58 protein-coding genes, 3 tRNA genes and 1 pseudogene (2 of these 62 only partly in view) are annotated in these 56472 nt (G+C 54.3%); 33 read left to right on the plus strand and 29 right to left on the minus strand.

From position 1 onward, the window contains the following. The 4 genes in view from LRM19_RS15960 to LRM19_RS15975 are tightly spaced (at most 11 nt apart) and all read left to right on the plus strand, a layout consistent with a single transcriptional unit that may run on beyond the window. On the plus strand, positions 1–734 hold the 3' portion of the coding sequence (locus LRM19_RS15960; protein WP_115875715.1) for an ABC transporter permease subunit. 181 nt of this gene lie to the left of the window's left edge; only the last 734 of its 915 coding nucleotides appear in the window; its start codon lies beyond the left edge, outside the window; it ends in the stop codon at positions 732–734. 11 nt (positions 735–745) lie between these two features. Next, complete coding sequence (gene livM, locus LRM19_RS15965) at positions 746–2020, plus strand: high-affinity branched-chain amino acid ABC transporter permease LivM (RefSeq protein WP_149366619.1); 1275 nt, start codon at positions 746–748, stop codon at positions 2018–2020. After that, entirely contained in the window at positions 2017–2892 is an 876-nt protein-coding gene (locus LRM19_RS15970) for an ATP-binding cassette domain-containing protein (RefSeq protein ID WP_271369399.1), read from the plus strand. Before livM ends, LRM19_RS15970 begins: the two co-directional genes overlap by 4 nt. Beyond that, a complete protein-coding gene (locus LRM19_RS15975) occupies positions 2889–3605 on the plus strand; it encodes an ABC transporter ATP-binding protein (RefSeq protein ID WP_111964853.1) in 717 nt (238 codons plus the stop codon). The genes LRM19_RS15970 and LRM19_RS15975 overlap by 4 nt, the downstream gene beginning before the upstream one ends. A 280-nt stretch (positions 3606–3885) precedes the next feature. On the opposite strand, the gene LRM19_RS15980 is transcribed toward LRM19_RS15975, so the two are convergent. Further along, the gene (locus tag LRM19_RS15980; protein ID WP_271369402.1) at positions 3886–4563 is read right to left on the minus strand and encodes a DUF2076 domain-containing protein; all 678 of its coding nucleotides are present in this window, start codon (positions 4561–4563) and stop codon (positions 3886–3888) included. Between the two features lie 670 nt (positions 4564–5233). Between LRM19_RS15980 and LRM19_RS15985 the strand changes: the two genes are divergently transcribed. Continuing rightward, complete coding sequence (locus LRM19_RS15985) at positions 5234–5875, plus strand: hypothetical protein (RefSeq protein WP_271369404.1); 642 nt, start codon at positions 5234–5236, stop codon at positions 5873–5875. Positions 5876–6369: 494 nt separating this feature from the next. On the opposite strand, the gene LRM19_RS15990 is transcribed toward LRM19_RS15985, so the two are convergent. The 6 genes from LRM19_RS15990 to uvrY all read right to left on the minus strand — a co-directional run bounded on the left by LRM19_RS15990 (position 6370) and on the right by uvrY (position 9906). Further along, a tRNA-Leu gene (locus LRM19_RS15990) sits at positions 6370–6456 on the minus strand. Positions 6457–6467: 11 nt separating this feature from the next. Next, a tRNA-Cys gene (locus tag LRM19_RS15995) sits at positions 6468–6541 on the minus strand. A 46-nt stretch (positions 6542–6587) separates the two neighbouring features. After that, a tRNA-Gly gene (locus LRM19_RS16000) sits at positions 6588–6663 on the minus strand. A 152-nt stretch (positions 6664–6815) separates the two neighbouring features. Further along, a complete protein-coding gene (gene pgsA, locus LRM19_RS16005; RefSeq protein WP_008500348.1) occupies positions 6816–7364 on the minus strand; it encodes a CDP-diacylglycerol--glycerol-3-phosphate 3-phosphatidyltransferase in 549 nt (182 codons plus the stop codon). 56 nt (positions 7365–7420) lie between these two features. Further along, positions 7421–9253, minus strand: coding sequence for an excinuclease ABC subunit UvrC (gene uvrC / locus LRM19_RS16010; protein WP_271369428.1), 1833 nt, complete (start codon positions 9251–9253; stop codon positions 7421–7423). Then, a complete protein-coding gene (gene uvrY / locus LRM19_RS16015) occupies positions 9250–9906 on the minus strand; it encodes a UvrY/SirA/GacA family response regulator transcription factor (protein ID WP_111964857.1) in 657 nt (218 codons plus the stop codon). Before uvrY ends, uvrC begins: the two co-directional genes overlap by 4 nt. A 399-nt stretch (positions 9907–10305) precedes the next feature. Between uvrY and LRM19_RS21235 the strand changes: the two genes are divergently transcribed. Together LRM19_RS21235 and LRM19_RS16020 are read left to right on the plus strand one after the other, a co-directional pair. After that, complete coding sequence (locus tag LRM19_RS21235) at positions 10306–10386, plus strand: hypothetical protein (RefSeq protein WP_432442649.1); 81 nt, start codon at positions 10306–10308, stop codon at positions 10384–10386. Next, positions 10373–10597 carry a DUF2594 family protein gene (locus LRM19_RS16020; RefSeq protein ID WP_008500345.1) on the plus strand — a complete coding sequence of 75 codons (225 nt, stop codon included), beginning with the start codon at positions 10373–10375 and terminating at the stop codon, positions 10595–10597. The genes LRM19_RS21235 and LRM19_RS16020 overlap by 14 nt, the downstream gene beginning before the upstream one ends. Positions 10598–10663: 66 nt before the next feature. Here LRM19_RS16020 and sdiA read toward each other — a convergent pair whose 3' ends face one another. The 9 genes from sdiA to LRM19_RS16065 all read right to left on the minus strand — a co-directional run bounded on the left by sdiA (position 10664) and on the right by LRM19_RS16065 (position 18574). Next, positions 10664–11386: a transcriptional regulator SdiA gene (sdiA, locus tag LRM19_RS16025; protein ID WP_127731506.1), complete on the minus strand. Its 723-nt coding sequence runs from the start codon at positions 11384–11386 to the stop codon at positions 10664–10666. A gap of 221 nt (positions 11387–11607) precedes the next feature. After that, entirely contained in the window at positions 11608–12360 is a 753-nt protein-coding gene (tcyN, locus tag LRM19_RS16030; RefSeq protein ID WP_008500343.1) for an L-cystine ABC transporter ATP-binding protein TcyN, read from the minus strand. After that, positions 12357–13025 carry a cystine ABC transporter permease gene (tcyL, locus tag LRM19_RS16035; protein ID WP_028013677.1) on the minus strand — a complete coding sequence of 223 codons (669 nt, stop codon included), beginning with the start codon at positions 13023–13025 and terminating at the stop codon, positions 12357–12359. Before tcyL ends, tcyN begins: the two co-directional genes overlap by 4 nt. Before the next feature lie 21 nt (positions 13026–13046). Beyond that, entirely contained in the window at positions 13047–14033 is a 987-nt protein-coding gene (gene dcyD, locus LRM19_RS16040; protein WP_111964859.1) for a D-cysteine desulfhydrase, read from the minus strand. A 106-nt stretch (positions 14034–14139) separates the two neighbouring features. Next, entirely contained in the window at positions 14140–14940 is an 801-nt protein-coding gene (gene tcyJ, locus LRM19_RS16045; protein ID WP_023336163.1) for a cystine ABC transporter substrate-binding protein, read from the minus strand. Between the two features lie 86 nt (positions 14941–15026). Then, positions 15027–15578: a flagella biosynthesis regulatory protein FliZ gene (gene fliZ, locus LRM19_RS16050; RefSeq protein WP_008500339.1), complete on the minus strand. Its 552-nt coding sequence runs from the start codon at positions 15576–15578 to the stop codon at positions 15027–15029. A gap of 54 nt (positions 15579–15632) precedes the next feature. Then, positions 15633–16352 carry an RNA polymerase sigma factor FliA gene (locus LRM19_RS16055; protein WP_014170714.1) on the minus strand — a complete coding sequence of 240 codons (720 nt, stop codon included), beginning with the start codon at positions 16350–16352 and terminating at the stop codon, positions 15633–15635. Positions 16353–16481: 129 nt separating this feature from the next. Continuing rightward, positions 16482–17687, minus strand: a complete 1206-nt coding sequence (fliB, locus tag LRM19_RS16060) for a flagellin lysine-N-methylase (RefSeq protein WP_271369438.1) — start codon at positions 17685–17687, stop codon at positions 16482–16484. A 62-nt stretch (positions 17688–17749) separates the two neighbouring features. Beyond that, positions 17750–18574: a flagellin N-terminal helical domain-containing protein gene (locus tag LRM19_RS16065; RefSeq protein WP_111964862.1), complete on the minus strand. Its 825-nt coding sequence runs from the start codon at positions 18572–18574 to the stop codon at positions 17750–17752. A 400-nt stretch (positions 18575–18974) separates the two neighbouring features. Here LRM19_RS16065 and fliD point away from each other — a divergent pair, with 400 nt between their 5' ends. Genes fliD through amyA form a run of 4 tightly spaced genes read left to right on the plus strand, consistent with a single transcriptional unit; the run spans position 18975 to position 22744 of the window. After that, a complete protein-coding gene (gene fliD / locus LRM19_RS16070; RefSeq protein WP_271369439.1) occupies positions 18975–20399 on the plus strand; it encodes a flagellar filament capping protein FliD in 1425 nt (474 codons plus the stop codon). 21 nt (positions 20400–20420) lie between these two features. After that, the gene (fliS, locus tag LRM19_RS16075) at positions 20421–20825 is read left to right on the plus strand and encodes a flagellar export chaperone FliS (RefSeq protein WP_033145898.1); all 405 of its coding nucleotides are present in this window, start codon (positions 20421–20423) and stop codon (positions 20823–20825) included. 5 nt (positions 20826–20830) lie between these two features. After that, positions 20831–21205, plus strand: coding sequence for a flagella biosynthesis regulatory protein FliT (gene fliT, locus LRM19_RS16080; protein WP_033145899.1), 375 nt, complete (start codon positions 20831–20833; stop codon positions 21203–21205). A 51-nt stretch (positions 21206–21256) separates the two neighbouring features. Continuing rightward, positions 21257–22744: an alpha-amylase gene (gene amyA, locus LRM19_RS16085; RefSeq protein ID WP_271369463.1), complete on the plus strand. Its 1488-nt coding sequence runs from the start codon at positions 21257–21259 to the stop codon at positions 22742–22744. 102 nt (positions 22745–22846) lie between these two features. On the opposite strand, the gene yedD is transcribed toward amyA, so the two are convergent. The 3 genes from yedD to fliE all read right to left on the minus strand — a co-directional run bounded on the left by yedD (position 22847) and on the right by fliE (position 24500). Next, positions 22847–23260, minus strand: coding sequence for a lipoprotein YedD (gene yedD / locus LRM19_RS16090; protein ID WP_115875725.1), 414 nt, complete (start codon positions 23258–23260; stop codon positions 22847–22849). Positions 23261–23433: 173 nt separating this feature from the next. Continuing rightward, the gene (locus tag LRM19_RS16095) at positions 23434–23946 is read right to left on the minus strand and encodes a DUF4823 domain-containing protein (RefSeq protein ID WP_271369440.1); all 513 of its coding nucleotides are present in this window, start codon (positions 23944–23946) and stop codon (positions 23434–23436) included. A gap of 239 nt (positions 23947–24185) precedes the next feature. Further along, positions 24186–24500 (minus strand): flagellar hook-basal body complex protein FliE, encoded by a 315-nt coding sequence (gene fliE, locus LRM19_RS16100; RefSeq protein WP_008500329.1) that lies wholly within the window; start codon positions 24498–24500, stop codon positions 24186–24188. A 228-nt stretch (positions 24501–24728) separates the two neighbouring features. Here fliE and fliF point away from each other — a divergent pair, with 228 nt between their 5' ends. The 14 genes and pseudogenes from fliF to rcsA all read left to right on the plus strand — a co-directional run bounded on the left by fliF (position 24729) and on the right by rcsA (position 36263). Beyond that, positions 24729–26408 (plus strand): flagellar basal-body MS-ring/collar protein FliF, encoded by a 1680-nt coding sequence (gene fliF, locus LRM19_RS16105; protein WP_271369441.1) that lies wholly within the window; start codon positions 24729–24731, stop codon positions 26406–26408. Continuing rightward, entirely contained in the window at positions 26401–27399 is a 999-nt protein-coding gene (gene fliG, locus LRM19_RS16110) for a flagellar motor switch protein FliG (RefSeq protein ID WP_059346984.1), read from the plus strand. Before fliF ends, fliG begins: the two co-directional genes overlap by 8 nt. Then, entirely contained in the window at positions 27392–28099 is a 708-nt protein-coding gene (gene fliH / locus LRM19_RS16115; RefSeq protein WP_111964865.1) for a flagellar assembly protein FliH, read from the plus strand. Before fliG ends, fliH begins: the two co-directional genes overlap by 8 nt. Further along, positions 28099–29469: a flagellar protein export ATPase FliI gene (fliI, locus tag LRM19_RS16120; protein ID WP_023336182.1), complete on the plus strand. Its 1371-nt coding sequence runs from the start codon at positions 28099–28101 to the stop codon at positions 29467–29469. Before fliH ends, fliI begins: the two co-directional genes overlap by 1 nt. Before the next feature lie 21 nt (positions 29470–29490). Further along, positions 29491–29934: a flagellar export protein FliJ gene (gene fliJ, locus LRM19_RS16125; RefSeq protein WP_023312304.1), complete on the plus strand. Its 444-nt coding sequence runs from the start codon at positions 29491–29493 to the stop codon at positions 29932–29934. Continuing rightward, positions 29931–31163, plus strand: coding sequence for a flagellar hook length control protein FliK (gene fliK / locus LRM19_RS16130; protein WP_271369442.1), 1233 nt, complete (start codon positions 29931–29933; stop codon positions 31161–31163). Before fliJ ends, fliK begins: the two co-directional genes overlap by 4 nt. A gap of 106 nt (positions 31164–31269) precedes the next feature. Further along, on the plus strand, positions 31270–31740 hold the full coding sequence (fliL, locus tag LRM19_RS16135; protein WP_023312306.1) for a flagellar basal body-associated protein FliL: 471 nt from the start codon (positions 31270–31272) through the stop codon (positions 31738–31740). A 4-nt stretch (positions 31741–31744) separates the two neighbouring features. Continuing rightward, positions 31745–32749 carry a flagellar motor switch protein FliM gene (fliM, locus tag LRM19_RS16140; protein WP_008500320.1) on the plus strand — a complete coding sequence of 335 codons (1005 nt, stop codon included), beginning with the start codon at positions 31745–31747 and terminating at the stop codon, positions 32747–32749. Then, positions 32746–33159, plus strand: coding sequence for a flagellar motor switch protein FliN (gene fliN / locus LRM19_RS16145; RefSeq protein WP_008500318.1), 414 nt, complete (start codon positions 32746–32748; stop codon positions 33157–33159). The genes fliM and fliN overlap by 4 nt, the downstream gene beginning before the upstream one ends. A gap of 2 nt (positions 33160–33161) precedes the next feature. After that, positions 33162–33536 (plus strand): flagellar biosynthetic protein FliO, encoded by a 375-nt coding sequence (gene fliO / locus LRM19_RS16150; RefSeq protein WP_271369443.1) that lies wholly within the window; start codon positions 33162–33164, stop codon positions 33534–33536. Next, entirely contained in the window at positions 33536–34273 is a 738-nt protein-coding gene (fliP, locus tag LRM19_RS16155; RefSeq protein WP_023619313.1) for a flagellar type III secretion system pore protein FliP, read from the plus strand. Before fliO ends, fliP begins: the two co-directional genes overlap by 1 nt. 9 nt (positions 34274–34282) lie before the next feature. Continuing rightward, on the plus strand, positions 34283–34552 hold the full coding sequence (gene fliQ, locus LRM19_RS16160; protein WP_008500315.1) for a flagellar biosynthesis protein FliQ: 270 nt from the start codon (positions 34283–34285) through the stop codon (positions 34550–34552). Positions 34553–34559: 7 nt separating this feature from the next. Next, positions 34560–35352, plus strand: a pseudogene (gene fliR, locus LRM19_RS16165) (flagellar biosynthetic protein FliR); the annotation flags it as partial. A gap of 287 nt (positions 35353–35639) precedes the next feature. Then, positions 35640–36263, plus strand: a complete 624-nt coding sequence (gene rcsA, locus LRM19_RS16170; protein WP_008500313.1) for a transcriptional regulator RcsA — start codon at positions 35640–35642, stop codon at positions 36261–36263. A gap of 101 nt (positions 36264–36364) precedes the next feature. Here rcsA and dsrB read toward each other — a convergent pair whose 3' ends face one another. Continuing rightward, a complete protein-coding gene (gene dsrB / locus LRM19_RS16175; protein ID WP_008500312.1) occupies positions 36365–36553 on the minus strand; it encodes a protein DsrB in 189 nt (62 codons plus the stop codon). 136 nt (positions 36554–36689) lie between these two features. Between dsrB and yodD the strand changes: the two genes are divergently transcribed. Together yodD and LRM19_RS16185 are read left to right on the plus strand one after the other, a co-directional pair. Further along, positions 36690–36917, plus strand: a complete 228-nt coding sequence (gene yodD, locus LRM19_RS16180) for a YodD family peroxide/acid resistance protein (RefSeq protein WP_008500310.1) — start codon at positions 36690–36692, stop codon at positions 36915–36917. 301 nt (positions 36918–37218) lie between these two features. After that, positions 37219–38019 carry a mannosyl-3-phosphoglycerate phosphatase-related protein gene (locus LRM19_RS16185; protein ID WP_133294725.1) on the plus strand — a complete coding sequence of 267 codons (801 nt, stop codon included), beginning with the start codon at positions 37219–37221 and terminating at the stop codon, positions 38017–38019. On the opposite strand, the gene dgcQ is transcribed toward LRM19_RS16185, so the two are convergent. The 3 genes from dgcQ to LRM19_RS16200 form a co-directional block, all read right to left on the minus strand. Further along, positions 38004–39704 carry a cellulose biosynthesis regulator diguanylate cyclase DgcQ gene (dgcQ, locus tag LRM19_RS16190; protein ID WP_271369444.1) on the minus strand — a complete coding sequence of 567 codons (1701 nt, stop codon included), beginning with the start codon at positions 39702–39704 and terminating at the stop codon, positions 38004–38006. The two genes, LRM19_RS16185 and dgcQ, sit on opposite strands and share 16 nt — an antisense overlap. A gap of 73 nt (positions 39705–39777) precedes the next feature. After that, positions 39778–39960, minus strand: coding sequence for a YodC family protein (locus LRM19_RS16195; RefSeq protein WP_008500307.1), 183 nt, complete (start codon positions 39958–39960; stop codon positions 39778–39780). Between the two features lie 78 nt (positions 39961–40038). After that, complete coding sequence (locus tag LRM19_RS16200) at positions 40039–40950, minus strand: DUF808 domain-containing protein (protein WP_008500306.1); 912 nt, start codon at positions 40948–40950, stop codon at positions 40039–40041. 178 nt (positions 40951–41128) lie between these two features. Here LRM19_RS16200 and yedA point away from each other — a divergent pair, with 178 nt between their 5' ends. Further along, a complete protein-coding gene (gene yedA, locus LRM19_RS16205; protein ID WP_271369445.1) occupies positions 41129–42043 on the plus strand; it encodes a drug/metabolite exporter YedA in 915 nt (304 codons plus the stop codon). Here yedA and LRM19_RS16210 read toward each other — a convergent pair. The 3 genes from LRM19_RS16210 to LRM19_RS16220 all read right to left on the minus strand — a co-directional run bounded on the left by LRM19_RS16210 (position 42015) and on the right by LRM19_RS16220 (position 44665). Then, a complete protein-coding gene (locus LRM19_RS16210) occupies positions 42015–42506 on the minus strand; it encodes a very short patch repair endonuclease (RefSeq protein ID WP_115875734.1) in 492 nt (163 codons plus the stop codon). The genes yedA and LRM19_RS16210 overlap by 29 nt on opposite strands. Beyond that, on the minus strand, positions 42487–43902 hold the full coding sequence (locus LRM19_RS16215) for a DNA cytosine methyltransferase (RefSeq protein WP_271369446.1): 1416 nt from the start codon (positions 43900–43902) through the stop codon (positions 42487–42489). Before LRM19_RS16215 ends, LRM19_RS16210 begins: the two co-directional genes overlap by 20 nt. A gap of 61 nt (positions 43903–43963) precedes the next feature. Then, positions 43964–44665, minus strand: a complete 702-nt coding sequence (locus LRM19_RS16220; RefSeq protein ID WP_127731528.1) for a phosphohydrolase — start codon at positions 44663–44665, stop codon at positions 43964–43966. Between the two features lie 284 nt (positions 44666–44949). Here LRM19_RS16220 and ompC point away from each other — a divergent pair, with 284 nt between their 5' ends. Further along, positions 44950–46056 carry a porin OmpC gene (gene ompC, locus LRM19_RS16225; protein WP_127731530.1) on the plus strand — a complete coding sequence of 369 codons (1107 nt, stop codon included), beginning with the start codon at positions 44950–44952 and terminating at the stop codon, positions 46054–46056. Positions 46057–46109: 53 nt separating this feature from the next. Here ompC and LRM19_RS16230 read toward each other — a convergent pair whose 3' ends face one another. Further along, a complete protein-coding gene (locus tag LRM19_RS16230; RefSeq protein ID WP_127731532.1) occupies positions 46110–46973 on the minus strand; it encodes an N-acetylmuramic acid 6-phosphate etherase in 864 nt (287 codons plus the stop codon). 165 nt (positions 46974–47138) lie between these two features. Here LRM19_RS16230 and LRM19_RS16235 point away from each other — a divergent pair, with 165 nt between their 5' ends. Both LRM19_RS16235 and dcuR read left to right on the plus strand, forming a co-directional pair. Beyond that, positions 47139–48755: a sensor histidine kinase gene (locus tag LRM19_RS16235; protein ID WP_271369447.1), complete on the plus strand. Its 1617-nt coding sequence runs from the start codon at positions 47139–47141 to the stop codon at positions 48753–48755. Continuing rightward, entirely contained in the window at positions 48752–49471 is a 720-nt protein-coding gene (gene dcuR, locus LRM19_RS16240; RefSeq protein WP_045908149.1) for a two-component system response regulator DcuR, read from the plus strand. Before LRM19_RS16235 ends, dcuR begins: the two co-directional genes overlap by 4 nt. Here dcuR and LRM19_RS16245 read toward each other — a convergent pair. Together LRM19_RS16245 and LRM19_RS16250 are read right to left on the minus strand one after the other, a co-directional pair. After that, positions 49452–50414 carry an FAD:protein FMN transferase gene (locus LRM19_RS16245; protein ID WP_271369448.1) on the minus strand — a complete coding sequence of 321 codons (963 nt, stop codon included), beginning with the start codon at positions 50412–50414 and terminating at the stop codon, positions 49452–49454. The genes dcuR and LRM19_RS16245 overlap by 20 nt on opposite strands. Before the next feature lie 95 nt (positions 50415–50509). After that, on the minus strand, positions 50510–53290 hold the full coding sequence (locus LRM19_RS16250) for a flavocytochrome c (protein ID WP_271369449.1): 2781 nt from the start codon (positions 53288–53290) through the stop codon (positions 50510–50512). A gap of 608 nt (positions 53291–53898) precedes the next feature. Between LRM19_RS16250 and LRM19_RS16255 the strand changes: the two genes are divergently transcribed. Continuing rightward, positions 53899–55407: an anion permease gene (locus tag LRM19_RS16255; protein WP_023325580.1), complete on the plus strand. Its 1509-nt coding sequence runs from the start codon at positions 53899–53901 to the stop codon at positions 55405–55407. A 56-nt stretch (positions 55408–55463) separates the two neighbouring features. Continuing rightward, positions 55464–56472, plus strand: partial view of a class I fumarate hydratase FumA gene (fumA, locus tag LRM19_RS16260; protein ID WP_271369450.1) — the 5' portion only. Its footprint extends 641 nt past the window's final position; only the first 1009 of its 1650 coding nucleotides appear in the window; it begins with the start codon at positions 55464–55466; its stop codon lies off the right edge, out of view.

Genomic DNA, 56472 nt, shown 5'->3' on the forward strand with positions numbered 1-56472 from the left:
TCGGACTGCAGTCCTTCCCGCTGCTGATCCTCGGGACGCTGGTGTTCACGATTGTGGTCACCGGGGTGTACGGCTGGACCATCGAGCGTATCGCCTACAAGCCGCTGCGTAACTCCACGCGCCTGGCGCCGCTGATCTCCGCCATCGGGATGTCGCTTATCCTGCAAAACTACGCGCAGCTGAGCCAGGGCCCGCGCCAGCAAGGGGTGCCGACCATGCTGGACGGCGTGATTCGCCTGCATCTGGGCGACGGGTTCGTGCAGATAACCTACACCAAAGTGTTTATTCTGTTGGCCTCGTTTGCCGGCATGCTGGTGCTCACCTGGATAATCAATCGTACCCGGCTGGGGCGAATGTGCCGCGCGGTCCAGCAGGATCGTAAGATGGCCTCCATTCTGGGGATTAACACCGACCGGATTATTTCGCTTGTCTTTGTTATCGGCGCGGCGATGGCGGGCCTGGCGGGGGTACTGATCACCATGAACTACGGCACCTTTGATTTCTACGTCGGGTTCGTGATCGGCATTAAAGCCTTTACGGCGGCGGTACTCGGCGGCATCGGCTCCCTCCCTGGCGCCATGCTCGGTGGCCTTATCCTGGGGGTGGCGGAAGCCCAGTTCTCGGGCATGGTGAACTCGGACTATAAAGACGTCTTCTCGTTCGGCCTGCTGGTCATGATCCTTATTTTCCGTCCCCAGGGACTGCTCGGGCGCCCGGTTGTGGCCAAGGTGTGAAGGAGAGAATGATGACATCACACGGCTTTTCACTTAAACGCTGCATGCTGGACGCGATCTTTTCCGGGCTGGTTGCGCTGATTATCTTCGGTCCCATCGCGGGCGTGGTGCTGGACGGGTACAGCTTTACCTTCGCCGGGCAGCGCCTGGCCTGGATGGTTGGCACCGTAATGCTCGGACGTTTTCTGTTGAGCGCCTTTTTAGGTACCGCCGCGGGCGCCCGTTTCCAGGCACGCTTCGAAGCCGATAGCGCAGGCGTATATGTCCGTCCACCGGAATACAAAAGCCGCATGCGCTGGATTATTCCTCTGGTGATTGCTCTTGCGATTTGCTTTCCGTTTGTTGCCACTAAATATGTGCTGACCGTCGCCATTCTCGGGCTGATCTACGTGCTTCTCGGTCTGGGGCTGAACATCGTCGTGGGTCTGGCCGGTCTGCTGGATCTGGGATATGTCGCGTTCTACGCGATTGGGGCGTACGGTCTGGCGCTGGGGTACCAGTATCTCGGCTTAGGCTTCTGGAGCATGCTGCCGCTGGCGGCGATCATGGCCGCCGCCGCAGGCGCCCTGCTCGGTTTCCCGGTACTGCGCATGCACGGTGACTATCTGGCCATCGTCACCCTCGGGTTCGGGGAGATTATTCGCCTGATACTGAACAACTGGCTGACCTTCACCGGCGGACCCAACGGCGTGTCGGCCCCTCCCCCCACTTTTTTCGGCCTGGAATTTGGACGACGCGCGAAAGAAGGCGGCGTGCCCTTCCACGAATTTTTCCACCTGACCTACAACCCGAACATGAAGTTTATTTTCATCTACGCGGTGCTGTTCCTGGTGGTGATGCTGGTGCTCTACATTAAGCACCGCCTGACGCGAATGCCGATTGGTCGGGCGTGGGAAGCGCTGCGTGAAGACGAAATTGCCTGCCGCTCAATGGGGCTGAATCATGTTCTGGTTAAGCTTTCCGCCTTTACGCTGGGCGCGTCGACCGCGGGCATTGCCGGGGTGTTCTTCGCCACCTATCAGGGGTTCGTGAATCCTACCTCGTTTACCTTCTTTGAATCGGCACTGATCCTCGCCATTGTGGTGCTGGGCGGTATGGGCTCTACGCTTGGCGTGGTGCTGGCCGCCTTTGTGCTCACGGTAACGCCGGAACTGCTGCGCAGTTTTGCCGAGTACCGCGTCCTGCTGTTTGGCATGCTGATGGTGGTGATGATGATCTGGCGTCCACGCGGTTTGATCCGCATTAACCGCAGCGGGTTTGCCGTGCGTAAGGGCGTCGCGCCATGAACGGAACGATACTACGCGTTGAACATCTGATGATGCACTTCGGCGGGATTAAAGCGCTAAACGACGTCAACCTGGACGTGAAGCGTGGCTCCATTACCGCCCTGATTGGGCCAAACGGAGCGGGAAAAACCACCGTGTTTAACTGCCTGACGGGCTTCTACAGAGCCTCCGGCGGCAACATTTTATTTAATACCCGCCATAAAACGACCAACGTCATTCAGGTCCTCGGACAAAAATTCCAGCCCGGCGACTGGATTAACCCCGCGCAGTTCGGGCAGCGTCTTTTCTACAAAATGTTCGGCGGAACCCACCTGGTCAACCGTGCCGGGCTGGCGCGCACGTTTCAAAATATCCGTCTTTTTCGCGAGATGTCGGTCGTGGAAAACCTGCTGGTGGCGCAGCATATGCGCGTTAACCGCAATCTGCTTGCCGGGATCCTGAATACGCCGTCCTACCGGCGGGCAGAAAGCGACGCCCTGGACAGAGCCTTCTACTGGCTGGAAGTGGTGGATCTGGTGGAGTGCGCCAATCGCCTGGCGGGAGAGATGTCCTACGGCCAGCAGCGGCGACTGGAAATCGCGCGGGCAATGTGTACCGGGCCGGAAATGATCTGCCTGGATGAACCCGCCGCCGGACTGAACCCGGTTGAAACGCACAAGCTGAGCAGCATTATTCGCTTTCTGCGGGATCATCATGACATCACGGTATTACTGATTGAGCATGATATGGGGATGGTGATGGAAATTTCGGACGACATTATCGTGCTCGACCACGGCGATGTGATTGCCAGGGGGAAACCCGAGCAGATCCAGCATGATGAAAAGGTCATTGCCGCCTACCTGGGTACGGACGAAAGTGAGGTCTCCCTATGAGCGAACCGCTGCTGGCTTTTCGCGAAGTGGATGTCTTTTACGGTGTCATTCAGGCACTGAAGCAGGTCTCCCTCGAGGTGAATAAGGGGGAAACCGTGGCGCTGATTGGCGCAAACGGCGCGGGAAAATCGACATTGCTGATGTCCATCTTTGGCCAGCCGCGTATCCGCAGCGGGCAGATCCTTTTCGGCGGGGAAGATATCAGCCATAAATCCACCCACTACGTCGCGTCCGGCGGCATTGCGCAGGCGCCTGAAGGCAGACGAATTTTTCCGGATATGACCGTTGAAGAGAATCTGCTGATGGGGACCATCCCCATCGGCAGCCAGTTTGCGGCTGAAGATATGCAAACCATGTTTGACCTTTTCCCTCGCCTGAAAGAGCGGCGCAAGCAGCGCGCGATGACGATGTCCGGTGGCGAACAGCAGATGCTGGCGATCGCCCGAGCGCTTATGAGCCGTCCGAAGCTGCTGCTGCTGGATGAACCGAGCCTCGGTCTGGCGCCGATTGTGGTGAAACAGATCTTCCAGACTCTGCGCGAGCTGGCCCGTAACGGCATGACTATCTTTCTGGTGGAACAGAATGCGCATCACGCGTTGAAGCTCTCTGACCGCGGGTATGTGATGGTAAACGGACAGATCAGGTTGACCGGCAGCGGCGAGGAGCTGCTGGGGAATCAGGAGGTGAGGAAGGCGTATTTGGGCGGGGTGTGATTTGATACCTGCCGAATGCGCTTATACAGCGATGGACCATTTCGGCATATACGGAATAGAAAAATTGGAGGATACCTTAGTCGATATCGCCTCTTTATTTAAATTGCTTCCGGCAATTCTTACAGGTTTGCTAGTAAGGAAAGTAGTAAAACGAATCTAATTTATGAGCCTTCAGGGGTAGCGTCGAAGGATTCTTTTGACCCGGAAACGCAAAACCCCTAATCGTAGGATATCCAACTTTCGGGGTTCACTTCATTTCGGTAGTCACACGATAACGTCGTTAAATAAAACTGTCGTCGTCATTGCTGTAGTCGTCATCTACATCGTCGTTCTGCCAGGCGTCGTTATTATTGCCGAGCGGATCGTTCTGGTTGAGGAAACGGGTGTCAGAGACGTTATTGAAGTCGCCGTATTGATTACCGACAAACGGTTCACCACCGACGGGTATTGTCGGTTCTTCGATGATGTTCACTATCTCTTCCGGCCGCGACTGATGGAACATGCTGGTAAGCATCTCGGCCAGCGCGATGCCACCGGCCACGCCAGCGGCTGTCTGGAGCGCGCCAGCCATAAAACCGCCGCCGCGAGTAGCCGGCGCTGGCGCCCGAGAGTAATTCTGCGCCGGCGGCTGTTGCGGCTGGGCATTCCAGCTGTTTTCAGGCTGCGGGTTACTTTTCCCGCCACCAAACAGGCCGCCGAGGAAACTGCCGCCCGTCGAGGGTTTGCTTTTTTGCGCGGCTAATTCGCTTTCCAGCTCCTGAACCCTGGACTGCAGGCGTTTCAACGCCGCTTCCTGAATCAAAATCGATTGCGCCATATAGTAGGGGGCCGCAGGCTGCTGTCTGACGAATTCAGCGATCTGACGCTCCGCATCTGCATCCCGTTGGCTGTTTTGTTGTCCGGCCTGTTTAAGACGCTCGAAAAGGCCGTTGATAAGCTGCTGTTCTTCATATTGCATGACAATAACCTTCCGCTCTCCGGGGTGGATACCAACCAGTTTATCAGCGGCGGCAACCTGTGTCTGACGAGTGAAATGTTTGTTTAAGATTGGTTGCAGGTTATCTGAAAATCGCCCTGCTTTCCGGGCTTGATATTAGAAAGTTAGGCTTACCGTTCTGGTATGGCAGCAAATTCTCGGGCACAGCAGGATCGGGATGATGATGAGATATGATCGCTTCGCGCTAAGCCAGAGGCACAAAAAAACCACCTTTCGGTGGTTTCACGACACTGCTTATTGCTTTGATTATTCTTTGTTTCCCATGGTAACCGGAGTGGGACTTGAACCCACACAGCGCGAACGCCGAGGGGTTTTAAAAACTATAAGAGAGTCATACGTATCATAAATTTATGATACGTATGACTCTCTTATAGGGTAATCACTGGTGATGGTTGCACTTCTGCTACCACTATTTTTGGAGAACTAAATTAAGTTTTTCTTACAATCAAGCGGAAGGTGAAGCGTTTGAATGGCTGCTTCAAAAGCAGCGTCTACGTGGTGTCGACGCTTCGACAAAAGTGTAACACTACAATCCCCCTCAACTTCGGTGGGGCTTTGCTTTTTCTTTTTCGTAGTATCCTCATTATCATTCTGTATGTTACACAAACAAAAACCATAAGGAAGGTTAGGAATGGACAGCGCGAAATCCCTGGCAAAAAGGATGCTGAAGAGCCTTGATGCTGGCGATTCCGGCTTCCTGGTTTCTGTAGCGCAGGGAATGCTCTCTTTTCCGGTTAGCATGTATTACCTCGGTTATGACTTCATAGACACGGCTCATCGCCATGCTAATTTTGATGATCGTGTGAGGATGGCGAACATGCTCAAACGAGGCATATCGGTTAATCAGGAAGCTCAAAAAATAGTTAACGCCGTTATCAGAGAGTTCATGTCAAAAGTGAACATTGATAATATTCAGGGCATTGCACAAAATTTTACTGGCGTAATGGCTGGTAAATTCATATTCGCTGAGTTAACCGGAGTAAAACTAGGCGCTGCCGTATCGTCACGCATTATGACCTCGTTCGCCGCTGGCGTGGTCATCGGAAGCGCTCTCACGATTGGTGCAGAAACATCGAGAGCTATCTATACGGCTAGAAAGCTTGAAAACCAGAACCCTGTACTCTACTACCGACTTAAGAGTATGGGTGATTTAGATCTTCTGTATTTTCTTGTTGAAGAAAAATTGAAACCTTTTCTTGACGCATGCAGCGTAGCAGATGTAAACAAGCATGAATTTAACGAAGTATGTAAATACTTTTTTGGTGGATTATGAACACTCAGGACATTATCAAATTAATAGCATCCAGAATTCTGCGCGGGTTGGGGATGGGAATTGCTTCTGCGGGCCTATTGTCCTGTATTTATTTCTTTTCATTTTCAAAAGACGAATCCCGTTTTATCTGGGGTGCAGCGTCTGGTGCTCTCATTGTCCTTGGTTACTTTATATACCGAATCGCGATACTCAAGGTTTTTGACGAACGTTGAAGACCTCAATTGCTCATACTCCATCAAAAAACCCACCGATTGGTGGGCTTGATGTTAAAGACTTAGGCTTAACGTCTTCCTGTCATAATAGAATGACGGAAAGGCATCAAATAGGATGAAATCAACCGCAACTTTTCGCGTGGTCCACATTTAAGTGGTGGTCGCTGGGCAGTAGTGCCCTCTTGTTGTGGCGAAGTTGAATGGCGAAAGATAGGCACAAAAAAACCACCTTTCGGTGGTTTCACGACACTGCTTATTGCTTTGATTATTCTTTGTTTCCCATGGTAGCCGGAGTGGGACTTGAACCCACACAGCGCGAACGCCGAGGGATTTTAAATCCCTTGTGTCTACCGATTCCACCATCCGGCCAGGGAAGAAAGTGGAGGCGCGTTCCGGAGTCGAACCGGACTAGACGGATTTGCAATCCGCTACATAACCGCTTTGCTAACGCGCCGTAAAACTTTTCAAACTGACACCCGCTACTGCGCATGTCTTTAATCTGGAGCGGGAAACGAGACTCGAACTCGCGACCCCGACCTTGGCAAGGTCGTGCTCTACCAACTGAGCTATTCCCGCATGTCATCAAGTAAATGTCTAACCACTTGATTTCATTATCGTCCGGCTGACTGTGCCGCCGTTCGATGCGTTGCATTCTACTGATATGACGTTATGAGTCAACGTTATTTTTTGCATCCCCGGATCGTTTGCTGAAAATTACGGCGAAACGATCACTGATCAAGCAAATCCCCTCGGGCAGCGTTCAAATATTGCAGCATTGACCACAGCGTCAGCACTGCCGCTACCCACAGCAGGCCAATTCCCGCCCACTCAACCCAGGCGTTCGGACGCCAGAGCATCCAGACCAGCGCCGCCATCTGCGCCGTCGTTTTCACTTTACCAATCCACGAGACCGCCACGCTGCTGCGTTTTCCCAGCTCCGCCATCCACTCGCGAAGCGCAGAGATAATAATCTCACGGCCAATCATGGTTGCCGCAGGCAGCGTCACCCACCAGGTATGATAGTGCTCGGCCACCAGCACCATGGCAATCGCGACCATCACTTTATCCGCCACCGGATCGAGGAAGGCGCCGAAACGGGTGCTTTGATTCCAGCGGCGCGCCAGATAGCCATCAAACCAGTCTGTTACCGCTGCGATAAGGAAGATCAATGCGCACGCAAAGGGTGCCCAGACAACCGGCAGGTAAAACGCCAGCACAAAGAACGGGATGAGTACAACACGAAAAAGAGTGAGCAACGTAGGGATATTATATTGCATAGTGACGGTAACTATTTGTTGTCAGTAAAATTTAGCTCTATGTTGCTACAGAGCCCTCAATGTTTCAACGAGTAGTAGATCTTTTCTGCCAGCCCTTGCGAAATACCCGGCACTTTTGCAATTTCCTCCATGCTGGCGTTGAGTAATCCTTGCAATCCGCCCATATATTTCAGCAGCATCTGGCGACGTTTTGGCCCCACGCCTTCAATCGTTTCCAGGCTACTGGTATTTTTCACCTTCGCCCGTTTTTTGCGGTGACCGCTGATGGCATGATCGTGTGATTCATCGCGAATATGCTGGATGACGTGAAGCGCCGGCGAATCCGACGGCAGGCTGAAGCCCTCACCTTCCGGCTCGAAGAACAGTGTCTCCAGACCGGCCTTACGATCGGCCCCTTTTGCGACACCCAGCAGCAGCGGATGTTTTTTATCCCAGCTGACATCAAGCGATTCAAATACCGCTTTCGCCTGGCCGAGCTGCCCTTTTCCACCGTCAATCAGGATCACATCCGGGATTTTGCTCTCCTCAATGGCTTTACCATAGCGACGACGCAGCACCTGATTCATCGCCGCATAGTCATCGCCCGGCGTGATGCCGGTGATGTTATAGCGACGATACTCGGCGCGCAGCGGGCCGTTAGCATCGAACACCACGCAGGACGCCACCGTCTGTTCCCCCATCGTATGGCTGATGTCGAAACACTCCATCCGTTTCACTTCCGGCAGCTTCAGCAGCGTTGCCAGGGCCGTTAAACGCTGGTGCACCGTCGACTGCTGCGAGAGCTTAGTGGTGAGCGCCGTCGCCGCGTTGGTTCGCGCTAGCTTCAGATAACGCGCACGATCGCCGCGCGGTTTGGTTTGTACATTGACCCGACGGCCCGCCAGCTCAGAGAGCGACTCGCCCAGCAGGGTTTTATCGTCAAGATTAAAATCGAGCAGGATCTCAGAAGGCAGCGTGCGCATCTGGCTCCCCTGCAGATAGAACTGGCCGACAAAGGTTTCCACCACTTCACCCAGTTCGGTACCGCCAGGCACTTTCGGAAAATAGCTGCGGCTGCCGAGCACTTTGCCCTGGCGAATAAACAGCACGTGCACGCAGGCCATCCCGGCGTCAAAGGCTACGCCGATAACGTCGAGATCGTCACCGGTATTCGAGACAAACTGTTTCTCAGTGACTCTGCGCACCGCCTGGATTTGGTCGCGGATCCGTGCGGCCTCTTCGAACTCGAGTGCGGCACTGGCTTTTTCCATCCGCGCGATAAGCTGCGTTAAGACCTGATCGTCTTTTCCAGCTAAGAACAGGCGCACATACTCCACCTGCTGAGCATACTCCTCTTCACTCACCAGCCCGGCTACACACGGCCCCAGGCAGCGACCAATCTGGTACTGAAGGCACGGGCGCGAGCGGTTACGGTAAACGCTGTTTTCACACTGGCGGATTGGGAAGATTTTTTGCAGCAGCGCCAGCGTTTCACGCACGGCATAGCCGTTAGGGAACGGCCCGAAATATTCACCCTTTGCATGTTTCGCACCGCGGTGCATGGCGAGGCGCGGATGGGTGTCGCCGCTCAGAAAAATAAACGGGTAGGATTTATCATCACGCAACAGGACGTTATAGCGCGGCTGGTAGAGCTTAATATAGTTGTGCTCTAGCAGCAGCGCTTCTGTCTCCGTGTGCGTGACGGTGACATCAATATTCTGGATGAGTGAGACCAGCGCTTCGGTCTTACGGGAGGCCAGATTGCTGCGAAAATAGCTGGAGAGACGTTTTTTAAGATCTTTTGCCTTCCCCACGTAGATAACCGTACCGCCAGCGTCATACATGCGATAGACGCCAGGCTGGCTGGTTACGGTTTTCAGAAATGTTTTTGAATCGAACACATCACTCACTGACTTAACAACGTCTCCGCATTACACAAACCATGCCGGATGGCCAGATGCGTCAGTTCCACATCACCATGAATGTTCAGTTTACTGAACATACGGTAACGATAGCTGTTGACCGTTTTCGGGCTGAGATTCAGCTGTTCCGAGATCTCATTCACCTTCTGACCTTTAGTGATCATCAGCATAATCTGCAATTCACGCTCGGACAAACTGGCAAACGGTGATTCGGTTTTCTCGGGCTCGATCTGGCTCAGGGCCATCTGCTGTGCGATGTCGGAAGCAATGTAACGCTGTCCTGCATACACGGAACGGATCGCATTGACGACTTCCTGCGGCGCCGCTCCTTTGCTCAGATAGCCCGCTGCGCCCGCCTGCATCACTTTCGCGGGCAGTGGGTTTTCGGTATGCACGGTCAGCATGATGACTTTTGTATCAACAAACGTACGCGCGATTTTGCGTGTTGCTTCAAGACCACCGATACCGGGCATGTTCATATCCATCAGTACCACATCTGCCGAGTTTGTGCGGCACCATTTTACCGCATCTTCGCCACAGCACGCCTCACCGGCAACTTTAATACCTTTAATATCTTCAAGAATGCGTCGTATCCCTGCGCGCACCAGTTCGTGGTCATCAACAAGAAGGACGTTGATCAAAGGAAATGTCTCCAGAATAGGGATAACGCTACTGAGTGATAATTTGGTTTATATTAACGGTTTTCCTCACAAGATTAAAACGTTAAAAAACCGGCTATTCGATTTTGCTCTCGTTTTTGGAAATTAGGCTGTACAGTCCGTGGAAAGAGAGACCATGCAGTCAGGGCTTTTGCAGCTTTTTTTAAGCATCTGTATTCAAAAAGTTACAAAAAACTTGCAGGCTTTTCCTGCAAAAAAACAGATCTCAAATTTTTGTAACAATAATTAACGGCAAGCGAACCGGGCATAAACAATTAATAGCCTTTAACGGCGGTTAAGTTTACCGGTACGTTCTGTTTACGCAATTAAACCTCCACGTAAAAGTACAAAAAACAACCACTGCATTTTTTGCTTCAGCTTGTGGTATACTCCGCCGCCTTGACTTTCGTCGTCGCGCTTAAGCGCCGTTTAATAATGAGGAAAATAAATGAGCACACCTGAATTTGCCACTGCGGAGAATAACCAGGAACTGGCACAGGAAGTAAACTGCCTGAAAGCATTGCTAACGTTGATGCTGCAGGCGATGGGCCAAGCTGATGCCGGTCGTGTGATCATTAAAATGGAAAAACAAATCGCGGAGATGGAAGACCAGGCTGAATCTGCGGTATTTGCTAACACCGTTAAGCAAATCAAACAAGCCTACCGCCAGTAACAAAAAACGGCTGGATGCAGTGCATTCAGCCGTTCCCTCGTCTGTCACGCAGAACGTATTATCCTGTCAGATCAGCCCCGTTGCCGCCGCGTAACACGCAATCTGGGTTTTGTTAGGCGCATTGAATTTCTTCTGCATATTTTTCTGATGGAAGTTAACGGTATTCTCTGAGATAGAGAGAATGATCGCTATTTCCGCTGACGTCTTCCCTTCCGCAGTCCATTTCAGAATTTCGCGCTCGCGTTTACTGAATTTCATTTCTGGCGGCATGACCATCTCATCTTCAAAACGCGTCAGAGACGTTAAAGCCATTTGCACCAGCATTTGCAACCGCAGTTCTATTTCCTCACGGGCAAATGGCCCTTCCTTAAGACTCGTACGAGATACTGACAGGAAGCCAAGCGCGTGGTTAGGCAGCATCAGGCACTGCGTTATTCCCGCGCGTAAACCGTGGTCCTGGGCGCTATGCCATAATTCCTGCGCCTCGGCAAATAATGCGTCTGTCCAGGGTAGATGACCCTGGATGAAATTTTCTGCTTTTAAAACCGGATCGATAGCGAAATAGTTCGCGGAATGATATTGCGCCATCCACGGCTTTGGATAAGTAGTCTGCAAAGAGATTTTAGGGCGCGTAAAGGGCACGGGATGCCGCACGCAGAGCGCGTAATAATCGAATTCCAGCGCCTGAGTTTGCCGCTCTAGCTCCTGATATACCTCATCGGTACTCGTCAATTGCTGAAACCGGAGTGAGCAGTCCCGTCGCCAGTTGAAAAAGTCTGAATCCTTCATACCTACTAAATGAAGCCTCTGAAAAGATAATCATTATTATGGTGAATATAACCTAACACATAAAACTTTTTTCTAACTACAAAATATCGGCAATAGCACAATTAACTTTACTATTGATAAGGTTTATCCGAGCTGGGCGGAATAAAAAATCAAAGGACGGCGCCCGTAGGGAGAATAATTTGCTCCAGCCTAAATTTCTGGAGCAAATTAGTGCATAAATGCTACTGCATAAGGAATTTTTCAAGGAACTGACGGGTTCGCGGCTGTTGAGGATTGGCGAACAGACTTTTCGCCGGCCCCTGCTCAACAATCCGACCCTGATCCATGAAGATGGCTCTGTCAGCAACATCGCGTGCAAAGCTCATTTCATGCGTTACGATCACCATCGTCCTTTTTTCCTGCGCCAGCTGGCGAATGGTGTTCAGCACTTCACCCACCAGTTCAGGATCGAGCGCGGAGGTCGGTTCATCAAACAGGATCACGTCAGGACGCATCGCCAGCGCGCGCGCTATCGCCACGCGCTGCTGTTGGCCGCCCGACAGACGGCGCGGATAGCTGGTCTCTTTCCCCGCCAGCCCGACTTTGGCGAGCAGTTCGCGCGCGCGCGCCGTCGCTTCCTCTTTTGGCTCACCTTTAACGATAACCGGCCCTTCGATAATGTTCTCCAGCACCGTACGGTGCGGGAAGAGATTAAAGTTCTGGAAAACGAAACCGACATGCTGGCGCAGGCGGCGAATTAAACCTTTCTGCTGGCTGATTGATTTCCCTGTATCAATCGTTATCTCGCCTACCCGGATGGTGCCGCCTTCCGGCTGTTCAAGCAGGTTAATGCTGCGCAGCAGCGTCGTCTTTCCCGAACCGCTCGGTCCGATAATCGCCACCACTTCTCCCTGCTCTACTTCCAGATCGATCCCGTGGAGCACCGTTTGACCGTGGAATTTTTTCACCAGGTTTTTGACGTCGATAGCACTCATTTTGGATCACGCTCCTGGCGGTTAAGCTGGTTTTCGAAGTAGTTTTGCAGAGCAGACAGTACCGTCGCCATCACCCAGTAAATTAGCGAGGCGGCCAGATACATGGTAAAGACTTCAAGCGTGCGCGAAGTAATAAGCTGTGCCTGACGGAAAAGTTCCGGAACCTGAATCGTTGCTGCCAGGGAAGTATCTTTCACCAGGCTAATAAAGCTGTTGCTGAGCGGCGGTAGCGCTACGCGCGCCGCCTGAGGCAGAATGGCCCGGCGCAGCGTCTGCCATGGCGTCATCCCGATACTGGCCGCCGCTTCCCACTGTCCTTTGTCAATGGAGGAGATGGCCGCACGCAGAGTTTCAGAGGTGTACGCCGCGGTATTGAGCGACAGACCAATCATCGCTGCCGGAATCGGATCCAGCTCGATACCAAACTGCGGCAAGCCGTAGTAGATCATAAAGAGCTGGGCGATAAGCGGCGTACCGCGAAACACGGAGATATAAAAACGCGCCAGCCAGCGCACCGGCAGGATGGGCGACATGCGCATTAAGGCCAGCACAAATCCCAGAACCAGCCCAAAGAACATCCCGCCGATACTGAGCTGTAACGTAAATACCGCACCTTTCAGCAGAAACGGCAGAGAATCAATAACCAGTTGAATACTTTCTTGCATTATTATTTTTCGACCTGATTTTTAGACATGAGGATGGTAGGCAAACAGCGCAGGCGCCCCGCCGGTATGGACAAATAAAATCGGCCCTTCATCCTTAAAGCGTTTCTGCGCAATGCCGTCAATCAGTCCGGCCATCGCTTTGCCGGTATAGACCGGATCGAGCAATATCCCCTCGAGGCGCGCCAGCAGCTTCACCGCTTCCATGCCCTCTTCGTTAGGCGTACCGTAACCCGGCGCAAAATAGTCATCCCAGAGCAGAATATCGGCCTTTGCCTTCAGCTCCAGCTGCTCTGCGACCGCCTGCTGTAACGTAACCACTTTTGGCTTCTGATCCGCTACGCTGCGGGACACCGTCACCCCGATAAGCTCGACGTCCGGCAGCAGTTGTTCGAGCCCCACCGCCAGCCCGGCATGCGTGCCCGCGCTTCCGGACGCGACAACCACGGAGGAGAGGCTCACTGCGCCCTCGCACTGCTGCGCAATTTCCAGCGCACTTTCCACATACCCCAGCGCGCCCAGCGCGTTCGAACCGCCGACAGGAATAACGTAGGGGCGGAACCCCTGCGCTTCCAGACGCGTCGCCAGCTCGTCGAGCTGGGCGGCCGGATCGGTCAACGCATCCACCATTTCTACCTGCACATTAAACAGATCCAGCAGCAGACGGTTACCGTTGGTGAGATAGTTTTCTGCCCGCGTGCCAATCGGGTTTTCCAGCAACGCCACGCAGTGGAGCCCAAGCTTTGCCGCCACGGCCGCCGTCTGGCGAACGTGGTTGGACTGGATGGCCCCGGCAGTAATGAGCGTATCCGCGCCTTCGCGCAGGGCGTCAGCAGCCAGAAACTCCAGCTTGCGCAGCTTGTTGCCCCCCATCGCCATCGGCGTCACGTCATCACGCTTAATAAAAATATCGCGCCCTAAATAATCAGAAAATCGCGGCAGGTACTCCAGCGGCGTCGGCGCGCCGATGAACTCCAGGCGGGGAAAGCGCGTTAAATTCTGTAGTGACATGGGTTCTCCGGTAACTCTGACAAAATGTGATATTTTTCATTATGCACGCAGACGCGAAAGAAATAAAAAAGGCGCTTTTAAAAGCGCCTTTTTTTACGGCAGAAATTTATTTCGTGACGTCTGCACCGAACCACTTCTCGGAGAGCGCTTTCAGGCTACCGTCTTTTTGCATGTCAGCAATCGCGGAATCAATCGCTTTAACCAGGTCTTCGTTACCTTTACGAACGGCAACGCCTGATTCCTGACGAGAGAACGCATCACCCGCTACCGCCAGGGTATTGTTGGTTTTCTTCACCAGATCCAGCGCGGCCAGGCGGTCAACCAGAATGGCGTCGATACGGCCCACGCGCAGATCCTGGTATTTCGTCGGGTCGTCATCATAGGTGCGGATATCCACGCCCTGCACGTTCTGGCGCAGCCACTCTTCATAGTTAGTACCCAGACCAACACCGACTTTCTTCCCTTTCAGGTCCGCGGCAGTTTTAATTCCGCCTTCGTTGCCTTTCTTCACCAGCGCCTGAATACCGGACACGGTGTACGGCGTAGAGAAGTCATATTTCTTCTTACGCTCGTCAGAAATGGTCACCTGATTGATCACCACATCAATACGTTTGGAATCCAGCGACGCCAGCATACCGTCCCACTTGGTCGGTTTCAGGGACGCTTTCACGCCGAGGTGCTTCGCCAGCTCTTCAGCAAACTCCACTTCAAAACCGGTCAGCTTACCGTCATCGCCCTGGAAGCTGAACGGAGGATAGGTTCCTTCCAGCCCGACCAGCAGCGTACCGCGCTCTTTTACTTTATTCAGCAGGTTTTCTGCGGCGAACGTTTTCACGCTCATGCCCGCAACCAGCGCAACGGCCATAACACCCATCAGCGCCTGACGACCCAGAAGTGCAAATTTCATAAATACCCCGATATAGTGGAATTTTTACGTAGTGTAGAGAAATCGCCTGCAACGTCAAAGGCGACTGCGCTACATCTTATTCTTTTTTAATATATATCAGAAGTTGTTCCGGCGTGGGCTTTCTGCTTTATGGCACCCGGCATTTGTACCTTGTATTGCGCATACTTGCGCAGCGCAATTCGGTAGTTGTTGGTGCTGGTCGCAGGCAGCCACGGCTCCAGATTTTCATCCAGATAACCGGTTTTCAGCAGATCGCGAGAAATATTGTTTACGGTCAGATGTTGCCCAAGGCGGCGCAGGCGAACGACATATTCGCGAACGGTGCCGTGGCTCATCTCCGTTTGTTCAAACAGGAACTGTTTGAAGCCGATAATATCGAAGAAGTCGCTTTGCTCTTTGCAGTGGAGATCCCCACAGAAACGGCAAAGCGCCACCCACTCTTTTTGCTCTTCGAGCCATGCTGCTTCGTCCATCAACGTGTCGAGACGCGAAATCGCAATCTTATTGACGATTTCGCCCCGGCGAACCAGCGTGATACGATCGAGTAACTTGTTACAGTGGGCGCAATGCGTCTGGCTGTGTTTAAAGTCTTTCAGGTAGCGGCTTAAAGGCCGTCTTTTAGATTGCTGCACCGTCATGATAACTCCTGGTTGTCAATACGTTGTGCGGCATTTTTAAGGTGAATCAATCACCTATAACTTACCCAGCTTGGTTCGTAAGCGTTTAATGGCCTGGCTGTGCAGCTGGCTCACCCGCGACTCTCCCACCTCCAGAACAGCGCCAATCTCTTTGAGGTTAAGCTCTTCCTGGTAATAAAGGGTCAATACCAGCTGTTCGCGTTCAGGCAGAGCTTCAATAGCCTCCATGACGCGCTGGCGTAAATTCCCTTCCATTAAATGGTGTAACGGGTTCTCCTGCTGGTGCTCGTCCGTCACCAGCTCGATGCTATCGCCATGCTCTTCGCGCCACTCATCATAAGAGAAGAGTTGGCTATTATTGGTATCGAGCAACATCTGACGATACTCTTCAACAGCAATGCCAAGACGTTCCGCCACTTCGGTTTCAGTTGCGTTACGTCCCAGTTCCTGTTCCAGCTGCCCCATCGCATGCGCCACTTCGCGCGCGTTGCGGCGAACACTGCGCGGCACCCAGTCGCGGCTGCGCAGCTCGTCCAGCATCGCACCACGAATACGCTGAACTGCGTAAGTCGTAAATGCCGTTCCTTGCAGAGCGTCGTATCGGTCAACTGCATTCAATAACCCGATACCGCCCGCCTGTAGCAGATCGTCGAGTTCCACGCTCGCCGGCAAGCGCACCTGGAGGCGCAATGCTTCGTGACGCACCAGCGGGACATAACGCTGCCACAGCGAGTGTTTATCCATTACACCTTCAGCGGTATAGAGTGAATTCACGATAAACAGCCCTGCGTTAGTTGAGTTATCGGCATGATTATCCGATTCTGCAGGGCGTTCAATTGGATGAAAAAGGGGGATAAAGTGAGGTTATTCTGAGGTTGCCCACAACAGGGGCAACATTTCTGCCTAAATTAACAGTTGTAACAATGAAAGATCGTCGCCCAGTTTGACGCTATCTATATGTTGATGAAAGAGCTTTCCCGCTTCCTGATTATGCTGGCTAAGGGAGTGGAAGCTGTAAATAACATCAATGATATTATCTTGTTCAATTTTCCCCGCCACGAGTGCCTGACCGGCAAGTAACGTTTTAAGGAAATAGAACTCAGCAACGATTAAATAAAGGTTATTCAACATGCTGCGGCCGTTGTTCTGCGGGAAGCCCTGCTCCCACAGTTTGTATTTAAAAAAGTTCTTGAATAAATGGTCATTGGTCGCCAGATAACTGCCCGCCACATCGCGCCAGACGGACTCGATGTTTTCCATGACCTTCTCTGCCGGCACGGTGTCACCCGCAGACTCAAATTGTTGATAAAGCTGGGTAAAATAACGGTTTAATACCGCACCGCCGCGGGCTGTTACTTTCTTGGTGAAGTAGCTCTGGATGAGCGAAATTAACGCGAACTTCAGGCTATAGTTCTGATTAAAGCCGCCTAATTCCGTTTTGATTTTACCGCTCACCAGTTCGTTAACCAGTGAGAAATAGACCGTTTCGAGCGTGCCGATATTCTCTGCGATATTATCGAGCTTTTCCGCCACCATGAGGAATTTCACTACGGCGTAAACCTGTTCTTCAACGCTGACGCCCTCAACGCTGAAAATATTCTGGCAGAAGAGATTGATGACCTTGGCCTTCAAATCAATCATCGGCGCATTATTGACGTCCTGCTGAACAATGACAGATTCCATCAACGACATAGACTCCCGATCGTTCAACAGAAGTCGGGTCACTTCCGGACACGACAGGTTCAGCGATTTTTCGATTTCATTTTTATAGACCCGGCTTGTCCGTGGAAATGTCGAACAGGTTGGGCTTAAGGCCTGGACGCCCATGGCGCCATGAACAGAACAGAGTTTTTCCGTATCCATAAACGGGCAGTTTTTACTTTCCGTATGGAAAATCACTTCACCCCAGTGGTCATAGTTTTTTTTGGTGACTTTTATCGCCGTTTTCGCCGTCTGACGAATAGCGGCATTTTTACTGTTCAGATAGCGATTAACGGAGGATTTATCAAACGCGATGGTCCAGCCCTGACAACAATGTTCACGGCATTCCCCACCGACACATGAAAAATCTGCGACCAGCTTTGGTTGAGTGACACTGATTTGTTTCACAGGCGGATTCTCAAATAGCAGAGATAAAAAAACCCCGCCGAAGCGGGGTTTCACGCGTAAAATTAACGCAGCAGAGACAGAACGGTCTGTGGAACCTGGTTTGCCTGAGACAGAACAGAAGTACCAGCCTGCTGCAGGATCTGCGCGCGGGACATGTTGGAAACTTCAGTTGCGTAGTCAGCGTCCTGGATACGGGACTGAGCAGCAGACAGGTTGTTAGAAGTGTTGTTCAGGTTGTTGATTGCAGAAGTGAAACGGTTCTGCACAGCACCCAGGCCAGAACGTGCTTTATCAACTTTAGCGATAGCTGCGTCGATGGTGCCCAGGTCGGTAGCGGTCATAGTTTTCAGGTCGATAGCGTTCACGCCCAGAGTGGTGGTGTCAGCTTTAGCACCGCTCAGGTCCAGATCGATGGTGTCGCCGTCGTTAACGCCAACCTGAATTTTAACTACGCCAGCAGTACCAGCAGTGCCGTCCAGCAGTTTGATGCCGTTGAAGTCAGTTTTGCCCGCAACGCGGTTGATTTCAGCCAGACGAGCGGTAACTTCATCCTGCAGAGAAGCCAGGTCAGAGGTGCTGTTGGTGCCGTTGCTTGCCTGAACAGCCAGTTCACGAACGCGCTGCAGGTTGTTGTTGATTTCGTTCAGAGAGCCTTCAGCAGTCTGCGCCATGGAGATACCGTCGTTGGCGTTACGTGCTGCCTGGTTCATACCTTTGATCTGAGCGGTCATGCGGTTTGCAATCGCCTGGCCAGCAGCATCGTCTTTCGCGCTGTTAATACGCAGACCGGAAGACAGACGCTCGATAGCAGTGCCCAGAGAAGACTGAGATTTGTTCAGGTTGTTCTGAGTGGTCAGGGACAACAGGTTAGTATTGATAACTGCCATAATTTTCTTTCCTTCAAAAATTGGGTTTTAGGTCCGGTGCCTAACACTCACAGCGTCTCTCACCGTCAACAAGGTTATCGACGGGTCCCCAAAAGACTTTAGAATCAATTTTGAAAAAATTACAACCAACTGATTATTAAGAGATTTATTTTTAAAAGATCAATTAAGGCCCAACAGAACGTTATTATTTATGCTTTTTTAACGCGCAAAGAGATGCAAAAAAGGCACACACTTATTCGTGTTTTCAAAGCGCAGATAATGATCCTAAAGTGCAATCCTTTCATTTACCCCGCCAGGACGCGTCTATTCTTTGGATTATTTTTTTCTCAGCATCGTAAACTTTTACGTTGAGAGGCCGATAAGAGTCCTGAACTACTTTCGTATTTTAAGGAAAATATGCATGGCTACTATCAGTAACCTCGGGATAGGTTCTGCAGGACTCGGGGATTTATATAATCAGTTGGATGCAGCAGAAAGAACCAAGCTGACGACGATTACTTCCCAGCAATCAACGTATAACGCGCAGTTAAGCGCTTACGGCAAGCTGCAGAGCGCCATGACATCGCTGCAGACCGCGACCGCTGCGCTGGGTAAAGCAACCACCTGGAACTCAACGTCCGTTAGCAGTACCAACACGGCCTTTACCGCCACGACAACGGCTGACGCATCTGTAGGTTCCTTTGTTGTAAACGTCAACCAGGTTGCCAAGGCACAGGCACTCACTACCGGCTCCTATGCAAACAACACGGATCTGCTGGGCGATACGACAGGTACAACGCGTAAAATCACCATCACCCAGCCGGGCACGAAAACGCCTTTAGAGGTCACCCTGGCGGATGGCGATACGTCTCTGGCCGGGATCGCGAGCGCCATTAATAAAGCGAACGGCAACGTCACCGCCAGCGTCATTAAAGCGAAAGACGGTGATTACCGCCTGATGCTGTCATCAAAAACCACCGGTACGGATGGTGCGATGACGGTAAGCGTCACCGGCGACGCCAAGCTGCAAAGCGCAATTGGCTACGATTCCGCCACCAAAACGGGCGCGCTGACGGTGAACACCGACGCGCAGAACGCGATTGTGGTAGTGAACAACATCTCCATCGAGCGCCAGTCGAATACCATTACCGATGCCCTGCCTGGCGTGACTTTCTCGCTGAAAGCAGAAAGCAAGGCAGATGAAACATTAGAGGTGACTCGCGCAACGGATGCTAACCAGAAAGCGATCACGGACTGGGTCACGGCGTATAACTCGCTGCAGTCCACCATTAACAGCCTGACGAAATATGTTCCGGTTGATGCTGGCTCCGGCAGCCAGTCAGCCAGCAACGGGGCACTTGTTGGTGATGCGAACGTGCGCGGGATCCAGTCTCAGCTGCGCGGTCTGCTGACCGAAGTGCAGAGCGGCTCGGTACAGATCATGGCCCAGCTGGGAATTACCCAGGACCCGGTAAAAGGTTCTGACGGTACCGTCGGTAACCTGAAAGTCGATACCGATAAGCTGAAAAAAGCGCTGACCGATAACCCGAACGCCGTACAGCAGTATTTTGTCGGTGACGGAAAGAAAACCGGTATGGCCACCCAGATGAACAACACGCTGACCACCATGCTCAGCACCAGTACCGGCAGCGCCGGGGTGATCCAGAACGCGAAAGACGGGATCAACAAAACGCTAAAAACGCTGGGTGAGCGTTACGATGCTATGGAAGCCACTATTGATGCCACCATGGCGCGTTACAAAACCCAGTTCACCAGTCTGGACGTATTAGTCACCAAAATGACCAGTACAGCCAACTACCTGACCCAACAGTTCTCACAAAAGTAGTCGTAGCCTTCAGGAGTGGATATGTATAAGACCTCTGGTGTTCAATCCTATCAGCAGATAGGAGTCGAAAGCGCAGTCATGAATGCCAGTCCACACCAGCTGATTGTCATGTTATTCGACGGGGCGCATAGCGCCCTTGTTCGCGCGCGTTTGTTCATGGAAGCCGGACAAATTCGTGAGAAAGGCGAAGCGTTAACGAAAGCCATCAACATCATCGACAACGGTTTAAAAGCAGGACTGAACATGGAGGTTGAGAGCGAGTTGTCCGGTAATCTTGCCTCCTTGTACGAATATATGGTTCGACGTTTGTTGCTGGCGAATGTCAGTAACGACGTAGACGCAATTGTTGAAGTCGAGGGTTTATTAAACAACATTGCGGATGCGTGGAAGCAAATCGGCCCCAATGCGTCCTCTATTTCAGGATAATTTTGATGAATAATCCCAGCGCAGCGCTTAGCCACTGGCAGGCGTTACATGCTCAGAGCATTGCTATGCTCAATCTCGCACATTCTGGTCAATGGGATGCGCTTATCGAGCAGGAAATGCATTACGTTCAACTGGTGGAAAAAATTTCGCAAACACCCATCATGTCATGCCCTCCGGCTCAGGTTGAGCAAGCGCGTGCGCTGCTGGAAATGATCCTTGAAAATGAGAATGCGCTAAAGGCTCTGCTGAAAGTCCGGATGGACGAACTGCGTAATCTGATTGATCAAACCGGTAAACAGCAATCCATCACGTCTACCTATGGAAAGCTGTCCGGGAATATTCTTTATCCAGAAAGTTTGACCCGCGACACACAACTATGATTTCTTCATCCATACTCCAGAAGTCTGCCAATGGCTTCTGGAGCAAGGATGATGAAAAACCCCACCCTGTTACAATGTTTTCACTGGTACTACCCTGCTGGCGGTGAATTGTGGCGAGAGGTCACGGCGTTAGCTCCCAATCTTAACGAAATCGGCATCAACATGATCTGGCTGCCGCCCGCCTGTAAAGGGGCATCCGGCGGGTATTCTGTCGGCTATGACACCTATGACCTGTTCGACCTTGGCGAGTTTGACCAGAAAGGCAGTATCGCCACGAAATACGGCGACAAAGCACAGCTGCTGGAGGCCATTGATGCCCTCAAGAGCAACGACATTGCCGTGCTGCTGGACGTGGTGGTCAACCACAAAATGGGCGCCGATGAAAAAGAGCCCGTGCGCGTTCAGCGCGTGAACGAGCAGGACCGCACGCAAATCGATGACGAGGTCATCGAGTGTGAAGCCTGGACCCGCTACACCTTCCCTGCCCGCGCCGGGCAGTATTCGCAGTTTATCTGGGACTACAAATGCTTCAGCGGCGTCGACCACATTGAAAACCCCGATGAAGACGGCATCTTTAAAATCGTCAACGACTACACCGGCGAAGGCTGGAACGATCAGGTTGATGATGAGATGGGTAACTTCGATTATCTGATGGGCGAAAATATCGACTTTCGCAATCACGCCGTGACCGAGGAGATCAAATACTGGGCCCGCTGGGTCATGGAACAGACGGGCTGCGACGGTTTTCGTCTGGACGCCGTCAAGCATATTCCCGCCTGGTTTTACAAAGAGTGGATTGAGCACGTCCAGGAAGTGGCCGACCAGCCGCTGTTTATCGTGGCGGAGTACTGGTCCCATGAGGTAGATAAACTTCAGGCCTATATTGACCAGGTCGCAGGCAAAACCATGCTGTTTGATGCCCCCCTGCAGATGAAATTCCACGAGGCGTCACGTCAGGGTCGGGATTACGACATGAGCCAAATCTTCACCGGCACCCTGGTAGAAGCCGATCCGTTTCATGCGGTCACCCTCGTCGCGAACCATGATACCCAGCCTTTGCAGGCGCTTGAAGCACCGGTCGAAGCCTGGTTTAAGCCGCTGGCCTACGCGCTGATCCTGCTGCGGGAAAATGGCGTGCCGAGCGTCTTTTATCCGGATCTCTTCGGCGCCAGCTATGACGACGCGGGAGGAGATGGTGAAACGTACCATATTGATATGCCGGTCATTGAGCAGCTTCACGAGCTGATCCTCGCGCGCCAGCGTTTTGCCCACGGCGTGCAAACGCTGTTTTTCGACCATCCAAACTGCATCGCCTTCAGCCGCAGCGGCACGGAAGACGATCCCGGCTGCGTGGTGGTGATGTCGAACGGGGACGACGGTGAAAAAGTGATTTGTCTTGGGGAAAACTATGGCAACAAAACGTGGCGGGATTTTCTCGGCAATCGCGAAGAAACCATCACCACGGCGGCGGATGGCGAAGGGACGTTTACATGCAAAGGCGGAAGCGTGAGCGTGTGGGTAATAGAGGAAGCGCTGTAGAACGGGAAACGTGCGGCCTGATGCCCTCACCCCGTCCCTCTCCCACAGGGAGAGGGCGCAAACACCAAAAACGGCAACGATGTTGCCGTTTTGCTTTTACCCTTAGGGCAGCTTACTCTCCAGCGGATTCTTGCTCAGGTAATCGGCACACTCAACCGTTGGGCGATCGACCTTCTGCAGCTCCAGCCCGTCGTACTCAAGCGTCGAGCCATCGCGCTCCAGCGGATAGATATCCAGCTTACGCGTCACGTTGTAATAACTGTCTGAACGCAGCATGATTTTACCCGGCACGGCAATCACGCGCTGCCATTGACGGCAGTCCAGCGTATCGCCCTCCTCCGTCACCACCAGCGTGGCAATCGCCTTCGGACTGACCATGTTGCTCTGCGGCCCTTTCGACTGCCAGTATCCCGCCAGCTGCGCCGGGACAGGGTGCTTGATCACGTCTTTATAATTATCGACCTGAACGCACCCGGTCAGTGCCAGCAGCGCGCCAGCAATTGCTATTTTTTTCATCATCTTTCCTGCATTCGAAGAAAAAAATATTGTGGCATTAAAGCGCTGCGGCTGCCAGCGGAGATCGACAGGTCTTAAACTATAACTATCACGCACTCTCCTGAGGCTCCTGTCTACCACGTGCAGACAAAAACCCCTGTTATATGGGGTTTCGCAAGGAGTCTGAAGGATTACTAATACAGGCTAGAGACGAACATGTTTATCGGCTCCGGCAACAAATCCTGCGGGTGATCGCCACCGAAGGTAGCCCACTTGCTTTTGCCGTTGATAATGGTCGATGCAACCCGATTATTGGATTCAGCATTATAAACAGTGATTTTCACTTCAATTTTGTCAGGAATGCCAGACCACTCAGTTGCGCGATCTTCCCAATGCAGTATCTGCGGAACCACATAATATCCGCGGCTGATTGAATGGTTAGCTTTCAGACATGTAACATCATCACAGTCAGCAAAAACAGTAACATTATCGGAATGCCGTAAAAATGCCGCTTTTACAGCGTCGGCCGTTGCTCTGCCAGAACCTGAATATGTGTGAGTCTCATAAACGCCATCAATTGGCTGAGAAATTACAACCGAGACATCTTTTACCAGGTGCTCTGTACGCTCCTGAATATTATTTGTGCTGTATTTAGCGGAACAACCTGCCAGTAAAATTGCGGAAGAAACCAGAAACGCTCTTTTCACTTTTCAATCCCTGTAAAATAAAGGAGTTACAATTTATCAGGGCAGTCCCGGTGAAACATATATCTCCATCATGAAGACGTAACATAACGCGAGATATGAACCAGAGAGTTCGGTTCTGGAAGGCAAATGAACCGATGAGGCACCTGTCCAGAACCAAAACGAAGAGGATTTGCCCCGCTCATGCCCCACATCGTGGGTAGGGGCGGTTATTAATTATAAAAATCATTAGGTTAGTTAACCTAAACCTGCATCCCCATCACTTCCTGATAGGCCGACACCAGCTTATTACGCACCTGGATCCCCATCTGCAGGGAAACCGAGGCTTTTTGCAAATCGGTCATCACATCATTCAACGCCACGCCCGGCTCGCCGAGGGTGAACTTTTCGGCCTGAGTGCGCGCTGCGGTCTGGGTATCACTGATACGGTCAAGAGCGGCATGCAGTTGCCCTGCGAAGCTGATGCTCGGCTGCTGATCTGCCACATTCTGATTACGGGCCGTCATTGCCGTTGCCTGCAGCTGACTGATTACCCCTTCAATGCCCTGTATAGCCATGACTCTCCCCTGGATGGTTTTTTACGCGGTCAAGACTAACAGCTTGTCAATAAGATAATGGCGGTAAATAGCATGAAAAAACCAGGTTATTTGACGCATAGAAAATCACGAATCATCAAATAATGGCAGGGCCATCAATATGGAACTTTTGTCGTGTTTGCCGACCCGGGAGTCAGTTTTGTTTCTCTACACGAATAACGTAAACCACCAGGATTTAAGAGGTGCGCAATGAGTGCAACAGCATCGACAGCGCCGCAGAATAAATCACTCGAGTGGATGAACCGCCTTCGCGCGAATCCTAAAATCCCGTTGATCGTGGCAGGCGCTGCCGCAATTGCGATCCTTGTAGCGATGGTCCTGTGGGCGAAAAGCCCTGATTACCGGACGCTCTACAGCAATCTTTCCGATCAGGATGGCGGCGCCATCGTCACCCAGCTTACCCAGATGAACATCCCTTATCGCTTTGCCGATAATGGCGGTGCGCTTGAGGTACCGGCAGATAAGGTGCACGAACTGCGTCTGCGTCTGGCTCAGCAGGGGCTGCCGAAAGGCGGCGCGGTGGGCTTTGAGCTGCTGGATCAGGAAAAATTCGGTATCAGCCAGTTCAGCGAGCAGGTGAACTACCAGCGTGCGCTGGAAGGTGAACTGGCCCGCACCATTGAAACATTAGGCCCGGTGAAGAGTGCCCGCGTGCATCTGGCGATGCCTAAGCCTTCCTTATTTGTCCGCGAACAGAAATCACCTTCGGCTTCCGTTACCGTGAACCTCGAACCCGGCCGCGCGCTGGACGAAGGGCAAATCAGCGCGGTGACGCACCTCGTCTCCAGCGCCGTGGCCGGTCTGCCGCCGGGTAACGTGACGCTGGTTGACCAGAGCGGTCACCTGCTGACGCAATCCAATACCGCCGGTCGCGATCTGAATGACGCACAGCTGAAATATGCCGCCGATGTCGAAAGCCGTCTCCAGCGTCGTATCGAAGCGATCCTGGGCCCGGTAGTGGGCAACAGCAACGTGCACGCGCAGGTTACCGCGCAGATCGACTTCGCGAATAAAGAACAAACTGAAGAACAATACAGCCCGAACGGCGATGCGGCTCAGGCGGTGATGCGTTCGCGCCAGATCAATACCAGCGAGCAGATTGGCGGTGCAAACCCGGGCGGCGTGCCGGGCGCGCTGTCTAACCAGCCTGCCCCGGCTAACGCGGCGCCGATCACTACGCCGCCGGCCAATCAGCAGAACGGTCAGCAGAATAACCAGCAGACCACCTCTACGACGAATAACAGCGGCCCACGAAACACCAGCCGTAATGAAACCACGAACTACGAAGTGGATAGAACGATTCGCCACACTAAACTGAACGTGGGCGATATTCAGCGTCTCTCTGTTGCGGTGGTGGTGAACTACAAAACGCTGGCGGATGGCAAACCGTTGCCGTTGACGGCGGAGCAGATGAAGCAGATTGAAAACCTGACCCGCGAAGCGATGGGTTACTCCGAGAAGCGCGGCGATACCCTCAACGTGGTGAACTCACCGTTCAACTCGGTTGATGAGACCGGCGGTGAACTGCCGTTCTGGCAACAGCAGGCGTTTATCGATCAGCTGATGTCCGCAGGACGCTGGCTGCTGGTGCTGATTGTCGCGTGGCTGCTGTGGCGTAAGGGCGTTCGTCCGCAGCTCCAGCGCCGTGCTGAAGCCGAAAAAGCGGCTCGCGAGCAGATGAATGCGCGTCAGGAAACGGAAGAAGCGGTTGAAGTGCGCCTCAGCAAAGATGAACAGATGCAGCAGCGTCGTGCTAACCAGCGCATGGGCGCTGAGGTCATGAGCCAGCGCATTCGCGAAATGTCAGATAACGATCCGCGCGTCGTGGCGCTGGTCATCCGCCAGTGGATGGGTAACGAACATGAGTAATACGCTTACGGGCACCGATAAAAGCGTCATCCTGCTGATGACCATTGGCGAAGATCGTGCGGCAGAGGTGTTTAAACACCTCTCCCAGCGAGAAGTGCAAATTCTCAGTGCGGCCATGGCCAACGTGCGTCAGATCTCCAACAAGCAGCTGACCGAAGTGCTGGCAGAGTTTGAACAGGAAGCCGAACAGTTTGCCGCGCTGAACGTCAACGCCAACGACTACCTCCGTTCCGTGCTGGTCAAGGCGCTGGGCGAAGAGCGTGCCTCCAGCCTGCTGGAAGACATTCTGGAAACCCGCGATACCGCCAGCGGTATCGAAACGCTCAACTTTATGGAACCGCAGAGTGCCGCCGACCTTATTCGCGACGAGCACCCGCAGATTATTGCCACCATCCTTGTCCACCTCAAACGTGGTCAGGCGGCCGATATTCTGGCGCTGTTCGAAGAGCGTCTGCGTCACGATGTGATGCTGCGTATCGCCACCTTCGGCGGCGTCCAGCCGGCCGCGCTGGCGGAGCTGACCGAGGTGCTGAACAACCTGCTCGACGGTCAGAACCTCAAGCGCAGCAAAATGGGCGGCGTGAGAACGGCGGCGGAAATCATCAACCTGATGAAAACGCAGCAGGAAGAGGCCGTCATTACGGCGGTTCGCGAATTCGACGGCGAGCTGGCACAGAAAATCATCGACGAGATGTTCCTGTTCGAAAACCTTGTCGAAGTGGACGATCGCAGCATCCAGCGCCTGCTCCAGGAAGTGGATTCCGAATCGCTGCTTATCGCCCTCAAAGGCGCCGAGCAGCCGCTGCGCGAGAAGTTCCTGCGCAACATGTCTCAGCGTGCGGCCGATATCCTGCGCGACGACCTTGCCAACCGCGGCCCGGTTCGTCTGTCTCAGGTGGAAAACGAACAGAAAGCCATTCTGCTTATTGTTCGTCGTCTGGCGGAAACCGGCGAGATGGTGATTGGCAGCGGAGACGACACCTATGTCTAATGAGCTGCCGTGGAAACGCTGGACGCCGGACGATCTGGCTCCTCCCCTCTCCGAGTTCACGCCAGCCGTGATACCGACCGAGGAGCTTGACCCGGACGTCGAGCAGCCCGAGCTGAGCGAAGAAGAGCAGCAAGCTCAAATGCTGGCTCAGCTGCAAATGCAGGCGCACGAGCAGGGTTACAATGCCGGTCTGAACGAAGGCCGGCAGAAAGGCCACGAGCAGGGATATCAGGAAGGTCTGGCGAAAGGGTTAGAGCATGGTATCGATCAGGCGCGCCAGCAGCAGGCGCCGATCCATGCCCGCATGCAGCAGCTGGTCAGCGAGTTCCAGCACACTCTTGACGCGCTGGACAGCGTGATTGCCTCACGACTGATGCAGATGGCGCTGGAAGCCGCGCGTCAGGTGATCGGCCAGACGCCCGTGGTGGATAACACCGCACTTATCAAACAAATTCAGGGTCTGCTTCAGCAGGAGCCGCTGTTCAGCGGGAAACCTCAGCTGCGCGTCCATCCGGACGATCTACAGCGCGTGGAAGAGAGCCTGGGCGCGACGCTGAACCTGCACGGCTGGCGTCTGCGCGGCGACCCGTCGTTACATCACGGCGGCTGCAAAGTCTCTGCCGATGAAGGCGACCTGGATGCCAGCGTTGCTACCCGCTGGCAGGAACTGTGCCGCCTGGCGGCACCGGGAGTCGTCTGATGACCGCTCGCCTCACCCGCTGGCTCACCACGCTCGACAACTTTGAGACGAAGATGGCGCAACTGCCATCTGTTCGTCGTTATGGGCGACTCACGCGCGCCACCGGGCTGGTTCTCGAAGCCACCGGCCTGCAGCTGCCGCTGGGTGCGACCTGCGTGATTGAGCGTCAGGATGGTCTGGAAACGCGTGAAGTTGAAAGCGAAGTGGTCGGGTTTAACGGCCAGCGCCTGTTCCTGATGCCGCTTGAAGAGGTGGAAGGCATTCTGCCCGGCGCGCGCGTCTATGCCAAAAACATTTCTGGCGATGGGCTGCAAAGTGGGAAACAGCTGCCGCTTGGCCCTGCCCTGCTGGGCCGCGTGCTGGACGGCAGCGGTAAACCGCTCGACGGCCTGCCCTCCCCGGACACCACCGAAACCGGTGCGCTGATCACCCAACCGTTCAACCCCCTGCAGCGTACCCCTATCGAGCATGTGCTTGACACCGGCGTGCGCCCGATTAACGCCCTGCTCACCGTGGGACGTGGACAACGTATGGGCCTGTTCGCCGGGTCTGGCGTGGGTAAATCCGTTCTGCTCGGCATGATGGCGCGCTATACCCAGGCCGATGTGATCGTCGTGGGGCTGATTGGCGAACGCGGTCGTGAAGTAAAAGACTTTATTGAAAACATTCTGGGTGCGGAAGGCCGTGCCCGCTCGGTGGTAATCGCCGCGCCGGCGGACGTGTCGCCGCTGCTGCGTATGCAGGGTGCCGCGTACGCCACCCGCATCGCCGAAGATTTTCGTGACCGCGGCAAGCACGTGCTGCTGATCATGGATTCCCTGACCCGTTACGCGATGGCGCAGCGTGAAATCGCGCTGGCCATCGGTGAGCCACCGGCAACCAAAGGCTACCCGCCTTCGGTCTTCGCCAAACTTCCTGCGCTGGTGGAACGCGCGGGGAACGGCATCAGCGGCGGCGGCTCCATCACCGCGTTCTACACGGTTCTGACGGAAGGCGATGATCAGCAGGACCCGATTGCCGACTCCGCGCGCGCGATCCTTGACGGTCACATTGTGCTGTCGCGTCGTCTGGCCGAAGCCGGGCACTATCCGGCGATAGATATTGAAGCCTCTATCAGCCGCGCAATGACGGCGCTGATTACCGAGAAGCACTACGCTCGCGTGCGTAACTTCAAACAACTGCTTTCCAGCTTCCAGCGCAACCGCGATCTGGTCAGCGTGGGGGCGTATGCCAAAGGCAGCGACCCGATGCTCGACAAGGCGATTAGCCTGTGGCCGCAGCTGGAAGCATTTTTGCAACAAGGCATTTTTGAACGCGCCGACTGGGAAGATTCAATTCAGGCACTGGAGCTGATTTTCCCGCAGGTGTAACACAGGTGGAGGGCGAAGGTCATGGCGCAAAACAGCGCGTTATCAACGCTGAAAGATCTGGCTGAAAAAGAAGTTGATGATGCCGCATTGCAGCTTGGCGCAATGCGACGCGGGTGCCAGCAGGCTGAAGAACAGTTGAAGATGTTAATCGACTATCAGCATGAATATCGCACCAACCTCAATACCGATATGACACAGGGCATTGGAAGCCAGCGCTGGATTAACTATCAGCAGTTTATCCAGACGCTGGAGAAGGCGATAGATCAGCATCGCCAGCAGCTTAACCAGTGGACCCAGAAAGTCGATACCGCGCTGAATTTCTGGCGCGAGAAGAAGCAGCGGCTGCAGGCCTGGCAGACTTTACAGGACCGACAGATCGCGGCAACGACCCTGGCGGAAAACCGTCTGGATCAGAAGAAAATGGATGAGTTTGCCCAGCGCGCATCAATGAGGAAACCGGAATGATCACACTGCAACAACTGCTGATGAGCGACAGCGACCTGTCAGGCGGCACGCAAACAGGGAAAGGCACCGACGGTGCTCAGGACTTTCTCTCTCTGCTGGCGGGCGCCCTGTCGGACGCAACGGGCAAGGGCAAAGATGCGCCGCTGACCCTGGCTGACCTGAAAGCCGCCGGCAGTAAACTGTCAAAAGTGGCCCAGGACGCAAAAGGTGATACCACCCTGCAGGCCAAAATTGCCGACCTGCTCTCGCGCCAGACGGCGCTCAATGGCGATGAAACGTCGCCCGTCACGTCGCTTGATACGCTGGTTTCCGGGCTGGTGCCGCTGTCTAAGGGCGACGCGCTGAAGACGCTGAATGCGGCGAACAGCAAAGATGACGGTAAAAGCGAGCTGAGCGAAGAAGAAGTGGCCGGATTAAGCGCGCTGATGGCGATGCTGCCTCACCAGCAAACTACCGCTTCTCGCGCGGCAGGCAGTGAGGGCGTTTCCGCCACCTCAACGCTGAGTTCCGCGACGCTTTCGCAAAACGGCGTGGGCCAGCCGTCCCTGAACGCGTCCGCGGGAAGCCACGATAAAGCGCAGAGTTCTACGCCTTATCAGAGCCAGGCGAAAACCAACGAACCCGCTCTGTCGGGCAACGTGCCTGCTACACCGGCCATGGCCGCGGCAGCAGAGAAGCAGGAGCTCGCCAGTTCGTCCTCCTCATCATCACCAACGGCCACCCTGGCACCGATTATGTCCAGCCATGCGACCAGCCAGACGGCCGCTACCGTTGCCACCGCGCCGGTGTTAAGCCAGCCTCTGGGAACCCACGAGTGGCAGCAGTCTCTGAGCCAGCACATCACGCTGTTCACTAAGCAGGGCCAGCAGACGGCAGAGCTGCGCCTGCACCCGGAAGATCTGGGTCAGGTGCAAATTTCGCTTAAGCTGGATGACAACCAGGCCCAGCTGCAGATGGTCTCTGCGCACAGCCATGTTCGTGCGGCGCTGGAAGCCGCGCTGCCGGTACTGCGGACCTCACTGGCGGAAAACGGCATTCAGCTTGCACAGAGCAGCGTCAGCAGCGAGAGCTTCGCCGGGCAGCAGCAGTCCTCATCCCAGCAGCAGCACCAGGCTTCGCGTTCCGGCAATACCGGCGGTTTTAATGAAGAGAGCGATGAGTTGCTGCCTGTTCCTTCCGCCCTGCAGTCCGCAGCGCGCGGTAACAGTGCCGTAGACATCTTCGCCTAAACGCCAGAGGTAGCGTGATTATCCCCGTCTTTTCCACGCTTTGACGACAGCAGGACACGGGATAATCACCTTATTAAGCTGTACCGAAACAGGAAGCTCGTATCAGATGACTGACTCCGCTATCACCAAAAAAAGTAAGCGTTCCATCTGGATCCCGCTGCTGGTGTTGATCACGCTCGCCGCCTGCGCTACCGCGGGCTATAGTTACTGGCGTATGCAGCAGGAACCGACCACCGCTGCGGCCAAAGCTGAAGCACCTCCTCCGCCGGCTCCAGTGTTCTTCCCGCTGGATACCTTCACCGTCAATCTCGGTGATGCGGATCGCGTGCTTTATGTTGGCATTACGCTGCGCCTGAAAGATGAAGCCACCCGTTCACGTCTGAACGATTACCTTCCTGAAGTGCGTAGTCGTCTGTTGCTGCTGTTCTCTCGTCAGGACGCTTCAGCGCTGGCCACCGATGTGGGTAAGCAAAAGCTGGTCGACGCTATTAAACAAACGCTGGCGACCCCGCTGGTAAACGGCCAACCTAAGCAGGAAGTCACTGACGTTCTGTATACAGCATTCATTCTGCGGTAACGACATGGGCGACAGTATTCTTTCTCAGGCAGAAATCGATGCGCTGCTCAACGGCGACAGCGATAAAAGTGATGATCCGCAACCGGGCATTGGCGGCGATAGCGATATTCGTCCCTATGACCCGAATACCCAGCGTCGCGTGGTACGTGAACGTCTGCAGGCGCTGGAGATCATTAACGAACGTTTTGCACGTCAGTTCCGTATGGGGCTGTTTAACCTGCTGCGTCGTAGCCCGGATATTACGGTCGGTGCGATCCGCATTCAGCCGTACCATGAGTTTGCCCGCAACCTGCCGGTGCCAACCAACCTTAACCTGATTCATCTGAAGCCGCTGCGCGGCACCGGTCTGGTGGTGTTTTCGCCAAGCCTGGTGTTCATCGCGGTGGATAACCTGTTCGGCGGCGACGGGCGTTTCCCGACCAAAGTAGAAGGTCGTGAATTCACCCACACCGAACAGCGCGTTATTAACCGCATGCTGAAGCTGGCGCTGGAATCATACAGCGACGCGTGGAAAGCGATTAACCCGCTGGAAGTGGAGTACGTCCGTTCTGAGATGCAGGTGAAATTTACCAATATCACCACCTCCCCGAACGATATCGTTGTTAACACGCCGTTCCACGTTGAGATCGGTAACCTGACCGGCGAGTTCAACATCTGCCTGCCGTTCAGCATGATCGAACCGCTGCGCGAGCTGCTGGTTAACCCGCCGCTGGAGAACTCCCGCAACGAAGACCAGAACTGGCGTGAAAACCTGGTCCGCCAGGTCCAGCATTCGCAGCTTGAACTGGTGGCGAGCTTCGCCGATATCCCGCTGCGGTTATCTCAGATCCTGAAATTACAACCCGGCGATGTTTTGCCGATAGAAAAACCCGACCGCATTATTGCCCATGTGGATGGTGTCCCCGTGCTGACAAGCCAGTACGGCACGATTAACGGTCAGTATGCGTTACGCGTTGAGCACTTGATCAACCCGATTTTGAATTCGCTGAATGAGGAACAGCCCAAATGAGTGACATGAACAATCCGTCCGATGAAAACAGCGGAGCACTGGACGATCTGTGGGCTGACGCGTTAAACGAGCAAAAAGCGACCCCGGCCAAAAGCGCAGCGGATGCCGTATTCCAGCAGCTCGGCGGCGGTGACGTCAGCGGCACGCTGCAGGACATCGACCTGATCATGGACATCCCGGTTAAGCTGACCGTTGAGCTGGGACGCACCCGTATGACCATTAAAGAGCTGCTGCGCCTGACGCAGGGTTCCGTGGTGGCCCTTGACGGTCTGGCCGGTGAGCCGCTGGATATCCTGATCAACGGCTATCTGATTGCCCAGGGTGAAGTCGTAGTGGTTGCCGATAAATACGGCGTACGCATCACCGACATCATTACCCCGTCTGAACGTATGCGTCGTCTGAGCCGTTAAGCATGAAAACCCAGGCAACAATATCACAGCCTTCTGCCGTTCCCGGCTCACCTCTGCTCCAGGTGAGCGGGGCGTTGTTCAGTATTATTGCCTTTATTCTTATCGCCGCCTGGCTGGCAAAACGCTTTGGCCTGGCGGGTAAAACCGCCGGTGCCCGCGGCCTGAAGGTCAGCGCCAGCACCACCCTGGGTCCACGCGAACGCGTGGTCATCGTCGAGGTGGAAGATGCGCGTCTGGTTCTGGGCGTAACGGCCTCAAACATCAGCGTATTACACAAGCTGCCGCCCGCCCCTGTTGTGGTGGACGAGCGCGCAGAGGCCCCTGCGGATTTTCAGTCCGTCATGAAGAGTTTGCTTAAGCGTTCCGGGAGATCCTGATGCGCCGTTTGTTATCCCTGACGCTTGCGGGCGTTGCCCTGTTTGCTCCCGCGGTCTATGCACAGCTGCCCGGTCTGGTCTCAACCCCTCTCGCGGGCGGCGGACAAAGCTGGTCACTTCCCGTTCAGACGCTGGTGTTCATCACCTCGCTGACGTTTATTCCGGCCATCCTGCTGATGATGACCAGCTTCACCCGCATCATCATCGTTTTCGGTCTGCTGCGAAACGCGCTGGGCACCCCTTCCGCTCCGCCAAACCAGGTTCTGCTCGGGCTGGCGCTGTTTTTGACCTTTTTCATTATGTCGCCGGTGATCGATAAGATTTATACCGACGCCTATCAGCCGTTCAGCGAAGACAAAATCTCCATGCAGGAGGCGCTCGATAAAGGCGCACAGCCGCTGAGGGAATTTATGCTGCGCCAGACGCGCGAAGCCGACCTGGCCCTTTTCGCCCGCCTGTCCAACACCGGTGAGCTGCAGGGACCGGAAGCGGTGCCAATGCGTATTCTGCTGCCCGCCTATGTCACCAGCGAGCTGAAAACCGCGTTCCAGATTGGCTTTACCATTTTTATTCCGTTCCTGATTATCGATCTGGTGATCGCCAGTGTCCTGATGGCGCTCGGGATGATGATGGTGCCGCCCGCGACCATTGCCCTGCCCTTTAAGATCATGCTCTTTGTGCTGGTCGACGGCTGGCAGCTGCTGGTCAGCTCGCTGGCGCAGAGTTTCTACAGTTAAGGAACGGCAATGACACCCGAATCGGTCATGATGATGGGCACGGAGGCGATGAAAATCGCGATTGCCGTTGCCGCGCCGCTGCTGCTTGTCGCGCTGGTTACCGGTCTGATTATCAGTATTCTGCAGGCCGCCACCCAGATAAACGAAATGACGCTGTCATTCATCCCGAAAATCATCGCCGTGTTCGTGGCGATCATCGTAGCCGGGCCGTGGATGCTGAACCTGTTGCTGGACTATATGCGCAACCTGTTTACCAACCTGCCGTACATCATCGGCTGACCTGACGATGCTGCACTTCACCAGCGACCAGTGGGTTCAGTGGCTCGGCGTCTACTTCTGGCCGATGCTGCGCATCATGGCGCTGATCTCCACCGCCCCCATTCTCAGCGAGAAATCGATACCCAAGCGCGTCAAGGTGGGACTGGGGATTATTATCTCCATTATCGTCGCGCCCTCTCTGCCCCCCGTGGATATTCCGATCTTCTCGGCGAACGCGGTGTGGGTGGCCTTGCAGCAGGTTATGATTGGCGTCGCCGTCGGCTTTACCATGCAGCTGGCCTTTGCCGCCGTGCGTACCGCGGGGGAACTGATTGGCCTGCAGATGGGGTTATCTTTTGCCACGTTTGTCGATCCCGGCAGTCATCTCAACATGCCCGTTCTGGCGCGCATTATCGATCTGCTCGCCATGCTGCTGTTCCTGTCGTTCAACGGCCATCTGTGGCTAATCTCCATGCTGGTGGACACGTTCCATACCCTGCCGATTGGCGAAAACCCGGTGAACAGCAACGCTTTCCTGGCGCTCACCCGAGCGGCGGGGCTGATCTTCCTGAACGGGCTGATGCTGGCGTTACCCATCATCACCCTGCTGCTGACCGTCAACCTGGCTTTAGGTTTACTCAACCGAATGGCGCCGCAGCTTTCGGTGTTTGTCATTGGTTTTCCGCTGACGCTGACGGTCGGAATTTTATTAATGTCATTACTGATGCCACTGATCGCTCCCTTCTGTGAACATTTATTCGGCGAGATATTCAACCTGTTAGCGGATATTGTCAGCGAGCTGCCACGTAAATAATAGCCCTCACTGTTGCTATTGTCTTTCTGAGGATATTCCTAAAATAAAATGCGAAAAACATCTTCCAGGATATATCTGACGCGGTTTAATTGTTTCTAACCACCTCACAATACTTAATATTTACTTTACTTTAAGAAGATTCCTGGCAAATTATACGTAACTTTACGGGATAGTGAGTCCGCCTGAAAGTCTTTGTCATGCTCACAGGTTTATTATTTTTTTCCATCCCGTATGGCTGTTTTGAGCTCTCAGGCAGATGGTGAATTATCGTTACGCATTGAGTGAGGGTATGCCATGTCAACGATCATTATGGATTTATGCAGCTACACCCGGCTAGGGTTAACCGGGTACCTGGCAAGCAGAGGGGTAAGAAAGAGAGACATCAACGATGCACACACCGTTGACGAACTCGCAGCCGCTTGTGACGAACTAAAACCAGGCGTGGTGTTTATTAATGAGGACTGTTTCATTCACGATCCAGCCAACAGTCAGCACATTAAGCAAATCATTAATCAGCATCCAAAAACCCTGTTTATTGTTTTTATGGCGATCGCGAATATCCATTTCGATGAGTATTTGTTGGTCCGTAAAAATTTATTGATCAGTTCTAAATCGATTAAACCCGAGTCGCTGGATGACATTTTGGGTGATTATTTGAATAAAGAAGTTAAAAATGTAGGAGCGGTTAACTTACCCACCCTATCATTAAGCAGGACTGAATCAAGTATGCTGCGAATGTGGATGGCGGGACAAGGAACTATTCAGATCTCCGACCAGATGAATATTAAAGCGAAAACCGTTTCGTCACACAAAGGAAATATTAAACGGAAAATTAAAACGCATAATAAGCAAGTGATCTACCATGTGGTACGCCTGACCGATAATGTGACGAACGGGATTTTCGTCAACATGCGTTAGTCGCTTAAGACCCTGTGCGCCCTACCTTTGATCTCTGGCCTGGCCAGAGATTTTTGCTTCTGCAGAGGATGTCGGGCCGCGATGTGCTACCCGACACCGTGTTAGTCTGCTTTCTCAACAAAGATACCGTCAGGATGCCCCAGTTCGTTAAAAAACCAAATGCCGAGCGGGTAGTCTTCCAGTGATACCAGGTACATTGTCCCTTCACTAAACTCTTCAATTGCCAGCACCACACCCGGGCGGCGCGGCCCACCGTCCGTTTTAACGGTTACCCGATCGTTGACCTTCATACATTCCTCCTCTGGTTTTGAGCCAGTGTAGAACAAAACGCAAAAACGCACATCGCCGCCCGGCGTGAATGGCGTTTTTATACACAGGCTATACTTAACCCTGGACACGTTTGCAGGTTGAAAGAGGAGTCCCGCAATGAAGACCGATAAAGAGTACAGCGACACCATCAAGCGCGAAGTCGAGGTGGATGTCGATGCCCTGCTGGCCGCCATCAATGAGATCAGTGAGTCAGAAGTCCGCCGGTCGGACGACAATTCGGACCGCGTCATTGTCAACGGAAGGGATTATCACACCTATCGTGAGCTGGCGGAGGCCTTCGAGCTCGATATTCACGACTTTAGCGTGTCTGAAGCCAATCGTTAGGGCGAAAAAAATCCCGGTCATGGGGATGACCGGGATCAAAACTTGCTTATGCAAGAAGCACTTGAAAATTCGTTACACCAGGAAATCTGATGTACAAGCCACACTATCCCCAACGAATTTGTCTGACAAGCATATATTCTTATGCTGAATATAATATTTTTAACATAATGCTTTTCGCTATGAGCAATAACATACGCCGAATGCGGGTTTGCCAGGGAATACTCTCATTTCTCCTGTTAACAATTCGGTTATTTTTTAGGAATTTTCTTAGATAAGGACGCAGCCGTTACCGGGAGCCACTATGCCTTCACTGCGGGATAACTTGCTGATTTTTTCTGACTTGGACGGCTCGTTGCTGGATATTCATACCTATGAGTGGCAACCCGCCATGCCCTGGCTGGACAAACTGCTGGATAATCAGATTCCGGTCATTCTCTGCAGCAGCAAGACCGCGGCAGAGATGCTGGATATCCAGCAGGATCTTGGGCTTGAAGGCTTGCCTTTTATTGCCGAGAACGGCGCGGTGATTCAGCCTGACGTGCGCTGGGATAAGGTTCAGCGCCAGACCAGAGGGATGACACATCGGGATATTCGTCCTCGGATCGAGCAGATTCGTCTGCAGACGGGCTTTAAATTCACCACCTTTGACGATGTGGATGAGCACGTTATCAGCGAGTGGACCGGGCTGACGCGCTACCGTTCGTCGCTTGCCCGCAAGCATGAAGCGTCCGTCACGCTCATCTGGCGCGATACCGACGAGAAAATGGTTCAGTTTGAAGAGGAACTGGCGAATATCGGCCTGAAATGCCTGCAGGGTGCGCGGTTCTGGCATATTCTGGACGCCCGCTGCGGCAAAGACGTAGCGGTGAACTGGCTGATTGAACAGTATGGCGAGCAGGACGAGATCGAGCCCACCACGCTGGGGCTCGGCGACGGTCCTAACGATGCGCCGCTGCTCGACAGCGTTGACTTCGCGGTGGTCATCAAGGGGATTAACCGCCAGGGCATCACGCTACGGGATGATAACCCTGCCCGCGTTTATCACACCCAGCAGCCCGGCCCGGCAGGCTGGCGGGAGGGGCTGGATCACTTCCTGTCCTGATCTCGCCACACGACCCGGTTACGCCCGCTCTGCTTGGCCTCATAGAGCCGGACGTCCGCCACGGACTGCAGCTGCTCAAAATCGTAGTTACCCGCTTCATCCGCGCTGCTGACCCCCAGCGACGCGCTGATGCGCAGGGTCGTGCTCTTCTTCACCAGGATCTCCTTACTGTTGATTCGGCAACGAATGCGATCCGCGACGCCTCTCGCCTCCTCCAGACCAATCCCCGGCAGGACGACGCAAAACTCTTCCCCGCCCACGCGCCCTGCCACATCATTCTTGCGTAACGCGCTGGCAATCAGTCCTGCCGTGTGGGAGAGCACCTTATCACCGGCCTGATGGCCGAAGCGGTCGTTGATGTTTTTAAAATGGTCGAGATCAATCTGAATCACCGAGAACGGCAGCGACTGCTGGCGACAGGTTTCTGCCAGCATTTTTGCGTGGTCGAACAGCGCGCCGCGATTATTCAGCCGCGTAAGCGGATCGTGCCAGGCCTGCCACTGGAGGGAGTGCTGAAGCGTATACATGTTACTCACCATCCGGCGGATCACCAGCCACGAGATCAACAGCATGGCGGTAAAGAGCGCCCACAGCAGCGCCAGTACGATACTGATGCTACCGAAGTCGTCCTGTACCCCTTCATGCAGAGTGTGGATCCGCAGGACGACGCCATCGAAGTGATCGAGCCGCTCCCAGGTAATAAACCGGCTCCCGAGGCGGATACCGCCGCCGGTATCATGCTCAATCGCCTGGGCAATCTGCGCCGCTTCGCGTTCGTCAAAATGGTTAACCGGGCTTCCCGCGTGGGCTGAGGTGGCGATCATATTTAGCCGGGTATCATACAGCTGATACTCTCCCTCCGTTCGGTCTTCCGTCGCATCGGCCAGCAGACGCTGCATCGTGCTCAATGTAAAGTCCATCGCCACGACGCCGTACCAGTAACGATCGAAATAGATGGGGACGCTGGCGGTGATCGTTCGTTCATCCCCGGTCCAGGATGAAGGCGTGGAGATAAACCAGCGCACGGCGCGGGCGCGGTTGTTACGTTCTGACTGCTGGGTAAACCAGGACTGCGTGACCAGATTATAATAGCGGGCGGTAATATCACCCGCCCGATCCGGCGTATCCGTGGAAAGGAAAAATCCGGCGCGGGAGACGTAGATCACTCGCGCTTCCGTTTGCGCTCTCGACGACGCCAGTCTGAGCAAATAGCCCACTTCGAGCGCGGCAGAAATTTCATGGCTTATGCGTTCAGCGTCCCGATTGAGAAGCGTGGTTTTTTCGACAAAGGCGTCCGAGACCCCGTTAATGGGAAGGGTACGTTTTTTATCAACGGCAAGCTGCCAGGTGGGGAGCATGCGGACGGTATTAAAGCGTGACACCGCATCCTGTAAGACTTCAAAGGCCAGCGGCGTCTCGATTGCGTCATGCATGCCCTGGCGAAATAACAGCAGCCTGTCGATGCTGTTCTGTAACTGCCTGTCCAGAGAACTGGCCACCGTATCCAGATGATTGCGCTGGCTGGAGATGTATGCCTCTTCCAGCACCACCACCTCACGCCAGGTAAGTAGAGTGGAAAATACCAGAACGATCAGAAAACAGAGATTAACAATCCGCCCCGGATTGCTACGCTTATGCAGCCATTGCAAAAAAGATTGTCTTACAACAAAGGTATCGCGCTGCACACACACTCCATGATCGCTACCTAACACCCAGTACTAGAGATAAAAACGCCCGGCAAAGCCGGGCGTTATGTGATTAAGCCTTGTCCCGCTTGTGCTGCCCATCACCCGGCTGAAGCTCATCTTCACGGAATGCTTCCCGCTTGATGCTATAGCCATCGTGCCACCGGCATTCCACCATTCCGCTGGAATACCCGGTGACGATCATACGTGGGCCACCCTTTTTAGGCTTAACTTCATCACTGACCAAAAAGACCATACCTGCCTCCTGTATCAGGGTGAAACTGTTTCAATTTAGACGAGGAATGGTCTTTTTGCATCCTGCCGCGGGTAACAATTAGTGCGACGTGCCGCGAATTTTCTCAACCAGCTTCACCGCCGCGACGACGATAGCGCCAATGATAAAGCCCAGCACAAGATTCAGCAGCGTAGGCAGAATTGCCGCGATAACGGCCCCCTGCGTGGAGGAGAAATGTTCGATGGCATGGTGCAGCGGCGCAATACCGTGAACCACAATTCCGCCGCCCACGAGGAACATCGCCAGCGTGCCCACCACCGACAAACTCTTCATCAGCCAGGGCGCCAGCACCAGCAGGCTTTTGCCGATGCCTCTTGCTACCGCGCTCGACTTTTCTTCCAGCCAGTAGCCAATATCGTCCAGCTTGACGATCAGCCCCACCAGACCGTACACGCCCACGGTGACCAGAATCGCAATGCCGGAGAGGATCAGCACCTGGTTCAGAAGCGGCGCGTCAGAGACAATCCCCAGCGTAATCGCGACGATTTCCGCAGACAGGATAAAGTCGGTCCGAATGGCGCCTTTGACCTTATCACGCTCGAAGGTTTTCGGATCCTGCGCGGCCAGCGCTTCAAGACGCTGCTGGCGTACCTCCGGCGTATCGCTCTGCTTGCGCGCGCTAAAGGAGTGGAGCACCTTCTCCACGCCCTCGAAGCAGAGAAATGCCCCACCGATCATCAGTAACGGCGTGATGGCCCAGGGAATAAACGCGCTGATCAGCAGCGCCAGCGGCACCAGGATCACCTTATTCAGGAAGGAGCCTTTCGCCACGCCCCACACCACCGGCAGTTCACGGTTTGCCCTCACCCCACTCACCTGCTGCGCGTTAAGCGATAAATCATCGCCCAGCACGCCTGCGGTTTTCTTCGCCGCCAGTTTCCCCATCACTGAAATGTCGTCCAGTAGGGTGGCTATATCATCCAGCAATGTTAATAAGCTACTTCCTGCCAAAATCTTAATCCTTCATTTTTTGGTAATTAAGTGAATAGTATGGAGCAAAAGCGCAAACCCGGAAACAGGCACCTTACGTCAACAAAAAATTCACATCAGCTACACAATTAAAGGGCTCGCCAGCGCGATAGTTTTCGCGTTTACTATCAGCGACCTTTTTATTTCGACGTGAGGGATTATGCGTTTCCGGCAATTGCTACCGCTCATCGGGGCACTCTTTTCGCTGTACATCATCTGGGGCTCAACCTACTTTGTCATTCGCATCGGCGTGGAAAGCTGGCCGCCGCTGATGATGGCGGGTATCCGCTTCCTTTCGGCGGGCATCCTGCTGCTGGCCTTCCTGATGCTGCGCGGGCATAAGCTTCCCCCGCTGCGCCCGATGCTGAATGCCGCCCTGATCGGCCTGCTGCTGCTGGCTGTGGGGAACGGATTTGTGACGATTGCCGAGCACCAGAACGTACCGTCCGGGATCGCCGCCGTGGTCGTTGCCACCGTACCGCTGTTTACCCTGTGCTTCAGCCGCCTCTTTGGTATCCGCACCCGCAAGCTGGAGTGGCTGGGTATTGGGATTGGCCTTGCCGGCATCATTCTGCTGAATAGCGGCGGTAACCTGAGCGGGAATCCGTGGGGTGCAGTCATCATCCTGATTGGCTCGATGAGCTGGGCGTTTGGTTCCGTGTACGGTTCGCGTATCGAACTGCCTACCGGCATGATGGCGGGCGCAATCGAGATGCTTGCCGCCGGGATTGTACTGCTGCTCGCCTCCATGCTTACGGGAGAAAAGCTGACAACCCTGCCGCCGCTGTCGGGCTTTCTGGCGGTAGGCTACCTGGCGCTGTTCGGCTCTATCATCGCCATTAACGCCTATATGTTCCTGATCCGCAATGTCTCTCCGGCTGTCGCCACTAGCTACGCTTACGTCAACCCGGTCGTGGCCGTGCTGCTCGGGACTGGACTGGGGGGAGAAACGCTTTCTCCAGTGGAATGGATTGCATTAGGGATCATTGTGTTTGCCGTCGTGCTGGTCACGCTGGGCAAATATTTGCTGCCGGCAAAACCGGTGGTCACGCCTTGCGAGGCGGAGAAACCGTAAGCAGGTGAATGCCTTGCGTGTCGATCTGCGCGGTCTGGCCGCCGCCGCAGATCCACTCTTCAAGCCGTTCGGTCAGATCGGTATCATTCAGCTTTAATCTGCCTCTCAGCGCACACTCCCAGACAATCAGCACCCGCCAGCCCTGCTCAATAAGCGTCGAGAGGTCCCGCTTGTCGCGCTCGACGTTTTTAGCAATCTTATCCAGCCAGAAATCGGTGCGCGTCGCGGGGACTTTAAACAGGTAGCAGTCGTGATGGTGCCAGAAACAGCCGTGGGTAAAGATGATGCACTGCCAGGCGTCGATGACGAAATCCGGGCGTCCCGCCAGGGTGGGATCCTGCACGCGGAAGTCAAACCCCGCCTGCGTCAGCAGCGCGGCCAGGCGCTTTTCAATCGCGGTGTCACGCGTGCCGATGGCACGCATGTTTTTGCTGCGCGTCGCCTTATCGTGAACGTCCGTCATTGACGGCCTCACTCTGGCGGAGCGCCACCGCCTGCCTGATGCGCGAGGCCAGCAGCTTTGCGACCGCCGCAAACGCGGGAACGACCACCGAATTACCAAACTGCCGGTACGCCTGGGTATCCGAAACCGGAATGCGGAAACCGTAGCCTTGCGGCGTTTCAAAACCCATCAATCGGGCGCATTCCCGCGGCGTTAAGCGTCGCGGACGGTGACGCTGGTTGTGCGGATCGTCGAAATCTTTTTCACCCAGCGCTTTGTCCCAGCCTCTGTCGATCAGGATTTCCGCGCCGTCTTTGTAGTAGCGAGCAGACAGCGTGCGGGTGACGCTGTGCGGATCGTTAGGGTTTACCATCCCAAAGCCGAAGCCGTTGCCTTTCGCCTGGTGCTTCTTGGCATAGCGGTAAAGGTATTTCCACAGCACCGGGGTCAGGATAAATTTCGCGTCGACGACCGGTTCAAGAAGATCGGCCACGGTGGGACGGCGCTCGGGATACAGAGAAGGAATATCCCGCAGGGTGAAATCCCCTTTCAGATTGAGATCGCGGCGGAAGCCCACCAGCACGATACGTTCGCGATGCTGGGGCAGGAAATGTTTCCCATCAATGATTTTAGGATCGTCCGCGCCCATGTCCTCTGAATCGGCCACGTCATAACCCAGCTCATCCAGGGTTTGCATGATAATGCGGAAGGTTTTCCCGCCGTCGTGGCTTTTTAAGTTTTTGACGTTTTCCAGTACAAAAATGGCCGGACGACGGGCGTCAATAATGCGCGCCACATCAAAAAAAAGCGTTCCCTGCGTATCGCAGGCGAAACCGTGGGCGCGTCCAAGGGCATTCTTTTTGGAGACGCCCGCCAGCGAGAAGGGCTGACAAGGGAAGCCTGCCAGCAGCACGTCATGCGCCGGGATCGTCTGACGAATGTGCTCGGCGGCCTGTTCATCGCTCACGCCGCTTTTATGGCTCAGGGTCACATCGCGGATATCCGCGTTGAAATGATGCTCGTTCGGATCGCAGTACCAGTTAGCCTTGTAGGTGCGTACGGCATGTTTGTTCCACTCGCTGGTAAACACGCACTGTCCGCCGATGGCTTCAAAACCGTGCCGAATGCCGCCGATACCGGCAAAAAGATCGATAAAGCGGAAGGCATAGTTCGGGTGCGCGGCAGAAGGTCGCGGAAGCAGGTTTTGCAGATAATGATACTCGCCTTCACTCAGGCGACGCCCTGCTCGCTCGCTGGTCAGCAGGCGTTTAAGGATCGCCGGGCTCCAGTGGCTCTCGCCGTGCTCCACCAGCAGGCTGGCCAGCGTTTTAGCATCATAGATATCCAACAGCTGGCGCAGTAAGGCCTGCACCGTTGCCGTTGATTTCTCAGCCTGCGCGGGCGCGGGCTCTGTCACTGATCGATTTTCCTGCATTCTTTTAACCGGAGAATAAAGACTGGGAACAGATTACCACAGTTCAGTTGCGCAAACTGCGACGGAAACGGCTCAGCACCTGGCTATCCAGCCCGAGGCAGTCGCCGTGTAATTCGGCGCTGAGTTTCGCCATAAACTGGATCAGGAAATCGGCATTGTGACGTGCCAGTTCGCGGCCCATGTCCGTTTGCATTGTATCAGGCAATCGCAGCAGCTTGGTCTGAAAATGGTCGAGGGCAAACGCACGGTCGTCGAGGGGACGCGCATCGGCGAAGGGATCGTTAGCATCAAAAAGCGACACGCCCAGCGCGCCCGAGACGGCAAAAACGCGCGCCAGGCCGATAGCGCCTAACGCTTCCAGCCGGTCTGCATCCTGCACAATTTTGGCCTCCATGCTCTGCGGCGCAATCCCGGCGCTGAAGCTGTGCGCCTCAATCGCGTGCCCGACGGCGGCAATATGCTCTGGCGGAAAGTCCGGGAAGTCGTGGCGCAGAATGTCGCTCGTCTTAAGCGCCGCGAGCCGTGACGACCGGCTGCGTTCAGGATGATTTTTCGGCAGGCTGACAATATCGTGAAAATAGCATGCGGTCAGAATCACCAGCGGCTCGACCATGTGGTGAACCATGATTTTTTGCGCCGTCATCCAGACCCGACGAAAATGCGAAATATCATGTGCGGTATCGTCGGTGCTGTGATTCTCCTCGAGCCAGTGCTCAAATCGTTGCTGCCACCGGGCAAGTTCCATCGTCATGTCCTGTCGTCTAAAAGAGAAAGAATTATAACACAGGTAAATTAAACCAATTAAAAAATAGAAATTCGAAATACTTAATAATAATTACACCCTATAAATTCAAGCAACTAATTCACAGGAAAAATAAAGAGACTAATTGAAATATTTAGCAATATTTAAAAGGTTTTAATTACATTTGTTTTTAGAACTAAATAACACATCCTGGAATAGTATCCATCCTGTAATTGCGGAGAGTGATTACATATATTCATATAAATTATCTTTCAAGGGAATATATAATGAAAAGAAAAGTTTTGGCAATTATTGCACCTGCATTATTAATTGCAGGCATAGCAAATGCGGCTGAAGTTTACAACAGCAATGGCAATAAACTCGACCTGTACGGTAAAGTAGATGGTCTGCATTATTTCTCTGACGACACGGGTTCAGATGGAGACGTAAGCTACGTTCGTCTGGGCTTCAAAGGCGAAACGCAGATCAACGACCTGCTTAGCGGCTATGGCCAGTGGGAATATAATATTCAGGCTAACAAAACAGAGAACTCAGGCAATCAGTCATGGACACGCCTTGGCTTCGCTGGTCTGAAATTTGGTGAATACGGTTCATTCGACTACGGTCGTAACTACGGCGTGGTTTACGATGTTGAAGGCTGGACCGATATGCTGCCTGAGTTCGGCGGAGATTCCTATACCTATACCGATAACTTTATGACCGGCCGTACAAACGGTGTTGCAACCTACCGTAATAATGATTTCTTTGGTCTGGCTCAGGGCCTGGATTTCGCTATTCAGTATCAAGGCAATAACGAAAGCGCCTCTAACGATCAGGAAGGTACTAACAATGGCCGTGATATCCGCAAAGAAAACGGAGACGGTTGGGGTATTTCAACCTCCTACGATTTCGGTATGGGATTCAACGCCGCCGCTGCATATGCTTCATCTGACCGTACCAACGACCAGGTTACCAAAACAACAGCCGGTGGTGACAAGGCTGACGTCTGGACTGTTGGCTTGAAATACGATGCCAACGATATCTATCTGGCAACCATGTATGCAGAAACCCGCAATATGACGCCTTACGGTGACTTCGGCGTTGCTAATAAAACTCAGAACTTTGAAGTGACAGCGCAGTATCAGTTTGATTTCGGCCTGCGCCCTGCGGTCTCTTTCCTGATGTCTAAAGGTAAGGATCTGAATTCCTTCTACGGAAGTGATAAAGATCTGGTGAAATATGCTGACGTGGGTGCGACCTATTATTTCAACAAAAATATGTCCACCTATGTTGACTACAAAATCAACCTGCTGGATGAAGATGACAATTTCTACAACGCGAATGGCATCAGCACCGATGACATCTTAGCAGTCGGTCTTGTTTATCAGTTCTAATCCCCAAAATACCAAAGGCCGCAATTGCGGCCTTTTTTATTTCTTCATTTTTATTATGGCGCTTCCTGCAGCGCCACCCGAATAAACCCGTTATTCTGCGCCAGCAGTTCATGGGCCTTCCACGCATCCAGCCCTGTGAGCACCATCAATACCGCCGTTTTACAGTGATGGTTACAGCTCTCCAGCGCGGCTTTTGCTTCAGCCCGGGAGCATCCCCCCGCTTCCATCACGATGGCGATTTGGCGTTCGGCCCATTTGGTGTTGCTTGCCTCAAGATCCACGCGCAGGTTGCTATAAACCCGTCCGGTCCGAACGGCCAGCCCTGTAGCGATCATTGAGAGGATCATTTTCTGCGCGATCCCCGCTTTGGTGTTGATATAGCCTGCGACGACATCGGCACCCAGCTCCGGAGCGATAACCATGCTCGCCAGATGCGCGGCTTCACTTTGCGCATCGCCGGTAATGATGGCCACAGGCGAACCCAGCGACCACGCATGGCGCATTGCCCCCCAGACCCACGGCGTTTTTCCGCTGACGGTCACGGCCAGCATCATATCGTGTTCACCAAACTTAATGGCCTGCAGATCGGCAACGCCGCGCTCGTAGCTCCCTTCCCCTTCTTGTGCCGTAACGGCAATCACCGGGGTTTTGCCCGGCGCATACTCATCGGTAACCTGTTGCGCAACGCGCCCAGACGGCCCCTCGCCAACGATGACCAGGCGACCGCCGTGGCTGAGCGCCGCGGCGGCGTTGTCTACCACGCGTGCAATAGTATCTAAACAGGGGGTAATAGCAGCAGAAATGAGTGCATCATCCTGGTGAATGACTTTCAGCATGTCCAGCGTGGACAATCTATCAATATTCATCGTGCTGGCGTGCCGTCTTTCCCTGACCGAACCGGTAAGCATAACGCTCATAAACAGCCTCCTTATTATGAGTACCCACACACTATAAAGTGTTTTATATAGATGACCTGCGAGGAGGGTCACGAAAAGAGGACCAAATCCACGCCTTTACATGGCTTTAAGAAAAGCGCGTCATCGGCGATAATTACCCCCTTTCTTAATCATCGCGGAGTGTTGATGAGCGATTTGCAGCCTTTCCTTCCGACGCGCAAGCGCCCCATGAAACTCAATACGCTGGTCACGCTGATGGTGTGCGCGATTATTGCCTCTGTGCTGCTGGTGGTCTTTGCGCTCTACTCCGTACAAATCACCCGGGCGACCCGTGATGATGTTAAAGATACTGCGCTCGGCATTGCCCGCACCCTCGCCGACAGCCCCGAGATACAGCGCGGCCTGATGCAGGCACCGCAGGAGAATATTATTCAGCCTATCGCCCAGGCGGTGACGAAGCGAAACGATCTGCTGTTCACCGTGGTCACCGATATGCGCGGGATCCGCTATTCACACCCGAACGAGGCGCTGCTGGGGCTGCATTTTATCGGCGATGATTTAACCCCTGCGCTGGAAGGCAAAGAGAACGTATCGGTTAACCGGGGCGCGCTCGCCGAAGCGCTGCGCGTTTTTACGCCCGTCTACGACGGCCAGCACGAGCAGATCGGCGTGGTGGTAGTCGGTATCTCCCTGAATAAGGTTGAAGAGCAGATTGCCCGCGGGCGGCTAAACGCCGTCTGGACCATTTTATTCAGTATTTTTATGAGCTCCATGGCAATTTGGGGTCTGGTGCGGGTACTGAAACGCATCCTGTTCGGGCTCGAACCTTACGAAATTTCCGCCCTGTTCGAACAGCGTCAGGCAATGCTGCAGTCGCTTCGCGAAGGGGTTCTGGCCGTCGATATTCACGGGCGCGTGACGATGATCAACCAGACCGCCAGAGAAATATTGCTTCTCCCCTCCGGCAAGCAGACCGTAAACGCCAGCGCGCCCCTGCTGGCCAGCCTGCGTGACGTCTCGAAGACGGGCGTTGCGCGCCAGGATCAGGAGATCAGCTGCAACGGTAGGCTATTGCTGTGCAACATGGTCCCCGTGAAAAGTCAGGATCGGGTGATCGGCGCCATCACCACCTTTCGTGATAAAACGGAAATCAGCCAGCTGATGCAGCGTCTGGACGGCATGGTTAACTACGTCGATGCCCTGCGCGCCCACACCCACGAGTTTATGAATAAACTGCATGTGATACTCGGCCTGCTGAATATTAAGCGCTACGACAAGCTGGAAGAGTACATTCTCCAGACGGCACATCATTACCAGACGGATATCGGTACGATACAGAGCAAGGTAAAATCCCCGGTGGTTGCCGGGTTCCTGCTGGGTAAAATCAACCGGGCGAAAGAAGCGGGCGTCACCCTGACGCTGGCGGATGAAAGCCAGATACCGGATACCGCAAGTGAAGAGCAGGTCGCGGTGCTGATCACCGCGCTGGGCAACCTCATTGAAAATGCGCTCGACGCGATGGAAGGACAGCAGGAGGGCGAGATCGGCCTGCTGCTGCATTATCAGAACGGCTGGCTCAGCTGTGAAGTCAGCGACGATGGCCCCGGCATTGATCCCACTCAGCTGGAGTCTATTTTTACAAAGGGCTTCTCAACAAAAGGTGAAAACCGCGGCGTTGGGCTGTTCCTTGCTCGCCAGCAGATTCAGAACCTTGGCGGCGATATCTCCGTCGAGTCTGAGCCCGGCGTATTTACCCAATTTTTTGTTCACATCCCCTGGGATAGCGAGAGGAAAATCGCGTGATAAATGTGTTAATTGTCGATGATGACGCCATGGTGGCCGACCTCAACCGTCTGTACGTCAACCGCGTTGAAGGCTTTACCTGCTGTGGCGTCGCCTCCACGCTAAACCAGGCCGAGGCCATCATTAATGACCCCAGCCATCCTGTCGATCTGGTGCTGCTGGATGTCTATATGCAGCAGGATAACGGGCTGGATCTGCTGCCCGTCATTCGCGCATCCGGCCGCCCAATCGACGTGATCATGATCACCTCGGCCGCCGACGCCGCCACGATCCAGACCTCCATTCACTACGGCGTGGTGGATTATTTGATCAAGCCGTTCCAGTTCCCGCGCTTTGAAGAGGCGCTGAACGGCTGGAAGGCAAAGCACAGCCTGATGGGGTCGCATCAGTATTACGAGCAGGCGGACGTCGACCGTCTGATCCACGGCGGGGCACCGGAACTGGCGGACAGCAAAAAGCTGCCGAAAGGGTTAACGCCGCAAACGCTTCGCACGATTTGCCAGTGGATTGACGCACACCCGGAGACGGAGTTTTCTACCGACGATCTGGCAAACGCGGTCAATATTTCCCGCGTGTCCTGCCGCAAATATCTGATCTGGCTGGCGCAAATCAATATTCTGTTCACCAGCATTCACTACGGCGCCACCGGGCGTCCGGTGTATCGCTACCGCCTCCAGCCGGAGCAAACGGGCCTGCTCAAGCAATACTGTCAGTAACGCGGTAGGTATCATCCAGCAGGGTAAAGCGGAAGTGGTGTGCTGAAGAGAACACCACTTCTTTTGTTTTGGTCACAAAGATCGCTTCTATGTCGGGACGCGCGCGCAGCGCAGCGCGGCCCTTCTCCACGCCCATGCCGTACATCAGCGTGGTCCAGATATCGCCGTCGATGGAATCTTTTGAAATGATGGTCACGCTGTCCAGTTCGTTATCGAGCGGGTAACCGGTGCGCGGATCGAGAATGTGGTGATAGCGTTTGCCGTCTTGTTCAAAGTAGCGCTCGTAAGTTCCCGACGTGACGACGGACAGGTTCTCTACGACCATCGTGCCGATCAGCGCATCCCCGGCGAACGGTTTTTTCAGCCCAACGCTCCAGCCCCCTTCCGGGGAGCCTAAGGTCTGAATGTTTCCGCCGAGGTTAATCAGCCCCAGCTCCGCGCCCTCTTTATGCAGGTAATCCCGCACCCTGTCGGCGATGTAGCCTTTGGCAATCGCCCCCAGATCGATCTCCATCCCCGCCCGGGTCAGAAACACGCTGCTGCTGGCCTCATCAAGGAGAACATCCTCGGGGCGGGTAATCGCCAGCAGCGAGGCGATTTCATCGGCAGGCGGAACGCTGTCCCCCTGAAAGCCAATTTTCCAGCGCTTCACCAGCGGACCGATCGCCAGGTTAAAGGCGCTGTCCTTGAGCAGGCTTGCCGCTTTTGCACAGCGGATCAGATCAAACACCGGCCGACTGACGGTGACCGGATGCTGGCCCGCCGCATGGTTGATGTCCATCACCTGCGAGCGCGCGCGGTTGACGGTGAGCAGGTCTTCATACTGTTTGATCAGGCGAAACACGCGGGACGCGAGGGCTTCGTCATGGGAGAAGAGCTTCAGGAGGATGGGAGACCCCATCAGGACGGCGGAGTAGCTGTAAACGCGATGGCTATCAGGCATGGCAGGAGTCCTCAGCTGTAGCCCCCGGCTGGCACCGCGCCGCCGGGGAAAATGCCGGATAGCGCTGCGCGTATCCGGCCTGGGAAGCAGGTGCCTTACATCTTTTTCGAACGCAGAGCCGCCTGATGTCCTGCAAGGGTACCAAAAATAATGATATCTGCCACCGCGTTACCGCCGATACGGTTAGCACCGTGGATCCCGCCGACCACTTCACCGGCTGCAAACGCGCCTGGCAGCACGTTGTGGTTGCTATCCAGCACGCAGGTTTCGGTGTTGATGGTCACGCCGCCCATGGTGTGGTGCACGCCCGGCGCAATCTGAATGGCGTAGAATGGCCCTTCATTGATTGGCGCACGCAGCGCGGTGGTACGACCAAAGTCGTCATCGTGCTGTTTTTCAACGAAACCGTTGTAACGTTCCAGGGTCGCCAGGAAAGCGTGGTGATCCATACCGAGCGCTTCCGCCAGGGCTTTAGGCGAGCTGGCGCTGGTCACGAAGCCTTTGGCGATGTACTCATCCGCAGCTTTGTTTTTGGCGCGTACGTGCTCGTCAAAGACGATGTAAGCGTATTTCTCCGGCAGCGCGATGATTGACGCCGAGACTTTATCGCGGGTCGACATTTCGTTGTAGAAGCGCTCCCCTTTCTGATTGACCAGAATCGCCCCGCCCCCGCGGATGGATTCGGAAATCAGGTACGAGGTTTTCTGCTCAACGGTTGGGTGAATTTGAATCTCGCCCATATCGACAGTGCCAGCCCCGATGCGCTCTAGCAGCGCGATACCGCCACCGGTCGCCCCTTTGTGGTTGGTGGTGACGAAACCTTCCAGATCCGGACGGTATTTCACGACCATCTGGCTGTTGGCGCTGAAGCCGCCTGTGGCGACAATCACACTTTTCGCTGCCACGGTGACAGTTTCATTCTCTTCGGTGGTCAGGCGCACGCCGGTGACTTCACCGTTTTCGAAGATAATGTCGCTGACGGAGGTATCCAACATTACCTCGATGTTGCGTTTGTTGACGTTACGCACCAGGCCGCTAATCAGGTAACCGCCCACCGCAGAACCGTCTTTTGGACGGTGAGTACGGTCAATGCTCATCCCGCCGGTGGTGGTGATGTCGTTCAGCATGATGCCGCGGGTTGCCAGCCACTCAATCGCCTGCGGCGCGTTCTCGACGAAGCGGCGCAGCAGTTCCGGGTTGTTCTTGTTGCCGCCGCCTTTCAGGCTTTCCTGGTAGAACAGCTCTTTGCTGTCCTGAATGCCCTTCACGCGCTGGAAGCGGGTTTCGGCAGCGTTCATACCGGCAGAGGCTTTAATGGTGTTCCCGCCGATGGTCGGCATTTTCTCGACGATCAGCACGCTCGCGCCTTCGTCGTGAGCCTGAATCGCCGCCGCCAGCCCGGCGCCGCCGCTGCCGACAACCACCACGTCCACGCTGCGGGTTTCGTTCGGGTCAACGCCCTCTTCCGCGGCCAGCGCTTTGCTGGATTTCAGCATCGCTTTAGAGACCGCTTTCTTCACCGCTTCACTCTGGCTGGTTGCGCCGGTGATGGCATCCACGTGCGGAGTATTAGCATCCAGAATGCGGGTACGGATCTCTTCAAAGCTGGTGACGAACTCAACGTCTTCGCTCGGGCCGGAGGCCAGCTCGATGTCCGCAATGCGGTCGGTTTCCAGGCTGACGTTAATCACCAGTTCGTTAGCGTCATCCTGCACTTTCTCAGCAAAGGTACCCGGTTTGAATTTTGATTCGCCCATGCTCATGTCGCGGATCATCGCTTCCACCAGCGAGAAGCGCCACAGCGGTTCAGGAATGTTCAGCGCCTCGCGCTGGGTGCTGTCCATAAACAGCTCAAGGCTTTCGCCGGCCGCGATGCGGTCTGCCCAGTCCGGATAAGCGATGGTGGCGCGGCCAACGGCAATCAGGTCGTAGCCGTGGTCGAGTGCTTCATTGGCATCGGCGGCATTCACTACGCCGCCCACGCCCATGACCGGAACCTGCGCCAGCGTTTCAGAACGCATCGCGCAGTATTTTTCGATAAGCGGCGTCGGGTCCTGGGTGTCGACAATGGAAGGACGCAGGGTCGCGCCGACGGAGAAGTGCAGGTAATCCACGCCGCGCGCCGCCAGTTTTTCCAGCAGGTACATGGTGTCTTCAAAGCGGATGCCCGGCACTTCAAGCTCTTCAGGGGAGAAGCGATAGCCAATAATAAAGGCGTCGTCCGCGTACTGGCGCACCATTTTGTGGGTGATGTCCAGAACCGCCAGCGGGAACTTCGCGCGGTTATCGCGGCTGCCGCCCCACTCGTCGTCACGCTGGTTAGAGTTTGGCGAATAGAATTGCTGAATCAGATAGGTGTTTGCCCCGTGGATTTCCACGCCGTCGAAGCCGGCCTGGATGGCGCGGCGCACCGCTTCACCAAACTTGCCGATCATGCCTTCGACTTCTTCGCCAGTCAGCGCCACGGGCGTTGCAGCGCCCTCACGCGGCGCGGCAACAGCGCTTGGACCAACCGGCGTACGGCCACCGATCAGTTTCGGGTCAACCATGCGGCCGCCGTGGTAGATCTGCAGCAGGGCCTTAGAGCCTTTAGATTTAATCGCCTCCGCGATTTTCGCCAGCCCTGCAATTTTCTCGTCATTATCAATCCCGATCGCGCCCGGGAAGGCCAGACCGAGATCGTCGACGAAGCAGCATTCCACAATGATGGTGCCGATACTGCCGGAGCGGGCACGATAGTACTCCACCAGTTCGCTGGTAACGGTGCCGTCGTAATAGCCGGTGCAGGTGGTCATAGGGGCCATTAACAAACGGTTTTTCAGTTCAGTGCCATTCGGTAATGTGAAGGGGCTAAGAATGCGTTCGTTAGTGCTCATAATAGAAACTCCAAACTTTTAAAAAATTAAGAATTCGTTATCGGATTGATTTTTTAGTTCGTCGTTATTTGCCGATGTCATAATATTAATATAATGATTTTTTTAGTTTCTAAAGTTATTACGTTAGTTAAAAAACTATTTAATCCCTGCAATAACACAAATAACACATTGGTGTTAGCGAATGTAATTCAGTCATTCACAATAATTTAAAATTAGTTAAATAAAAATTGGTAAAACCAATTTCCATCACACTTGCAAAACCTTTAAAAACAGCAACATAAAAAACAAAGAAAACATAGATGTTACGAAAATGATAAAACAAACCAATAAAACAGGCAATACCCACATACGCCTGAGTGGTTATTAATAAAAGCATAAAAATAACGCTGCAATTCTGTTTTTTTGATCGCGATCAATAGTTATGGCATCCAAAAGCGCAATATAAAAACATCATCAATTTTTAATTTAGCGCCTCCACAAAAGCGTTAAATTGCTATTACTGAAAATACAAAACCGCACCTTTAATAACTAAAGAAAGCAAAGAAACTTAAGAAAGTGATTTTGTTTTTCAGTACGACCGAATCTTTGACAACTTAAGACGTGAAACTATGAATACAAAAACTGCTGTAACGCCCCCTGTGGCGAACCAGGCATCAAATGGAAACGCAAAACGTCTGCTGATGATGGCACTGCCCGTCATCGTCGCCGTACTGCTGCTGTTTGTTCCGGTACCGGAAGGCCTGCCTCCTTACGCGTGGCACTACTTCGCAATCTTTGTCGGCGTGATCGTCGGTTTGATCTTCGAACCGCTGCCGGGTGCGGTGATCGGTCTGACCGGCGTGGTCGCCATTGCCCTGTGCAGCCAGTGGGTGCTGTTTAGCCCTGAACAGCTGGCCGATCCGAAATTCAAGCTGGCAGGCGCCTCCTTTAAGTGGGCGGTGAGCGGGTTTGGTAACTCTACCGTCTGGCTGATTTTCGGTGCCTTTATGTTCGCCGCAGGCTATGACAAAACCCGCTTCGGCCGCCGTCTGGCGCTGATTCTGGTGAAATACCTCGGCCGTCGGAGCCTGACGCTCGGTTACGCAATTACGTTTGCTGACCTGCTGCTGGCGCCGTTCACCCCGTCCAACACCGCACGTAGCGGCGGGACCATCTACCCGATCATCGCTAACCTGCCGCCGCTGTACGGTTCAAAACCTAATGACCCAAGCGCGCGTAAGATTGGTTCGTACCTAATGTGGGTGGCGATCACCGCGGCCTGTATCACCAGTTCAATGTTCCTCTCCGCCCTCGCGCCAAACCTGCTGGCCCTGGCGCTGGTGAAAAGTACGGTTGGGATTGATATCTCCTGGGGCACCTGGTTCCTCGCCTTCCTGCCGCTGGGTATCCTGCTGATTCTGACCATGCCGCTGCTGGCATACTGGTTCTACCCGCCTGAAGTTAAGGTCAACAACGAAGTGCCGCTGTGGGCGACCCGCGAACTGGAAAAACTCGGCAAACTGTCCCGCAATGAAATTCTGCTGCTGGTGTTCGTGTGCTGCGCGCTGCTGATGTGGATCTTCGCCGCCGCGTGGATTGAACCCGCTATGGCTGCCCTGCTCATCGTCGGCCTGATGCTGTGGACCGGCGTACTGGAGTGGAACGACATCACCGGTAACAAAGCCGCGTGGAACACCTTCGTCTGGTTCGCCACCCTGGTTGCGCTGGCGGACGGTCTCTCCTCTACCGGCTTTATCAGCTGGCTGGGTAAAGAAGGCGGTCTGCTGATGAGCGGTATCTCTCCGGGCGTGGCGACCATCGTCCTACTGCTGGCGTTCTACCTGCTGCACTACCTGTTTGCCAGCACCACCGCGCACACTACGGCGCTACTGCCAGCGATGCTGACCATCGCTTCCACCATCCCGGGCATGAATATGGAAGTGTTTGTTCTGCTGATGGTGACCTCGCTGGGCGTGATGGGGATCATCACCCCGTACGGTACTGGTCCAAGCCCGATCTACTACGGTAGCGGCTACCTGCCAACCAAAGACTACTGGCGCCTCGGCACCATCTTCGGTGCTATCTTCCTGGCGGCCCTGCTGCTGATTGGCTATCCGTGGATGTCCATGATGTTCTGATTCCTGACCGCCGGACTTCTCCTCCGGCGGTTTTATTTTTTGTGGAGCAATACGCTATGTCAAACAAACCGTTTATCTACCAGAACCCCTTCCCTCTTGCGCATGACGACACCGAATACTACCTGCTGACCAAAGAGCACGTCTCCGTTACCGAGTTCGAAGGCCAGGAAATCCTGAAGGTGGAGCCGGAAGCCCTGACCCTGCTGGCGCAACAGGCCTTCCATGACGCCGCGTTTATGCTGCGTCCTTCCCATCAGAAGCAGGTTGCCGCCATTCTCAACGACCCGGAAGCCAGCCAGAACGACAAATACGTTGCCCTGCAGTTCCTGCGTAACTCTGAAATCGCGGCCAAAGGCGTGCTGCCGACCTGCCAGGATACCGGCACCGCGATCGTCATGGGTAAAAAAGGCCAGCGCGTCTGGACCGGCGGCGGCGACGAAGCGGCCCTGAGCCAGGGCGTGTATAACACCTACATTGAAGACAACCTGCGCTACTCCCAGAACGCCGCGCTGGACATGTATAAAGAGGTGAATACCGGCACCAACCTGCCGGCGCAGATTGACCTCTACAGCGTGGACGGGGACGAATACAAATTCCTGTGCATGGCAAAAGGCGGCGGTTCTGCCAACAAAACCTATCTCTACCAGGAAACCAAAGCGCTGATCACCCCGGCTAAGCTGAAAAATTACCTGGTTGAGAAGATGCGTACCCTGGGGACAGCAGCCTGCCCGCCGTACCACATTGCCTTTGTTATCGGCGGAACCTCGGCGGAAGCCACGCTGAAAACCGTGAAGCTGGCCTCCACGCGCTACTACGACACCCTACCGACGGAAGGTAACGAACACGGCCAGGCTTTCCGCGACGTTCAGCTCGAACAGGAGCTGCTTCAGGAAGCACAGAACCTCGGCCTGGGCGCGCAGTTTGGCGGTAAATACTTCGCCCACGACATCCGCGTGATCCGCCTGCCGCGCCACGGCGCGTCCTGCCCGATTGGCATGGGCGTCTCATGCTCCGCGGACCGCAACATCAAAGCGAAAATCAACCGCGACGGGATCTGGATTGAGA

Source organism: Enterobacter sp. PI-10 (assembly GCF_027947695.1).
Classification (GTDB): domain Bacteria; phylum Pseudomonadota; class Gammaproteobacteria; order Enterobacterales; family Enterobacteriaceae; genus Enterobacter; species Enterobacter vonholyi.

Bases quoted from the DNA above. Each gene is read 5' to 3' on its own strand.
- LRM19_RS16250 (WP_271369449.1), bottom strand. From the start codon at position 53,290: ATGAGCACTAACGAACGCATTCTTAGCCCCTTCACATTACCGAATGGC.
- dcyD (WP_111964859.1), bottom strand. From the start codon at position 14,033: ATGTCACTACAGAATTTAACGCGCTTTCCCCGCCTGGAGTTCATCGGC.
- LRM19_RS16065 (WP_111964862.1), bottom strand. From the start codon at position 18,574: ATGGCAGTTATCAATACTAACCTGTTGTCCCTGACCACTCAGAACAAC.
- yedD (WP_115875725.1), bottom strand. From the start codon at position 23,260: ATGAAAAAAATAGCAATTGCTGGCGCGCTGCTGGCACTGACCGGGTGC.
- amyA (WP_271369463.1), top strand. From the start codon at position 21,257: ATGAAAAACCCCACCCTGTTACAATGTTTTCACTGGTACTACCCTGCT.
- fliL (WP_023312306.1), top strand. From the start codon at position 31,270: ATGACTGACTCCGCTATCACCAAAAAAAGTAAGCGTTCCATCTGGATC.
- LRM19_RS16185 (WP_133294725.1), top strand. From the start codon at position 37,219: ATGCCTTCACTGCGGGATAACTTGCTGATTTTTTCTGACTTGGACGGC.
- tcyN (WP_008500343.1), bottom strand. From the start codon at position 12,360: ATGAGTGCTATCGACGTCAAAAACCTGGTGAAAAAATTCCACGGTCAA.
- fliP (WP_023619313.1), top strand. From the start codon at position 33,536: ATGCGCCGTTTGTTATCCCTGACGCTTGCGGGCGTTGCCCTGTTTGCT.
- fliO (WP_271369443.1), top strand. From the start codon at position 33,162: ATGAAAACCCAGGCAACAATATCACAGCCTTCTGCCGTTCCCGGCTCA.
- LRM19_RS15980 (WP_271369402.1), bottom strand. From the start codon at position 4,563: ATGCAATATGAAGAACAGCAGCTTATCAACGGCCTTTTCGAGCGTCTT.
- fliQ (WP_008500315.1), top strand. From the start codon at position 34,283: ATGACACCCGAATCGGTCATGATGATGGGCACGGAGGCGATGAAAATC.
- fliN (WP_008500318.1), top strand. From the start codon at position 32,746: ATGAGTGACATGAACAATCCGTCCGATGAAAACAGCGGAGCACTGGAC.
- LRM19_RS15975 (WP_111964853.1), top strand. From the start codon at position 2,889: ATGAGCGAACCGCTGCTGGCTTTTCGCGAAGTGGATGTCTTTTACGGT.
- pgsA (WP_008500348.1), bottom strand. From the start codon at position 7,364: ATGCAATATAATATCCCTACGTTGCTCACTCTTTTTCGTGTTGTACTC.
- tcyL (WP_028013677.1), bottom strand. From the start codon at position 13,025: ATGCAAGAAAGTATTCAACTGGTTATTGATTCTCTGCCGTTTCTGCTG.
- fliJ (WP_023312304.1), top strand. From the start codon at position 29,491: ATGGCGCAAAACAGCGCGTTATCAACGCTGAAAGATCTGGCTGAAAAA.
- LRM19_RS16255 (WP_023325580.1), top strand. From the start codon at position 53,899: ATGAATACAAAAACTGCTGTAACGCCCCCTGTGGCGAACCAGGCATCA.
- rcsA (WP_008500313.1), top strand. From the start codon at position 35,640: ATGTCAACGATCATTATGGATTTATGCAGCTACACCCGGCTAGGGTTA.
- fliZ (WP_008500339.1), bottom strand. From the start codon at position 15,578: ATGACGGTGCAGCAATCTAAAAGACGGCCTTTAAGCCGCTACCTGAAA.
- LRM19_RS16220 (WP_127731528.1), bottom strand. From the start codon at position 44,665: ATGGAACTTGCCCGGTGGCAGCAACGATTTGAGCACTGGCTCGAGGAG.
- fliK (WP_271369442.1), top strand. From the start codon at position 29,931: ATGATCACACTGCAACAACTGCTGATGAGCGACAGCGACCTGTCAGGC.
- LRM19_RS16245 (WP_271369448.1), bottom strand. From the start codon at position 50,414: ATGCCTGATAGCCATCGCGTTTACAGCTACTCCGCCGTCCTGATGGGG.
- LRM19_RS15985 (WP_271369404.1), top strand. From the start codon at position 5,234: ATGGACAGCGCGAAATCCCTGGCAAAAAGGATGCTGAAGAGCCTTGAT.
- yedA (WP_271369445.1), top strand. From the start codon at position 41,129: ATGCGTTTCCGGCAATTGCTACCGCTCATCGGGGCACTCTTTTCGCTG.
- fliH (WP_111964865.1), top strand. From the start codon at position 27,392: ATGTCTAATGAGCTGCCGTGGAAACGCTGGACGCCGGACGATCTGGCT.
- LRM19_RS16210 (WP_115875734.1), bottom strand. From the start codon at position 42,506: ATGACGGACGTTCACGATAAGGCGACGCGCAGCAAAAACATGCGTGCC.
- fliT (WP_033145899.1), top strand. From the start codon at position 20,831: ATGAATAATCCCAGCGCAGCGCTTAGCCACTGGCAGGCGTTACATGCT.
- fliM (WP_008500320.1), top strand. From the start codon at position 31,745: ATGGGCGACAGTATTCTTTCTCAGGCAGAAATCGATGCGCTGCTCAAC.
- LRM19_RS15970 (WP_271369399.1), top strand. From the start codon at position 2,017: ATGAACGGAACGATACTACGCGTTGAACATCTGATGATGCACTTCGGC.
- LRM19_RS16195 (WP_008500307.1), bottom strand. From the start codon at position 39,960: ATGGTCTTTTTGGTCAGTGATGAAGTTAAGCCTAAAAAGGGTGGCCCA.
- fliE (WP_008500329.1), bottom strand. From the start codon at position 24,500: ATGGCTATACAGGGCATTGAAGGGGTAATCAGTCAGCTGCAGGCAACG.
- livM (WP_149366619.1), top strand. From the start codon at position 746: ATGACATCACACGGCTTTTCACTTAAACGCTGCATGCTGGACGCGATC.
- fliD (WP_271369439.1), top strand. From the start codon at position 18,975: ATGGCTACTATCAGTAACCTCGGGATAGGTTCTGCAGGACTCGGGGAT.
- yodD (WP_008500310.1), top strand. From the start codon at position 36,690: ATGAAGACCGATAAAGAGTACAGCGACACCATCAAGCGCGAAGTCGAG.
- LRM19_RS16235 (WP_271369447.1), top strand. From the start codon at position 47,139: ATGAGCGATTTGCAGCCTTTCCTTCCGACGCGCAAGCGCCCCATGAAA.
- LRM19_RS16230 (WP_127731532.1), bottom strand. From the start codon at position 46,973: ATGAGCGTTATGCTTACCGGTTCGGTCAGGGAAAGACGGCACGCCAGC.
- ompC (WP_127731530.1), top strand. From the start codon at position 44,950: ATGAAAAGAAAAGTTTTGGCAATTATTGCACCTGCATTATTAATTGCA.
- sdiA (WP_127731506.1), bottom strand. From the start codon at position 11,386: ATGAAGGATTCAGACTTTTTCAACTGGCGACGGGACTGCTCACTCCGG.
- dsrB (WP_008500312.1), bottom strand. From the start codon at position 36,553: ATGAAGGTCAACGATCGGGTAACCGTTAAAACGGACGGTGGGCCGCGC.
- fliG (WP_059346984.1), top strand. From the start codon at position 26,401: ATGAGTAATACGCTTACGGGCACCGATAAAAGCGTCATCCTGCTGATG.
- fliS (WP_033145898.1), top strand. From the start codon at position 20,421: ATGTATAAGACCTCTGGTGTTCAATCCTATCAGCAGATAGGAGTCGAA.
- fliI (WP_023336182.1), top strand. From the start codon at position 28,099: ATGACCGCTCGCCTCACCCGCTGGCTCACCACGCTCGACAACTTTGAG.
- LRM19_RS16020 (WP_008500345.1), top strand. From the start codon at position 10,373: ATGAGCACACCTGAATTTGCCACTGCGGAGAATAACCAGGAACTGGCA.
- fliF (WP_271369441.1), top strand. From the start codon at position 24,729: ATGAGTGCAACAGCATCGACAGCGCCGCAGAATAAATCACTCGAGTGG.
- tcyJ (WP_023336163.1), bottom strand. From the start codon at position 14,940: ATGAAATTTGCACTTCTGGGTCGTCAGGCGCTGATGGGTGTTATGGCC.